Source organism: Pseudomonas sp. S3(2024) (genome assembly GCF_036861315.1).
GTDB lineage: Bacteria > Pseudomonadota > Gammaproteobacteria > Pseudomonadales > Pseudomonadaceae > Aquipseudomonas > Aquipseudomonas putida_A.
In genome coordinates this window covers 56,146-113,816 of the sequence record NZ_JAZAQQ010000001.1, presented here as the reverse complement: position 1 = coordinate 113,816, position 57,671 = coordinate 56,146, and the positions used below count along the sequence as shown (strand labels likewise).

Annotated in this window: 53 protein-coding genes and 1 pseudogene (2 of these 54 only partly in view); 47 read left to right on the top strand and 7 right to left on the bottom strand. The window is 60.7% G+C overall.

What is annotated here, in order from left to right; all coding sequences use genetic code 11:
- Window positions 1-521, top strand: the 3' end of a protein-coding gene (locus VLA07_RS00550; RefSeq protein WP_247267728.1) for a hypothetical protein. It extends 778 nt beyond the left edge of the window; only the last 521 of its 1,299 coding nucleotides appear in the window; its start codon lies off the left edge, out of view; the stop codon is at window positions 519-521.
- Between the two features lie 62 nt (window positions 522-583).
- On the opposite strand, the gene VLA07_RS00545 is transcribed toward VLA07_RS00550, so the two are convergent.
- The 6 genes from VLA07_RS00545 to phhA all read right to left on the bottom strand — a co-directional run bounded on the left by VLA07_RS00545 (window position 584) and on the right by phhA (window position 5,000).
- The gene (locus tag VLA07_RS00545) at window positions 584-1,783 is read right to left on the bottom strand and encodes an MFS transporter (RefSeq protein WP_333988233.1); all 1,200 of its coding nucleotides are present in this window, start codon (window positions 1,781-1,783) and stop codon (window positions 584-586) included.
- Window positions 1,784-1,887: 104 nt separating this feature from the next.
- Window positions 1,888-2,070 carry a hypothetical protein gene (locus tag VLA07_RS00540; protein ID WP_003222790.1) on the bottom strand — a complete coding sequence of 61 codons (183 nt, stop codon included), beginning with the start codon at window positions 2,068-2,070 and terminating at the stop codon, window positions 1,888-1,890.
- A 70-nt stretch (window positions 2,071-2,140) separates the two neighbouring features.
- Window positions 2,141-2,272 (bottom strand): hypothetical protein, encoded by a 132-nt coding sequence (locus VLA07_RS00535; RefSeq protein WP_256214475.1) that lies wholly within the window; start codon window positions 2,270-2,272, stop codon window positions 2,141-2,143.
- A 268-nt stretch (window positions 2,273-2,540) separates the two neighbouring features.
- On the bottom strand, window positions 2,541-3,734 hold the full coding sequence (locus VLA07_RS00530; protein ID WP_333988232.1) for an amino acid aminotransferase: 1,194 nt from the start codon (window positions 3,732-3,734) through the stop codon (window positions 2,541-2,543).
- Window positions 3,734-4,090, bottom strand: a complete 357-nt coding sequence (locus VLA07_RS00525) for a 4a-hydroxytetrahydrobiopterin dehydratase (protein ID WP_003222798.1) — start codon at window positions 4,088-4,090, stop codon at window positions 3,734-3,736. The genes VLA07_RS00530 and VLA07_RS00525 overlap by 1 nt, the downstream gene beginning before the upstream one ends.
- 118 nt (window positions 4,091-4,208) lie before the next feature.
- Window positions 4,209-5,000: a phenylalanine 4-monooxygenase gene (gene phhA / locus VLA07_RS00520; protein ID WP_007965510.1), complete on the bottom strand. Its 792-nt coding sequence runs from the start codon at window positions 4,998-5,000 to the stop codon at window positions 4,209-4,211.
- A gap of 383 nt (window positions 5,001-5,383) precedes the next feature.
- On the opposite strand from phhA, the gene VLA07_RS00515 reads away from it, so the two are divergent.
- The 41 genes from VLA07_RS00515 (at window position 5,384) to fliJ (ending at window position 54,210) form a co-directional block, all read left to right on the top strand.
- Window positions 5,384-6,946: a sigma-54-dependent phenylalanine hydroxylase transcriptional regulator PhhR gene (locus VLA07_RS00515; protein ID WP_047600009.1), complete on the top strand. Its 1,563-nt coding sequence runs from the start codon at window positions 5,384-5,386 to the stop codon at window positions 6,944-6,946.
- 271 nt (window positions 6,947-7,217) lie between these two features.
- Window positions 7,218-7,958 (top strand): flagellar basal body rod protein FlgF, encoded by a 741-nt coding sequence (locus VLA07_RS00510; RefSeq protein ID WP_007965507.1) that lies wholly within the window; start codon window positions 7,218-7,220, stop codon window positions 7,956-7,958.
- A gap of 45 nt (window positions 7,959-8,003) precedes the next feature.
- Window positions 8,004-8,789, top strand: a complete 786-nt coding sequence (gene flgG, locus VLA07_RS00505; protein WP_003222804.1) for a flagellar basal-body rod protein FlgG — start codon at window positions 8,004-8,006, stop codon at window positions 8,787-8,789.
- Between the two features lie 52 nt (window positions 8,790-8,841).
- The gene (gene flgH / locus VLA07_RS00500) at window positions 8,842-9,537 is read left to right on the top strand and encodes a flagellar basal body L-ring protein FlgH (protein WP_027613958.1); all 696 of its coding nucleotides are present in this window, start codon (window positions 8,842-8,844) and stop codon (window positions 9,535-9,537) included.
- 27 nt (window positions 9,538-9,564) lie between these two features.
- Entirely contained in the window at window positions 9,565-10,653 is a 1,089-nt protein-coding gene (locus VLA07_RS00495; RefSeq protein WP_177325661.1) for a flagellar basal body P-ring protein FlgI, read from the top strand.
- 11 nt (window positions 10,654-10,664) lie between these two features.
- A complete protein-coding gene (flgJ, locus tag VLA07_RS00490) occupies window positions 10,665-11,951 on the top strand; it encodes a flagellar assembly peptidoglycan hydrolase FlgJ (protein WP_098967804.1) in 1,287 nt (428 codons plus the stop codon).
- A 21-nt stretch (window positions 11,952-11,972) separates the two neighbouring features.
- On the top strand, window positions 11,973-14,018 hold the full coding sequence (flgK, locus tag VLA07_RS00485; RefSeq protein WP_115987967.1) for a flagellar hook-associated protein FlgK: 2,046 nt from the start codon (window positions 11,973-11,975) through the stop codon (window positions 14,016-14,018).
- Window positions 14,019-14,031: 13 nt separating this feature from the next.
- Window positions 14,032-15,603 carry a flagellar hook-associated protein 3 gene (locus VLA07_RS00480; protein WP_103368129.1) on the top strand — a complete coding sequence of 524 codons (1,572 nt, stop codon included), beginning with the start codon at window positions 14,032-14,034 and terminating at the stop codon, window positions 15,601-15,603.
- A gap of 109 nt (window positions 15,604-15,712) precedes the next feature.
- Window positions 15,713-19,306 carry a glycosyltransferase gene (locus VLA07_RS00475; protein WP_333988231.1) on the top strand — a complete coding sequence of 1,198 codons (3,594 nt, stop codon included), beginning with the start codon at window positions 15,713-15,715 and terminating at the stop codon, window positions 19,304-19,306.
- A 220-nt stretch (window positions 19,307-19,526) separates the two neighbouring features.
- A complete protein-coding gene (locus VLA07_RS00470; protein WP_333988230.1) occupies window positions 19,527-21,533 on the top strand; it encodes a calcium-binding protein in 2,007 nt (668 codons plus the stop codon).
- Between the two features lie 255 nt (window positions 21,534-21,788).
- Window positions 21,789-22,562 carry a glucose-1-phosphate cytidylyltransferase gene (gene rfbF, locus VLA07_RS00465; RefSeq protein WP_095139348.1) on the top strand — a complete coding sequence of 258 codons (774 nt, stop codon included), beginning with the start codon at window positions 21,789-21,791 and terminating at the stop codon, window positions 22,560-22,562.
- Window positions 22,544-23,626, top strand: coding sequence for a CDP-glucose 4,6-dehydratase (rfbG, locus tag VLA07_RS00460; protein WP_225137957.1), 1,083 nt, complete (start codon window positions 22,544-22,546; stop codon window positions 23,624-23,626). Before rfbF ends, rfbG begins: the two co-directional genes overlap by 19 nt.
- A complete protein-coding gene (locus tag VLA07_RS00455) occupies window positions 23,623-24,183 on the top strand; it encodes a dTDP-4-dehydrorhamnose 3,5-epimerase family protein (RefSeq protein WP_333988228.1) in 561 nt (186 codons plus the stop codon). The genes rfbG and VLA07_RS00455 overlap by 4 nt, the downstream gene beginning before the upstream one ends.
- Window positions 24,180-25,406: a class I SAM-dependent methyltransferase gene (locus tag VLA07_RS00450; protein WP_285375577.1), complete on the top strand. Its 1,227-nt coding sequence runs from the start codon at window positions 24,180-24,182 to the stop codon at window positions 25,404-25,406. Before VLA07_RS00455 ends, VLA07_RS00450 begins: the two co-directional genes overlap by 4 nt.
- Window positions 25,403-26,254: an NAD-dependent epimerase/dehydratase family protein gene (locus VLA07_RS00445; RefSeq protein ID WP_333988227.1), complete on the top strand. Its 852-nt coding sequence runs from the start codon at window positions 25,403-25,405 to the stop codon at window positions 26,252-26,254. The genes VLA07_RS00450 and VLA07_RS00445 overlap by 4 nt, the downstream gene beginning before the upstream one ends.
- Complete coding sequence (locus VLA07_RS00440; protein ID WP_134785732.1) at window positions 26,251-27,321, top strand: class I SAM-dependent methyltransferase; 1,071 nt, start codon at window positions 26,251-26,253, stop codon at window positions 27,319-27,321. Before VLA07_RS00445 ends, VLA07_RS00440 begins: the two co-directional genes overlap by 4 nt.
- Before the next feature lie 17 nt (window positions 27,322-27,338).
- A complete protein-coding gene (locus VLA07_RS00435; RefSeq protein WP_027614220.1) occupies window positions 27,339-28,076 on the top strand; it encodes a cephalosporin hydroxylase family protein in 738 nt (245 codons plus the stop codon).
- A 55-nt stretch (window positions 28,077-28,131) separates the two neighbouring features.
- Complete coding sequence (locus VLA07_RS00430) at window positions 28,132-31,047, top strand: TIGR00180 family glycosyltransferase (protein WP_333988226.1); 2,916 nt, start codon at window positions 28,132-28,134, stop codon at window positions 31,045-31,047.
- Window positions 31,048-31,077: 30 nt separating this feature from the next.
- Entirely contained in the window at window positions 31,078-32,079 is a 1,002-nt protein-coding gene (pseB, locus tag VLA07_RS00425; RefSeq protein WP_047292505.1) for a UDP-N-acetylglucosamine 4,6-dehydratase (inverting), read from the top strand.
- The gene (gene pseC, locus VLA07_RS00420) at window positions 32,076-33,233 is read left to right on the top strand and encodes a UDP-4-amino-4,6-dideoxy-N-acetyl-beta-L-altrosamine transaminase (RefSeq protein ID WP_333988224.1); all 1,158 of its coding nucleotides are present in this window, start codon (window positions 32,076-32,078) and stop codon (window positions 33,231-33,233) included. Before pseB ends, pseC begins: the two co-directional genes overlap by 4 nt.
- Window positions 33,234-33,264: 31 nt before the next feature.
- Complete coding sequence (locus tag VLA07_RS00415) at window positions 33,265-33,885, top strand: pseudaminic acid biosynthesis-associated methylase (RefSeq protein ID WP_247267717.1); 621 nt, start codon at window positions 33,265-33,267, stop codon at window positions 33,883-33,885.
- Window positions 33,882-34,577 (top strand): pseudaminic acid cytidylyltransferase, encoded by a 696-nt coding sequence (gene pseF / locus VLA07_RS00410; RefSeq protein ID WP_333988222.1) that lies wholly within the window; start codon window positions 33,882-33,884, stop codon window positions 34,575-34,577. Before VLA07_RS00415 ends, pseF begins: the two co-directional genes overlap by 4 nt.
- Window positions 34,574-36,079: a UDP-2,4-diacetamido-2,4,6-trideoxy-beta-L-altropyranose hydrolase gene (gene pseG, locus VLA07_RS00405; protein ID WP_333988221.1), complete on the top strand. Its 1,506-nt coding sequence runs from the start codon at window positions 34,574-34,576 to the stop codon at window positions 36,077-36,079. The genes pseF and pseG overlap by 4 nt, the downstream gene beginning before the upstream one ends.
- The gene (gene pseI, locus VLA07_RS00400; protein ID WP_333988219.1) at window positions 36,072-37,124 is read left to right on the top strand and encodes a pseudaminic acid synthase; all 1,053 of its coding nucleotides are present in this window, start codon (window positions 36,072-36,074) and stop codon (window positions 37,122-37,124) included. Before pseG ends, pseI begins: the two co-directional genes overlap by 8 nt.
- A gap of 227 nt (window positions 37,125-37,351) precedes the next feature.
- Window positions 37,352-38,278, top strand: a complete 927-nt coding sequence (locus tag VLA07_RS00395; protein ID WP_096796272.1) for a ketoacyl-ACP synthase III — start codon at window positions 37,352-37,354, stop codon at window positions 38,276-38,278.
- An 86-nt stretch (window positions 38,279-38,364) separates the two neighbouring features.
- Window positions 38,365-39,654: a motility associated factor glycosyltransferase family protein gene (locus VLA07_RS00390; RefSeq protein ID WP_247267714.1), complete on the top strand. Its 1,290-nt coding sequence runs from the start codon at window positions 38,365-38,367 to the stop codon at window positions 39,652-39,654.
- Window positions 39,651-39,923 (top strand): hypothetical protein, encoded by a 273-nt coding sequence (locus VLA07_RS00385; RefSeq protein WP_333988218.1) that lies wholly within the window; start codon window positions 39,651-39,653, stop codon window positions 39,921-39,923. The genes VLA07_RS00390 and VLA07_RS00385 overlap by 4 nt, the downstream gene beginning before the upstream one ends.
- 237 nt (window positions 39,924-40,160) lie before the next feature.
- Window positions 40,161-41,021: a flagellin domain-containing protein gene (locus VLA07_RS00380; RefSeq protein WP_007958307.1), complete on the top strand. Its 861-nt coding sequence runs from the start codon at window positions 40,161-40,163 to the stop codon at window positions 41,019-41,021.
- Between the two features lie 73 nt (window positions 41,022-41,094).
- Window positions 41,095-41,454 (top strand): flagellar protein FlaG, encoded by a 360-nt coding sequence (locus VLA07_RS00375; protein WP_097090143.1) that lies wholly within the window; start codon window positions 41,095-41,097, stop codon window positions 41,452-41,454.
- Between the two features lie 83 nt (window positions 41,455-41,537).
- Window positions 41,538-43,010, top strand: coding sequence for a flagellar filament capping protein FliD (gene fliD, locus VLA07_RS00370; protein WP_333988217.1), 1,473 nt, complete (start codon window positions 41,538-41,540; stop codon window positions 43,008-43,010).
- A gap of 129 nt (window positions 43,011-43,139) precedes the next feature.
- Entirely contained in the window at window positions 43,140-43,538 is a 399-nt protein-coding gene (gene fliS / locus VLA07_RS00365) for a flagellar export chaperone FliS (RefSeq protein ID WP_027614233.1), read from the top strand.
- Window positions 43,539-43,549: 11 nt separating this feature from the next.
- Window positions 43,550-43,846 (top strand): flagellar protein FliT, encoded by a 297-nt coding sequence (locus VLA07_RS00360; RefSeq protein WP_333988216.1) that lies wholly within the window; start codon window positions 43,550-43,552, stop codon window positions 43,844-43,846.
- Window positions 43,847-44,018: 172 nt separating this feature from the next.
- Window positions 44,019-45,494: a sigma-54 dependent transcriptional regulator gene (locus VLA07_RS00355; RefSeq protein ID WP_003222863.1), complete on the top strand. Its 1,476-nt coding sequence runs from the start codon at window positions 44,019-44,021 to the stop codon at window positions 45,492-45,494.
- Window positions 45,495-45,619: 125 nt separating this feature from the next.
- Window positions 45,620-46,813 (top strand): sensor histidine kinase, encoded by a 1,194-nt coding sequence (locus VLA07_RS00350; RefSeq protein ID WP_183782145.1) that lies wholly within the window; start codon window positions 45,620-45,622, stop codon window positions 46,811-46,813.
- Window positions 46,814-46,818: 5 nt separating this feature from the next.
- A complete protein-coding gene (locus tag VLA07_RS00345; RefSeq protein ID WP_333988215.1) occupies window positions 46,819-48,198 on the top strand; it encodes a sigma-54-dependent transcriptional regulator in 1,380 nt (459 codons plus the stop codon).
- A gap of 252 nt (window positions 48,199-48,450) precedes the next feature.
- Complete coding sequence (fliE, locus tag VLA07_RS00340; protein WP_003222869.1) at window positions 48,451-48,780, top strand: flagellar hook-basal body complex protein FliE; 330 nt, start codon at window positions 48,451-48,453, stop codon at window positions 48,778-48,780.
- 15 nt (window positions 48,781-48,795) lie between these two features.
- Window positions 48,796-50,583, top strand: coding sequence for a flagellar basal-body MS-ring/collar protein FliF (fliF, locus tag VLA07_RS00335; protein ID WP_027614236.1), 1,788 nt, complete (start codon window positions 48,796-48,798; stop codon window positions 50,581-50,583).
- Window positions 50,576-51,595, top strand: coding sequence for a flagellar motor switch protein FliG (gene fliG / locus VLA07_RS00330; protein ID WP_007920042.1), 1,020 nt, complete (start codon window positions 50,576-50,578; stop codon window positions 51,593-51,595). Before fliF ends, fliG begins: the two co-directional genes overlap by 8 nt.
- A 4-nt stretch (window positions 51,596-51,599) precedes the next feature.
- Window positions 51,600-52,406 carry a flagellar assembly protein FliH gene (fliH, locus tag VLA07_RS00325; protein ID WP_333988214.1) on the top strand — a complete coding sequence of 269 codons (807 nt, stop codon included), beginning with the start codon at window positions 51,600-51,602 and terminating at the stop codon, window positions 52,404-52,406.
- Entirely contained in the window at window positions 52,396-53,754 is a 1,359-nt protein-coding gene (fliI, locus tag VLA07_RS00320) for a flagellar protein export ATPase FliI (RefSeq protein WP_007966241.1), read from the top strand. Before fliH ends, fliI begins: the two co-directional genes overlap by 11 nt.
- A gap of 6 nt (window positions 53,755-53,760) precedes the next feature.
- Entirely contained in the window at window positions 53,761-54,210 is a 450-nt protein-coding gene (gene fliJ, locus VLA07_RS00315) for a flagellar export protein FliJ (protein WP_095139370.1), read from the top strand.
- Between the two features lie 35 nt (window positions 54,211-54,245).
- On the opposite strand, the gene VLA07_RS00310 is transcribed toward fliJ, so the two are convergent.
- Window positions 54,246-54,590, bottom strand: coding sequence for a hypothetical protein (locus VLA07_RS00310; RefSeq protein ID WP_247267710.1), 345 nt, complete (start codon window positions 54,588-54,590; stop codon window positions 54,246-54,248).
- A 136-nt stretch (window positions 54,591-54,726) separates the two neighbouring features.
- Here VLA07_RS00310 and VLA07_RS00305 point away from each other — a divergent pair.
- The 5 genes and pseudogenes from VLA07_RS00305 to VLA07_RS00285 all read left to right on the top strand — a co-directional run.
- A pseudogene (locus VLA07_RS00305) lies at window positions 54,727-54,837 on the top strand (flagellar export protein FliJ); the annotation flags it as partial.
- A gap of 192 nt (window positions 54,838-55,029) precedes the next feature.
- Entirely contained in the window at window positions 55,030-55,335 is a 306-nt protein-coding gene (locus VLA07_RS00300; protein WP_166495475.1) for an STAS domain-containing protein, read from the top strand.
- Window positions 55,336-55,340: 5 nt separating this feature from the next.
- A complete protein-coding gene (locus tag VLA07_RS00295; RefSeq protein WP_333988212.1) occupies window positions 55,341-57,038 on the top strand; it encodes an ATP-binding SpoIIE family protein phosphatase in 1,698 nt (565 codons plus the stop codon).
- 37 nt (window positions 57,039-57,075) lie between these two features.
- Window positions 57,076-57,423, top strand: a complete 348-nt coding sequence (locus VLA07_RS00290; RefSeq protein WP_027613911.1) for an Hpt domain-containing protein — start codon at window positions 57,076-57,078, stop codon at window positions 57,421-57,423.
- Between the two features lie 106 nt (window positions 57,424-57,529).
- Window positions 57,530-57,671: the start of a flagellar hook-length control protein FliK gene (locus tag VLA07_RS00285; protein WP_333988211.1), read on the top strand. 1,250 nt of this gene lie beyond the right edge of the window; the window shows 142 of its 1,392 coding nt (coding positions 1-142); the start codon lies at window positions 57,530-57,532; the stop codon falls past the right edge of the window.

The window sequence follows — 57,671 nt, the reverse complement described above, 5'->3', positions numbered from 1 at the left end:
ATGATGCTCGTGGTGATCTTGACGCCAGTTTTGGGGTCGGAGGATATTATGATGGAGTACCTTCGGTTAAAAGCGTCATTCTGAAACGCGATGATCGTTCTCAGTTTTATATTATAGGTACTTCGGATAATGGAGTTCCGCAGTATCTGTTTCTCCAGCTTCAACGTCGCGGGCTCAAAGGCGAGGAAGATCCACTTTTTGGCAAACAAGGGTGGGGAGGATTTATCACTGATGATTTCAGCGATATCTATATGACGAAAGCAGCACTCTATAATTTGAAATCAACCGTTGTGGTAGCAGGTTATGCTTATTTGCGTGGCGGGTCGGATAGCCAGGCATTTATTGCCAGTCTTGAACAAGACATGGGTTGGGACGAGGGGTTTGGTGTTGCTGGAAAGGTTGTATTTCCTAAAGACCAGATTATTCACGATCTCGCTGTTCAGGAAGATCGAAAAATTGTGTTTGTATCCAGTAAAAATAGAGAAAACGGTAGCTTCGCCATTTTCCGTTTGCATGGATAGCTTATAAAAGCCGCGGTTGTGCATTGGCCATTCGGAACCAATGAATGGCCAATATTGGGCGATCAATGAAAGTGGTGTTTTGGTTTAATGCGGTACAAATACACACTCAGCATCAGGCCGCTCAGTGAGGCAATGGCGGCAAACAGAAAGATCGAAGCAAAACCGAAGCCCGCCGCAATCGCCCCCGCCAATGGTCCGGTGATCCCCAGCGACAAGTCGATGAACAGCGAGTACGCGCCGACCGCCGCGCCACGGCTGGAGGCCGGCACCAGATTCACCGCCTCCACGCCCAGCGCCGGGAACACCAGCGAGAAACCGAAGCCGCTCAACGCCGCCCCGGCCAGCGCCCAATGTGCATCCGGTGCCAGCCACAGCAGCAACAGGCCGAGGGTTTCCACCGAGAGGCAGGCGATCGCTACGCGGAAGCCGCCGAGGCGGTTGATCAGGTTGCCGAACAGCAGTCGCGCGCCGATGAAGCTGGCGCCGAACAGGCTCAGGCACAGCACTGCGTTGTCCCAGTGCCGGGTGGCGTAATACAGGGTGATGAAGGTGGCGATGGTGCCGAAACCAATCGAGCCTAGCGCCAGGCCGCAGCCGTGGGGGAACACGCGACCGAGCACATGCATGAACGGCAAGCGCTCGCCGGCGACAATCGGCGCCGCGGTTTTCGGCCACGCCAGCAGCAGGCCCAGCGCTGCCAGCAGAATGATGCTGACGCCCATGCTCCACAATCCCAGCTGGCCGACCAGCCAGACCCCGAACGGCGCGCCGACCGCGAGCGCGCCGTAACTGGCGATGCCGTTCCACGAGATCACTTTGGCGGTGTTCGCTGCGCCAACCCGGCCGATGCCCCAGCCGATAGAGCCGGAGCCCACCAGACTTTCCGCGCTGCCCAGCACCAGACGACCGATCAACAGGCTGATCAGGCTGAGCATCGGCAAGTTCGGTGTCCACGCCGAAATCAGCATGAACACGCCACTCAAGCCACAACCGGCCAACCCAATCATCACCGCGCGCTTGCTGCCCTGGTTGTCGATGATCTTGCCGGCGTACGGACGGCTGAGCAGGGTGGCGAGGTATTGCACGCTGATCACCAGCCCCGCGATCACCGCGCCAAAGCCAAGATCGCTGTGGACGTAACCCGGCAGCACAGCGAGCGGAATGCCGATGTTCAGGTAGCCGATGAAGGTGAAGAGGACGATGGACACGACTTGCAGCGTGACCGCCAGGGGGCGCTGGGGTTGTGGCATAGAGGACGACATGAGAAACGATCCACGGCAAAGCAGGATTAGATAGGCTGCTTATGATACCGGCGCGGACGAGTCAGGGGCGGGGAAAAGTAAAACTATTTGCCGGGAGGGTGGCTTCAGGGTTTGGCCGGGGCGACCAGTTGTGTAGTGACCAGTGCAGCGAGGGCATTTTCTTCGCTGCCGAAACGGGCGAGCAGGGCGGCCTGCTTTTCCGGGGAGAGGCGGTTCCAGATCTCGATCATTTTCTCAGTGGCGCCGATCAGGACGGCGGCTTGGCTTTCAGAGAATTCGTCGGTCATGGCGGGCTCGGTTTCAGGCAGTGTGGAAAGCGCATCTTAGCGCTTTCCACACGGTCTGTACGGCGGGGTTTTACTCTTCGCTGTCGGCCTGGCGGCTCTCAACGGCTTCTTTCGGCTCGGGCTGTTGGGCACCGGCTTGTTGCGTGGTCGTCTGCTCAGGTACGTGCAGGCTTGGGAAGGGGAGATTAGGAATCTCGTGCATGGTTGCGCTCCTCGCTAAGTCTGTTGATAGATCTGGTAGATCCGCGCTTCTTGAAAGCCTGCGCAGGATACAGCAGGAAAAATGACAATCAGACTTTTAATTGAAAATAATGCGACAGATGGCCGCAGGGGGGGCGCGATAACAAAGGTCGCCGCAAAAACAACTGTAGGAGTGAGCCTGCTCGCGATGGCGGTGTGTCAGTCAACTCATATGCTGGCTGATACGCCGCTATCGCGAGCAGGCTCACTCCTACAGGGGGATTGCGGGGTTATTTGCAGGCGTTGGCGATGGCCTCGGCCAGCAGCGCCAGACGCGTGGCATCGATCCCGGCGACGTTGGCCCGACCCGAGCTGACCATGTACACGCTGTGCTGCTCACGCAGTTGTTTGACCTGCTCCGGCGACAGCCCGGTGTAGGAGAACATTCCGCGTTGCACGCCAATGTGCGCAAAGCGCTCGCGCAGACCGTGCGGTTCCAGTGCTTCGACCAGACCGCTGCGCAATTGGGCGATGCGCAAGCGCATGGCTTCCACTTCATCGGCCCAGCGCGCTTTCAGCTCCGGGTCGGCGAGGATGGTCGCCACCACGGCCGCGCCGTGATCCGGTGGCGTCGACCACAGGTTGCGGGCGATGTTGGCCAGTTGGCTGCGGATGTCGATCAGCTTGTCGGCGGTTTTCGCGCAGACAATCAGCGCGCCGGTACGGTCGCGGTACAGGCCGAAGTTCTTCGAGCAGGAGCTGGTGATCAGCAGCTCAGGCACCTCGGCGGCGAACAGTCGGGTCGACCACGCGTCCTGTTCCAGTCCGTCGCCAAAGCCCTGGTAGGCAAAGTCGATCAGCGGCAGCAGGTCACGGCGGCGCACCACGTCGAGCACACGCTGCCAGTCGTCATGGTTCAGGTCGAAACCGGTCGGGTTGTGGCAGCAGGCATGCAGCAGCACCACGTCGCCTTGCGGCACTTCGTTGAGTGCGGCGAGCATCGCATCGACGTCGAGGCGGTTGTCGCTGCCCACGTACGGGTAGTGACTGACCTTGACCCCGGCCGCGGCGAAAATCGTTTCGTGGATCGGCCAGGTCGGGTTGCTCAGCCACACGCCTTTGCCCGGCAGGCACTGGGCGATGAAGTCGGCCGCCAGACGCAGGGCACCGGTGCCGCCAGGAGTCTGGGTGGCGCCGGCGCGCTGTTCGGCGATCAGCTTCGAGTCGGCGCCAAGCACCAGTTCATTGATGACTTTGCCGAACAGCGGATTGCCGTGCCCGCCGATGTAGGTCTTGGTGTCCTGGCTTTCGACCAGTTGCGCCTCGGCGATTTTCACCGCTTCGGGGATCGGCGTCAGGCCCTGGGCATCCTTGTAGACGCCAACGCCGAGGTCGAATTTGCGCGGGTTAGTGTCCTGCGCATAGGCCTCCATCAAACCGAGGATCGGGTCGCCGGGTACCCGGCCGATGGCGTCAAAGTGCATTACTTGCGTCCTTCTGCGGTCTTGGCTACTTCGTCAGTGCGCGCGGCCATGATGAAGTCGTTGCGGTGCAGGCCTTTGATCGAGTGGCTCCACCAGGTCACGGTGACTTTGCCCCACTCGGTCAGCAGACCCGGGTGGTGACCTTCGGCCTCGGAGATCTCGCCGACGGCGTTGGTGAACGCCAGCGCATGCTTGAAGTTCTTGAACAGGAAAACTTTCTCCAACTGCATGATGCTGTCGCGTACTTCGATGTTCCAGTCCGGGATCTGCTTGATCAGGATCGGCAGTTCTTCGTCGCTGACTTGTGGCGCATCGGCACGGCAGGCTTCGCAGTGGGCTTGGTTCAAAGTGGACATGGTGTGATTCCTGAAATCGAGTGTGTTTTTTTTATAGAAACTATCGGCCCGTCAATGCCGTCACGCTAAACCAAAGTGACGGCGACTGACAGACTCAATTCTCAGCAAAAGTCGCGGATCACGCGGCTTTCGGTTTTGGCGGAAACTTCGGAGCGTGCAAACCCAGCTGCATGCCTTGGCGAACCATGGCCATGATGTCTTCATGGGCGACGTCGAACAGGCGCTTGAGGTTCGGCAGGACAAAGTACAGCGGCTGCAGGATGTCGATGCGATACGGTGTGCGCATGGCTTCCAGCGGATCGAAGGCCTGATGCTCGGGTTCGTCCGACAGCGAGTAAACGGTTTCCTTCGGCGAGGACAGGATGCCGCCGCCGTAGATGCGTTTGCCTTGCGGGGTGTCGACCAGGCCGAACTCGATGGTCATCCAGTACAGGCGCGCCAGATACACGCGCTCTTCCTTCGTGGCCTGCAGGCCGAGTTTGCCGTAGGTGTGGGTGAATTCGGCGAACCATGGGTTGGTCAGCAGCGGGCAGTGGCCGAAGATCTCGTGAAAAATGTCCGGCTCTTGCAGGTAGTCCAGTTCTTCGCGGGTACGAATGAACGTGGCCACCGGAAACTGTTTGCTGGCGAGCAATTCGAAGAAGGTCTGGAAGGGGATCAGTGCCGGGACGCGGGCAACCTGCCAACCGGTGGTCTCACCGAGCACCTTGTTGATCTCGCCCAGCTGCGGAATGCGGTCGTGGGGCAGACCGAGTTTTTCGATACCGTCCAGGTATTCCTGGCACGCCCGACCCTCGATCACTTTCAACTGGCGGGTGATCAGCGTGTTCCACACCGCATGTTCTTCGGCGGGGTAGTCGATAAAACCTTGCGCATCGGGCTCGCGGGCCACGTATTGCGTCTGCTTCATACTGCTCTCCTGCTAGGGGAATTCGTTCTTGTTATGTCCAGCGATGGACTGAGAATTACCCGAGAGTGCGGCGTGATGCAGCAGGTTGAGTGCGTTCCTGGTAGGAACAACCACCGCATTTCGTAAAAAAATCGTTACGCTTTGGCTGATATCACGCATTTGCGGTGATTTGCAGGTTTGAAAAGGGCTGTGGCTGTCACATAATCTTGACAACTATCTGCTCGCCTCGACAGAAAAGTCGGGGCGCTATCCCTGTGGGAGCGGGCTTGCTCGCGAAAGCGGTGTGTCAGTCACCATTCATTCAGCTGACACACCGCCTTCGCGAGCAAGCCCGCTCCCACAGGGATTGTGTTTAACCCCTCATCCTCGTCGGGCCTCTTTATATGCGTATCAAAGTCCACTGCCAAAACCGCATCGGCATCCTGCGCGACATCCTCAACCTGCTGGTGGAGTACGGGATCAACGTTGCACGCGGCGAGGTCGGCGGCGAGCACGGCAATGCGATCTATCTGCACTGCCCGAACCTGATCAACATCCAGTTCCAGGCGCTGCGGCCGAAGTTCGAGGCGATTGCTGGAGTGTTTGGGGTCAAACGCGTCGGGCTGATGCCCAGCGAGCGTCGGCACATGGAGTTGAACGCGTTGCTCGGCGCGCTGGAATTCCCGGTGCTGTCGATCGACATGGGCGGCTCGATCGTTGCGGCCAACCGCGCGGCGGCGCAGTTGCTCGGAGTGCGCGTGGATGAAGTGCCGGGGATTCCGCTGTCGCGCTATGCCGAGGATTTCGATTTGCCGGAACTGGTGCGCGCCAACAAGTCGCGAATCAACGGCATGCGCGTCAAGGTCAAGGGCGACATCTTTCTCGCCGACATCGCGCCGCTGCAATCGGAGCACGACGACAGCGAAGCCATGGCCGGTGCGGTACTGACCTTGCACCGCGCCGACCGCGTCGGTGAGCGCATCTATAACGTGCGCAAACAGGAATTGCGTGGCTTCGACAGTATCTTCCAGAGCTCGAAAGTGATGGCCGCTGTCGTGCGTGAAGCGCGGCGCATGGCGCCGCTGGATGCGCCGCTATTGATCGAAGGCGAAACCGGCACCGGCAAAGAATTGCTCGCCCGCGCCTGTCACCTCGCCAGTCCGCGCGGGCAGTCGCCGCTGATGGCGCTCAACTGTGCGGGGCTGCCGGAGTCGATGGCCGAGACCGAACTGTTCGGCTACGGCCCCGGCGCCTTTGAGGGCGCGCGCGCCGAAGGCAAGCTCGGCCTGCTGGAACTGACGGCGGGCGGTACGCTGTTCCTCGATGGCGTCGGTGAAATGAGCCCGCGCTTGCAAGTGAAGTTGCTGCGCTTTCTGCAGGACGGCTGCTTCCGCCGGGTCGGCAGCGACGAAGAGGTGTATCTGGACGTGCGAGTGATCTGCGCCACTCAGGTCGACTTGTCCGAACTGTGCGCGCGCGGCGAGTTTCGTCAGGATCTGTATCACCGCTTGAACGTGCTGTCGCTGCACATCCCGCCGTTGCGCGAATGCCTCGACGGTTTGACCCCGCTGGTCGAGCACTTCCTCGATCAGGCCAGCCGCCAGATCGGTTGCTCGCTGCCGAAACTGGCGCCGGCAGCAATGGATCGCCTCAGTCATTATCACTGGCCGGGCAACGTGCGGCAGCTGGAGAACGTGCTGTTCCAGGCGGTTTCACTGTGCGAGGGCGGCACGGTCAAGGTCGAACACATCCGCCTGCCGGATTACGGCGTGCGTCAGCCGCTTGGCGATTTCTCGCTGGAGGGCGGGCTGGACGAGATCGTCGGACGCTTCGAGAAAGCGGTGCTGGAGCGCTTGTATTCCGAACACCCGAGCAGTCGGCAACTCGGTAAGCGGTTGGGGGTTTCGCACACCACCATTGCCAACAAGCTCCGTGAGTATGAGGTCGGTAAAGATCCTGAAGCTTGAGATCAAAAGATCGCAGCGTGCCGCAGCTCCTACAGGGGGAAGCATTTCAATGTAGGAGCTGCCGAAGGCTGCGATCTTTTGATCCTTTGCCGCCAAGCGGCATAACACCGCCGGTTTTTCGACTTCGATACATTTCCAATTTCCCCGCAAAACCCCGCAAGTCCTTTGTTTACCGGGCCGCAAGCCGCCAGAAAAAAGTTGGTCTGCAAATTGCTTATGGCTCAGCAGTACAGCGGTGGGCGGCAAACGTCCGGCATGCAGAGGAAAGAGTGTGGACAAGTACCTTTATGTGGCAATGACCGGCGCCAGTCAGAACGCACTGGCGCAAAAGGCCCATGCCAACAACCTGGCGAACATCTCCACCAATGGTTTTCAGCGCGACCTGGAGCAGGCGCGTTCGATGCCGGTGTTCGGTGACAGCTTTCCGGCGCGTGCGTTTGCCATGAGCGAACGGCCCGCCACCGACTTCACCGCCGGTTCGCTGGTGCAGACCGGGCGTGACCTCGACGTCGCCGTGACCGGCAACGGTTTTATTGCCGTGCAGAACCCTAACGGTGGAGAAAGCTACGTGCGCACCGGCAGCCTGAACATCGACGCCCTCGGCGTATTGCGCGCCGGCAACGGCATGCCGGTACTCGGCAACGGCGGTCCGATCGCCGTGCCGCCGGAGCAGCAGGTCGAAGTCGGGGAAGACGGCACCATCAGTATTCGTGCGATGGGCGAAGGCCCGCGCGTCATGGCGGAAGTCGACCGGATCAAACTGGTCAACCCGGACATCAAGAACCTCAACAAAGGCCTCGACGGCTCGATCTACACCAAGGACGGCCAGCCGGCGCCGGCCGATGCCAACGTCAAACTGGTGTCGGGTTTCCTTGAGTCGAGCAACGTCAACGCCGTGGAAGAAATGACCTCGGTGCTGGCCCTGGCCAAGCAGTTCGAGTTGCACGTCAAGATGATGAACACCGCCAAAGACGACGACCAGGCCATGGCTCGGGTCTTGCAGATCAGCTAATTATCAGAACGTCGCGCCGTAAAACAGGCGCACGAGGAGAATCGAATGCTTCCGGCTCTATGGGTTGCCAAAACCGGTCTGTCCGCCCAGGACACCAACCTGACCACCATTTCCAACAACCTGGCGAACGTGTCGACCACGGGTTTCAAACGTGACCGTGCCGAGTTCCAGGACCTGCTGTATCAGATCAAGCGTCAGCCAGGCGCCCAGTCGACCCAGGACAGTGAATTGCCGTCGGGTCTGCAACTGGGTACCGGTGTGCGCATCGTCGGCACCCAGAAAAACTTCACCGCCGGCAGCCTGCAAACCACCGAGCAGCCGCTGGACATGGCCATCGACGGTCGCGGTTTCTTCCAGATCCTGCAGCCGGACGGCACCACGTCCTACACCCGTGACGGTACTTTCCACCTCGACTCCAACGGTCAGATCGTCAACGCCAGCGGTTTCGCCCTGGAACCGGCCATCGTTATCCCGAACAACGCGCAGAGCTTCACCGTCGGCACCGACGGCACCGTGTCGATCACGGTGCCAGGCAACCCGGCCGCTCAGGTGATCGGCAACCTGCAAACCGCCGACTTCATCAACCCGGCCGGTCTGCAGGCAGTGGGCAACAACCTGTTCCTGGAAACCGCTGCTTCCGGCGCGCCGCAAATCGGCACCCCGGGCCTGAACGGTTTCGGTACCACGCTGCAGAACACCCTGGAAGGTTCCAACGTCAGCACCGTTGAAGAGATGGTCAACATGATCACCACTCAGCGCGCCTACGAGATGAACTCCAAGGTGATCTCCACCGCCGACCAGATGCTCTCGTTCGTAACGCAGAATCTGTAATCAAGTCTATGGGGCGGCCATGAGGTCGCCAGCAACACCGTGAGGTAGGGTCATGAAACGCTTCGTATCTGTTCTGGCATTGGGTGGGGTCGTCTCGCTCGCGGGCTGCGTCGCACCGACGCCCAAGCCCAATGACCCTTATTACGCTCCGGTGTTGCCACGCACGCCATTGCCGTCTGCGGCCAACAACGGCTCGATCTATCAGGCCGGCTTCGAGCAGAACCTGTACAGCGACCGCAAGGCATTCCGGGTCGGTGACATCATCACCATCACCCTGAACGAGAAGACTCAGGCCAGCAAAAACGCCAACTCGCAAGTGGCCAAGAACAGCAAGACCGGCATCGGCCTGACTTCGCTGTTCGGCGGCAGTGGCACCACCAACAACCCGTTGGGTGGCAATGACCTGAGCCTCGACGTCGGCTACAGCGGCGACCGTGCGACCAAGGGCGACAGCAAGGCGGCGCAGGGCAACACCCTGACCGGCTCGATCACCGTGACCGTGGCCGATGTGCTTCCCAATGGCATCATCGCCGTGCGCGGCGAGAAGTGGATGACCCTCAACACCGGCGACGAGCTGGTGCGCATCGCCGGTCTCGTGCGTGCCGATGACATCGCCACCGACAACACCGTGTCGTCGACCCGTGTCGCCGATGCGCGCATCACCTACTCGGGCACCGGTTCGTTTGCCGATGCGAGTCAGCCAGGCTGGTTCGACCGTTTCTTCCTCAGCCCGCTGTTCCCTTTCTAGGTGGCGACTTTGAATTTCAAGAGCCTCATGCTGGCTGCGGCCCTGTTGTCCGCAGCCTTTGGTGCCCACGCCGAGCGGCTGAAAGATATCGCCAGCATTTCCGGCGTGCGTTCCAACCAGTTGATCGGTTACGGCCTGGTGGTCGGGCTTAACGGCACCGGCGACCAGACGACGCAGACCCCGTTCACCCTGCAGACCTTCAACAACATGCTCTCGCAGTTCGGCATCAAGGTGCCGCCGGGATCGGGCAACGTGCAGTTGAAAAACGTCGCAGCGGTGTCGGTCAGTGCCGATCTGCCGGCGTTCGCCAAACCGGGGCAGCAGGTCGACATCACCGTGTCTTCGATCGGTAACTCCAAGAGCCTGCGCGGCGGCACCCTGTTGCTGACCCCGCTCAAGGGTATCGACGGCAACGTCTACGCCATCGCTCAGGGCAACCTGGTGGTCGGTGGTTTCGATGCCGAAGGGCGTGACGGTTCGAAGATCACCGTCAACGTTCCGTCGGCCGGTCGTATCCCCGGTGGTGCTTCGGTGGAGCGTTCGGTACCGAGCGGTTTCAACCAGGGCAACAGCCTGACGCTGAACCTCAACCGCTCCGACTTCACCACGGCCAAGCGCATCGTCGACAAGATCAACGACATGCTCGGCCCTGGCGTGGCGCAAGCCATCGACGGCGGCTCGATCCGTGTGACGGCACCGCTCGATCCGAGCCAGCGCGTCGACTACCTGTCGATCCTCGAAAACCTCGAAGTCGACCCGGGTCAGGCGGTGGCGAAAGTCATCATCAACTCGCGCACCGGCACCATCGTCATCGGCCAGAACGTGAAAGTTTCGCCGGCCGCCGTGACTCACGGCAGCCTGACCGTGACCATCACCGAAGACCCGATCGTCAGTCAGCCGGGCCCATTGTCCAACGGCCAGACCGCGGTGGTTCCACGTTCGCGGGTCAACGCCGAACAGGAAGCCAAGCCGATGTTCAAGTTCGGCCCGGGCACCACCCTCGACGAGATCGTGCGGGCGGTGAACCAGGTTGGCGCGGCACCGGGTGACCTGATGGCCATTCTCGAAGCACTGAAGCAGGCCGGCGCGTTGCAAGCCGACCTGATCGTGATCTGAGGACGCCGACCATGGATATGCGCAAAGGCAGTCTGGTGGGCACTGGCGATTCGGGTTCGTACTCCGACCTCAATCGTCTGAACCAGCTCAAGGTCGGCGACAAGAACAGTGATGCGAACATGCGCAAAGTGGCGCAGGAATTCGAATCGCTGTTCCTTGGCGAAATGCTCAAGTCGATGCGTTCGGCCACTGAGGCGTTGGGTAAAGACAACCCGATGAACACGCCGGCGGCCAAGCAATATCAGGAAATGTACGACCAGCAACTGGCGGTGTCGCTGTCCCGCGAGGGCGGTGGTATCGGTCTGGCCGACGTGCTGATGAAGCAGATGTCGAGGAATAAACCGCTGGCACCGGGTGAGGCTGCAGCCGCGTCCGCCGCCAAGCAGGAAGCGGCGAAAGCCGCTGCGGTGCAGACCCCGATTGCCGCCGGCACCACCGCCACCAATGGGCCGTTATCGCGGCTCAATGGCGAGCGTCCGTTGTGGGCCTCGCGTTCCGGGCGTGTGGCTACTACCGAAGCCTCGCACAGCAATGACATGGCAATGATCAACAAGCGTCGTCTGGCATTGCCGCCGAAACTGGCCGATCGTTTGCTCGCCGGTCTGGTGCCGTCCGCCACGCCGACCGCCACCAATGCCTTGCCACAACGTGCCGTGACCACGGCCGCCACCGGCGCCGGCCCGCTGTACAACGGCGACTGGCTGAGCCGTGCCGAAGACGCCAAGGCGTCCGGCGGGCAGATGCAGATTTACGGTCGGGCGATGGCGCAGATTCCGCTGGCGCCGGCCAAGCGCGCTTTCAGCTCCGCCGACGAATTCGTCAACACCATGTTGCCAATGGCCAAAGAAGCCGCCGCGCGTATTGGCGTCGATCCGCGTTATCTGGTGGCGCAAGCCGCACTGGAAACCGGCTGGGGCAAATCGGTCATGCGTGCCCAGGATGGCAGCAGCAGTCACAACCTGTTCGGCATCAAGGCCAGCAGCAACTGGACCGGCGATTCGGCCCGGGCAATCACCAGCGAGTTCCGCAACGGGCAGATGGTCAAGGAGACGGCGCAGTTCCGTTCCTATGCCTCGTACAAGGACAGTTTCCACGATCTGGTGACTTTGCTGCAGACCAACAATCGCTATCAAGATGTGGTGAAGTCGGCCGATAACCCAGAACAGTTTGTACGCGAGTTGCAAAAGGCCGGTTACGCGACCGACCCGAACTACGCGACGAAGATTTCGCAGATAGCCAAGCAGATGAACAGTTTCGAAAACTACGCTGCGGCCGGCGTTTCAACAACGCCTCTATAAACACACGGTAAGGTTTGAATCATGAGTTTGCTCAATATCGGGATGTCGGGGTTGTCCGCGAGTTCTTCCTCTCTCGCGACCACAGGTAACAACATTGCCAACGTCGACACCGCCGGGTATTCACGCCAGCAAACCGTGCAGAGCACCAAGTCATCGCAGCAGTTCGGCAACGTCTTCATCGGTACGGGGACGACCCTGGCCGATGTGCGCCGGGTCTACAACTCTTACCTCGAAAACCAGCTGCATACCGCCACCTCGCTCAATAGCGAAGCGGCTGCGTACGGTGCCCAGGCCACTGCGCTGGATGCCTCGATGTCCGATACCAACACCGGCCTGACCGGTGTGCTGCAAAAGTTCTTTACCTCGATGCAGGGCGTGGCGACCTCGGCCACTGATGACACCTCCCGTCAGTCGGTGCTGACCGGTGCGCAGGCCCTGACCAGCCGTTTCAATGCGCTGGCCAAACAGCTGAACGATCAGAACACCACGATCAATGGCAACCTGGGCGACATGACGTCCCAGGTCAACAAGCTGGCGACTTCGATTGCCAACCTGAACCAGAAGATCGGCGAGATTTCCACCAGCGGCGGCCAGCCGAACGATTTGCTCGACAGTCGTAACGAAGCGGTGCGCCAGCTCTCCGAGCTGACCGGGGCGCAGGTTGTCGAACGTGGCACCAGTTTTGACGTGTACATCGGCACCGGCCAGCCGCTGGTGATCGGCAACACCACCAACACCCTGAGCACCGTGCCGAGCAAGGACGATCCGACGCGCATGGCCATTCAGCTGGACCGCGGCTCAAGCGTGATCGACATCACGTCGGCCATGAGCGGTGGCGAAATCGGTGGCCTGCTGACCTATCGCAAAGAAGTGCTCGACCCTTCGCTCAATGAGTTGGGGCGTGTCGCGCTGGTAGTGGCCGATCAGGTCAACAGCCAACAAGCCCAGGGTATCGACAAGAACGGTGACTTCGGCGCCGCGATCTTCAACAACATCAACAGTGCCGCACTGGTCAGTCAGCGCAGCATTGCGCAGTCGACCAATAGCGCCGGCTCGGGCAACCTCGATGTCACCATCAAGGACACCGGCAAGCTGACCACCAGCGATTATCAGGTGACCTTCACCAGCGCCACCAACTATTCGGTCAAGCGCTCCGATGGCACCGACATGGGCTCGTTCAGCACCACGACCACGCCACCGCCAGTGATCGATGGCTTCACCCTGGCGCTCAACGGCGGCGCCCTGAGCGCTGGCGACACCTTCAAGGTGACCCCGACCCGTAACGCGGCAAGCACTATTCAGACCGTGCTGACCGATCCGAAGAAAATCGCTGCGGCAGCACCGCTGACCGGCGTGGCCAGTGCGAACAATTCCGGTACCTACACCCAGCCGACGCTGACTGATTCGTTCGACATCTACAACCCGGCGTCGCAGACCGAGTTGCAGAATGCGCTCAAATATTCGACGCCGGTCAAACTGGTGTTCGGTGCGGTCGCCAGCGGCAGCCAGTCGTACAACATGGTCGACGCCAAGGGCAACACCATCGGTTCGGGCACCATCGTGCCGGGGCAGGCCAACACCTTGAACCTCAAGGTCGGCATGGTCGACTCCACCGGTGCTCCGGTGATGGACACCACGGTCACGCCGAACGTGCAGAAGACCTTCACCGTACAGACCACCGTGGGCGCGACGCCGAAGTCCGGCGAAACCTTCACCATCAACCTGACCGGCGCGGCGTCTTCGGACAACCGCAACGCACAGACACTGGTTGGCCTGCAGACCAAGCAGACCGTGGACACCGGCAGCGGCAGCAAGGGCATCAGCCTGACCGACGCCTATAACAAACTGGTGACCAACGTTGGTACCAAGGCTGCGCAGAGCAAGTCCGACAATGAAGCCACCTCGGTGATCCTCGATCAGGCCAAGGGCGCGCGTGATTCGCTGTCCCAGGTCAACCTCGATGAAGAGACCGGCAACCTGGTCAAGTATCAGCAGTACTACACAGCGTCTTCGCAGATCATCAAAGCTGCGCAGGAAACCTTCGCCACGCTGATCAACAGTCTTTAAGGAGTCGTAATTCATGCGCATTTCCACCGCCCAGTATTACGCGACGCAAGCTGCTCAATATCAGCGCAACTACAGCAAGACGGTCGCGACCGCCAACGAAGCGAGCAGCCTGCAGCGCATCAACACCGCTGCCGACGATCCGATCGGCGCCGGTCGCCTGCTCAAGCTGGGTCAGCAAAGTGCGATGCTCGACCAGTATCAGGGCAACATCGACACCACCAAGAGTTCGCTGACCGTGCAGGAGTCGACGTTGAACTCCATCACCACGGCTCTGCAGCGCGCCAAGGAAATCGGCCTGGCCGCCAACAACGGTATCGCCACCGACGACAACCGCAAGGCGTACGCGGCGGAACTGAGCCAGATCCAGCAACAAGTGCTGGGCCTGATGAACTCCAAGGATGCCAACGGCAACTACCTGTTCTCCGGTTCCAAGACCGATACCGCGCCGTACTCGCAAAACGTCGACGGCACCTACACCTATAACGGTGACCAGACCCAGATCAACCTGGGCATTGGCGACGGTATGTCGGTCGCGACCAATACCACCGGTTGGGACGCCTTCCAGCAGACCATCAACACCAGCCGCACCCAGACCACCATGACCGCTCCGGCGGTGGATGACGGTCGTGTGGTGCTGTCCAACGGTACGGTCGGCACCGCAGCGACCTACAACGCCAAGTTCACGGCGGGCCAGCCATACACCGTGGATTTCATCAGCAGCACGCAGTTGAAAATCACCGATGCCCTGGGCAACGACGTGACGTCCGAGGCCAGCCAGAACGGCCTGATCAGCAACAGCAATGGTGCCAACCAGACCGTCAGCTTCCGTGGCGTCGACATGAAGTTGAACATCAACCTCAAGGCCGGCGACACCAACCCGGACGCGGTCATCGCCGGTCACAGCTTCCAGCTGTCGGCCACGCCTGATTCGTTCACCACTGCGCGCAGCCCGGGCAACCCGTCGACTGCGGTCATCACCGGCTCCAGCGTGACCAACCAGGCGGCGTACAGCGCGGCCTTCCCGTCGGGCGGCGGCGCGGTGCTGAAGTTCACCAGCGCCACCGATTTCGACCTGTACGCGGCGCCTGTGACCGCTGACAGCAAACCGGTGTCGTCGGGCACCATGGTCGGCAGCAACGCCACGGCCGCCGGTGTGACCTTCGCCATTGGCGGTACGCCGGGCGCGGGCGATCAATTCTCGATCCAGTCCAACAACCACCAGACCCAGAACGTGCTCGACACCCTGGGCCAGATGGTCACGGCGCTGAACATGCCGGTCGATGGTGATCCGGTAGCCAAGCAGAAATTCCAGGGGGCCATGGAGTCGGCGCTGGGCAACATCGACAGCGCCTCCAACCAGATTGGCGCTGCGGTGACCTCGATCGGTGCGCGCGGTCAGTCGCTGGATGACCAGGACACCACCAACCAGAGCCTGATCCAGGCCAACACCACGACCCAGGGTTCGATCCGTGATTCGGATCCGGCCGAGGTGATGACCCGCCTGACGTTGCAGCAGACCATGCTGCAAGCCTCGCAACTGGCGTTCAGCAAGATCAGTCAGTTGGGTCTGTTCAACAAGATCTGACATTGGACGGGCGCGCAGGCGCCCGTTTGTCTCGTCCTTCAGTTAATGTTTTTTTGCGGTTTCATGGGCTCGCTTTACCGAGCGGGCTCGTACCGCCTGTGAGCCCGCCGTGAATCCACTTCCTCTCGTCAGTCTGGTCATTCCCGCCTTCAATCCGCGCTTCTTCGAGCGGACCTTGAACAGTGCGGTGAGCCAGACTTATGGCCAACTCGAAATCATCGTTTGCGACGACAGCCGCGGCAGCGAGATTGAAGCCATCGTTGCGGCGGTAGTCGAGCAGTCCGGCGTCGCCGTGCGTTACGTGCGCAATCCGCGCACCCTGGGCATGGTCGGCAATCTCAAGGCCTGCCTGGAACAGGCGCAGGGCCAATTGGTCAAATTTCTGTGCGACGACGACCATCTATACGCCGCCTGTGTTGAACAGCAAGCGCAGGAAATGGTGCGTGAGGAAGTCCGGCTGGTGCTGGCTCAGCGTCTGTTCTGGGACGCTGACGACATCATTCTTCCAGCGCGTCTGGAAAACACTTCGCTGTCTCCGCTCAGTGGCTTGTTCAAGGGCGACGACCTGCTGGGCATCTTTGAAAAGTTTCCGGTCAATGTGCTGGGTGGGTTCACCAATGCGCTGTTTCGCCGGGAAGATCTTGTCGAGTTGCTGCCGGCGTTGACCCAGGAAGGCCACTGCTTTGTGGCAACCCTGGATTTCGCGCTGTTCGTCTGTCTGATGCGGCGCGGCAACGTGGCGGTGTCCAACAATGTACTCAGTGCCGAGCGACTGTACCCGGAGCGCCTGAGCGCCCAGCAGTCGATGAAAGATGCGGTTGAAGTCGAGCGCGAGTGGATTCTGCAAATGCTCAAGGCGCGCAGCGGCGAATCTGCGCCTGCGCCGGGTTGGGTTCGTTACATTCCGCTGACCAAGGCTGATGAGACACCCCGGGTCTGGGAAGAGCTGCCTCTGAGCCGCACCCTGGGTACCAAACAAAGTCGCCAGGAGTGGTGTGTCGGCATCGACAGCTGGAGTTTTGCCGAGCTTTATGCGCAATGGCTGGAGTGCCGGGTGCTCACCGAGGGGCAGCGCAAGTTGCTGCCGGAGACCCTGGCTGGCTGGTCGCATCAGCCGCGCATCGTCCCGATCGTCATCGATCGCGACGGCAGTCGCGACGGTGTCGAGCGCACGCTGGAGGCGCTTGCCGCACAGGATTATCTGCCGGAGTTGATTCTGGTGCTGTCCGCTGCCTGTTCCGAGGCCGAGCTCGATGGTCGGGTGTTCCGCATGCCGTTGCAGGACGACGGACTGGAGCAGATCAATGCATTGTTACCGCAACTGGAAGGGGCCGACTGGTTCTACCTGTTGCAGGCCGGCGATCGTCCGGTGGTGCCGGCGTTGTTGATCATGGCCGAGCGCATCGCCCATTCTCCGGCGCTGACGTGTCTGTACAGCGATGAAGGCAGCCTGCGCAACGGCGAATCGGCGGAGCCTGCGTTCAAACCGGATTTCAACCTCGACCTGCTGCGCAGTTACCCGTACGTCGGGCGCGCGCTGGCGTTCAAGCGCGAACGCTTTCTGGCGCTGGGCGGATTCGCGGCGACGTTCGCCGAACTGGCCCCCCACGACGTGCTGTGGCGCATGGTCGAGAGTGACGGTACGCAGGTGGTCGGGCATGTCGCCGAAGTTCTGGTGCAATCGCCCTTCGATCTGTCCGCCTGGCTCGCCGCTCCGGCGGTCATCGAGCAGAATCCGCGTGTACTCGAGGCCCATCTGCAGCGCCTGGGGATTGCCCACGAAATCCGCCGTGGCAGTTCCGGGTTGCTCAATCGTGTCGACTATCGCCATGCCCGGCGTCCGCTGGTGTCGATCATTATTGCGACCAAGGACCAGACGGCTGCCTTGCAGCGCTGCGTCGAGACGCTGTTGGAGAAGACCGCTTACTCCGAGTACGAGTTGTTGCTGGTCGACAACGGCAGCGAAAGCACCGAAGCGCGGGCCTGGCTGGACGGTATGGCAGAGCTGGGCGGCGAGCGGATTCGTGTCCTGAACTACCCGCAGCAGGGCAACGCGGCGGCGCTGCATAATTTTGCGGTAGGGCAGGCGCGTGGTGAATACGTGCTGCTGCTCAATTCGTTTGCGGTAATCACCCAGGCCGACTGGCTCGACGAACTGCTCAATCATGCGCAGCGTCCGGAAGTCGGCGTGGTCGGCGCCAAGCTGTTCAATCCTGATGGGTGCGTGCTGCACGCGGGTCTGATTCTTGGTCTGCAAGGTGCAGTGGGTTTGCCGTTCTATGGTCAGTCGTTGCAGTCGGATGGTTACATGTTCCGGCTGCAAGCGGTCCATGACCTGAGTGCCGTCGGTGGCGATTGCCTGATGGTGCGCAAGGCGGTTTACGAGTCTGTCGCCGGTCTCGATGAGCAAGCGCTGAAACAGGCGCTGAATGTCGTGGATCTGTGCCTGCGGATCGGTCAGGAAGGATACCTGGTGGTGTGGACCCCTTATGCCTTGCTGGCGCTGGGCGCACGCCCCAGTGTCCAGGCGACGGCAGAAGAGGAGCAATTGCAGCTTCAGGAGCAGGAAACCTTCTACCAGCGCTGGTTGCCGCGCATTGCCCGTGATCCGGCCTTCAACATCAATTTGTCTTTGCAGGGTGTCGGTGCGACGAGCTTCAGCCTGGAACCGGGCCTGCGCACCGGCTGGAGTGCATTTTCCCGGGCGCAGTTGCCGAACGTGCTTGCCGTGCCGATCAACGCCTCGGCCATCGGTCACTACCGCATGAGCCAGCCGCTGATCGAACTGGAAGCGGCCAACCGCGCTGAAGGGCGGATTTGCTATGGACTGCCGTCGATCATTGATATCGAGCGTCAGTCCCCGGACGTGATTGTGCTGCAGGGGCGTTATTCGCAGGGTGCCATTGATGAGATTCCGCCACTGAAGAAATTCAGTCATGCCCGGCGCATCTTTGAGCTTGATGACTATGTGATCGACGTTCCTCATCGCAATGCGCATATTCGCAACATGCCCAATAAACAGGAAATGGAGCGGATGGTGCGCAGTGCGATCAGCCTGTGTGATCGGGTGGTGGTATCGACCCAGCCACTGGCCAATGCGTTGTCGGACATGCACCACGACATTCGCGTCGTCCCCAACATGCTCGCACGCAACTTGTGGACTGACTTGCGCAGCCAGCGCCGCACTTCGAAAAAACCACGAGTCGGCTGGGGCGGTGGGACCAGTCACCACGGCGACCTGGCGGTGATCGCCGATGTTGTGCGTGAGCTGGCCAATGAAGTCGACTGGGTGTTCTTCGGCATGTGCCCGGATGATCTGCGTCCGTACATGCATGAATTCCACGGGGTAATCCCGTTGGAAGTGTACCCGGCCAAACTGGCAAGCCTGAATCTCGATCTGGCGCTGGCGCCACTGGAATTCCACATCTTCAACGACTGCAAGAGCAACCTGCGTCTGCTGGAGTACGGCGCCTGCGGTTACCCGGTGATCTGCACCGATACCGAGGCCTATCGCGGCTACCTGCCGTGCACCCGGGTCAAGACCAACAGCACCGATGAATGGCTGCAGGCGATCCGCATGCACCTGGCCGATCCCGATGCGAGCTATCGCATGGGCGATGAACTGCGAGAAATCGTATTGCGCGACTACGTACTGCGGGGCGACAACCTGCGCTATTGGGAAAACGGCTGGCTGGCGGATTGACCGGCACTGCTGAAAAAGGCGACTTTCGAGTCGCCTTTTTTGCGTCTTCAATATCCTGTTTGTATCAGTATCGACACTTTTTTACCGCAGAGCCTCAAGCATAGCGCTTTTCCTGTCGATACTTCTCTATTCGCTGACCTCGGACGGTTGCTGCTGGCGTGATCGGCTTGTTACCGGGAGGCAGGTTTCCGGATTCAACAACAATGCAAGGAAGAAGCAAATGGCAGTGATTTATGGGACGAGTGAAGCCGATGTCATGAGCGGCAGTGAAGGCAATGACGAGCTCTTCGGGCTGGAATCGGATGATCAGATCTGGGGGACTGCCGGAGCCGATCTGCTGGATGGTGGCGAGGGTTTTGATTCCGTGGATTATCGAATCATGTCTTCGGGCGTCAGCGTCGATATCCGCCAAGGGCTTGCCAGCGTCACGAAGGCAGATGGTTCCATTGACACGCTGGTTGCCATCGAAAAAGTGGTCGGCAGCTTCCTTGATGACACCCTTGCCAGTTCGGTTTCCGGCGTCACGCTGGAAGGCAGCGGCGGGGATGACGTTTACATCATCGGCAGTGAGGGCGTGACGATCATCGAAGACGAGCGCGGCGGCTACGACGAGTTGCGCACCAGCGTTAACATCCAGAAGATGGACCCGTTCCTCGACAAAATGACCTTCACCGGAACCGGCGACTTCAAGGGCTACGGCAATGCCGAGCACAACGTGATCATTGCCGGCGCCGGTAATGACTGGCTGTGGGGTGGTGACGGTGGCGACCGGTTTGTTGGCGGTGAAGGATTCGATACCGTCAGCTACACCGACAGCCTTGAAGGCGTCAGTATCGAGCTCTCGAGCATGTGGGGCGCCACTGGTATTGCATTCGGCGATACCTACTCGAGCATCGAGGCCGTGCAGGGTTCGAATTTCAACGATGTGATCTTCGCCGACGCAAGCGCAATGGTCATGGACGGTGCCGATGGCTTTGACGCCGTCGATTACAGCCGTTCCAACGACGCGGTCAGCATCGAGTTTCGTGATGGCAAGGGCTTCGGTTCCGGCGACTACGCCGAGGGCGACACCTTGATCAATGTGGAAAAGGTTGTCGGGACTAACCTGGACGATCACTTCACTGCCAACTCGGGCGGCGTGACCTTCGAAGGTGGCTGGGGCAGCGACGTCTACACGATCAACAGCGAGGGTGTGACCATCGTCGAGACAGACTCAGGCATGGGGTTTGACGAGCTGTACACCAGCCTGTCGGTCATGAAGATGGACCCGTTCATCGAGAAAATGACCTACACCGGTACAGCCGATTTCACCGGTTATGGCAATGATTCCGACAACTACATCTTCGGCGGCAGCGGCGATGACCTGTTCTACGGTGGCGCCGGACGGGATGTCTTCGTGGGCGGCGCGGGAACGGACATCGTCAGCTATGAGGACAGCGACACGGGTGTGGTGGCCACGCTGTGGAGAATCGGCCAGAACGGCACGGCTGACGGTGACACGCATTACGATGTCGAAGGCTTGCGTGGCAGCCATTTTAACGATGAGCTGGGTGCCAACAGGGAAGATACGATTCTGGAAGGCAGCAGTGGTGACGATACCCTGAACGGCAACGATGGCAACGATCATCTCTATGGCGGGCTGAAGTCCGGTCTCGACGGCGACGCGGCGCAGGCTGACAAATTATTCGGCGGCAACGGCGATGACGTCATCGTTAGTGCTGCGAATGACCTGGGCACTGTGGCGGACGGTGGACAAGGCAGTGACACCATCACGGTCCACAACGGCAGTGCCTTTGGTAATGACGGTTTTGACGTGCTCACCGGCACCGGCAACAGTTATCTGTTGTCAGGTGGCAGTGGCAACGACGTGCTGAACCTCAATCTCACGGGGCAGTCGGGCACTGGCGGCATCGCATTGGGCGGTATGGGTGACGATACCTATATCGTGAACACCACTGGGTTGGTATCGATTCAGGACGAGGGCTGGGATATCAATGACACCCTGATCCTGAACACCATCGCCAATATCAGCCAGTTGAACGTCACCCGCATCGGTGACGACGCCTATCTGCATGGTGCCAACGACGGCAGCGCCGGCGTTCCCGACAACGGCGTGAAGCTGCAGGGCTGGTACGCCGGGTACAACAACATCGAACATCTGCAGACCGCTGACGGCCAGTCCTACGACCTGCCGGCCACGATCGATGGATTCGCGATGTTTGGCTGATCCGTCCGATTCATTGAAGTCGCTTGATGAAGGGGATGATTCCGGCAACGGACTCATCCCTTTTTCATGCCTTGAATTCCCGCCGACGCAGCGCTCGCGGAGCTGGCGCGTTTCCTGCAAGTCCCCCTCAAATCGCCATAAAACGAGCGCTCGCGGTCATCGCAGCGGCGCCGCAGGCGGCAAAAGGGTTAGCCAGACGGCCCGCATCGCTCAACAAAGCCATGCGCAGCCCGGTGACGAACGAGAGGGGAGACGATGAAGGCAGTTATTTTGGCGGGTGGCCTCGGCACGCGCATCAGTGAAGAGTCGCACCTCAAGCCCAAACCCATGATCGAGATCGGCGGCAAGCCAATTCTCTGGCACATCATGAAGCAGTATTCCGCTCACGGAATCCACGACTTCGTGATTTGCCTGGGCTACAAGGGCTATGCGATCAAAGACTTCTTCGCCAACTACTTCCTGCACACCTCCGACGTCACGTTCGACATGCGCAACAACCGCATGGACGTGCACCAGAACTACAGCGAGCCGTGGAGCGTCACCCTGATCGACACCGGCGAGGAAACCATGACCGGTGGCCGTCTGCTGCGTGCCGGCCGTTACCTCAAAGATGAAGAGGCGTTCTGCTTCACCTACGGCGACGGCGTTTCCGACATCAACATTGCTCAACTCGTCGATTACCACAAAGCCCACGGTCGCCTGGCCACCGTCACCGCGGTGCAGCCGCCGGGACGTTACGGTGCCCTTGAGCGCCAGGGCGATCAGGTGCTGGGTTTCACCGAAAAACCGCGTGGCGACGGTGGCTGGATCAACGGCGGCTTTTTCGTGCTGTCGCCCAAAGTCCTGTCCTACATCGCTGGCGATGAAACCACCTGGGAGGCCGAGCCGCTGGCGCGTCTGGCAGAGGATGAACAGCTGAACGCCTTCGAGCACGAAGGCTTCTGGCATCCGATGGACACCCTGCGCGACAAGAACCACCTCGAAGCGCTGTGGCAGAGCGGGGAGGCCCCATGGAAGCAATGGGCCTGAGTGCGGATTTCTGGCGCGGCAAGCGCGTACTGGTCACCGGTCACACCGGTTTCAAAGGCAGCTGGCTGAGCCTGTGGCTGCAAAGCCTCGGCGCGCAAGTCAGCGGTTTTTCGCTGGATCCGTCGACCGAACCGAGCCTGTATGAACTGGCGCGGGTTCACGAAGGGATCAACGATCAACGTGGCGATCTGCGTGATCTCGGCGCGTTGCTGGAGATCATCGCCGACACCGAGCCGGAGATCGTCCTGCACCTGGCCGCGCAACCGCTTGTGCGTGAAGGCTATCGCGATCCGCTGGGCACTTACTCCAGCAACGTCATGGGCACGCTGAACCTGCTCGAAGCGATCCGTCAGGTCGGTTGCGTGCGCGCCTGCGTGCTGGTGACCACCGACAAGGTCTACGCCAACAAGGAATGGCTGTGGCCGTACCGCGAGGACGAAGCCCTCGGCGGCCACGATCCCTACAGCAGCAGCAAGGCTTGCTGCGAACTGTTGGCGCAGTCTTATGCGGCGTCGTTTTTCCCGGCCGACAAGTACGCTGAACACGGTCTGGCCTTGGCCACCGCGCGCGCCGGCAACGTCCTGGGTGGCGGTGACTTCGCCCCGGAGCGACTGATTCCCGACGTGCTCAAAGCCTGGACTGCCGACGAGCCGGTGACCCTGCGTTACCCGCAAGCCGTGCGCCCGTGGCAACACGCGCTGGAGCCGCTGGCCGGTTACCTGCAACTGGCTGCCGGCCTCTACGAACAAGGCCCGGAATACGCCGGGGCGTGGAACTTCGGTCCGGGCGAGGCGGACATGTGCAGCGTCGGCGAAGTGGTCGAACTGCTCGCCAGTCGCTGGCCACAGGCACGTGGTCTGCGCATCGAAAAAAGCGAACTGCACGAGGCTGGCCTGTTGCGCCTCGACAGTAGCCGCGCCCGTCAGGTACTCGGCTGGCAGCCACGCTGGACCTTGCAGCAATGCCTGACCCAGACCCTCGATTGGCATCTGGCGTGGCAGAACGGCGATGACATGCGCAACGTCACTCTCGGCCAGTTGAACCTGTACCGAGGCGCGCTGTGAGCGAATTCTCCTTGAAGGCGTTGCCGCTGGCCGGGCTGTTCAGCGTCCAGCACAGACGCTTCGAAGATCAGCGCGGGCATTTCGCCCGGCTGTTCTGCGAAGGCAGCCTGAGTGCGTTCGGCAGCGAATTTCACATCCGCCAGATCAACCATTCCTGCACCCGTGAAAAGGGCAGCGTGCGCGGTCTGCATTACCAGAATGCCAATGCGCCGGAAGCCAAGCTGATCACTTGCCTGCGCGGTGAAGTGTGGGACGTGGCGGTGGATCTGCGTCCGGATTCCGAGACCTTTCTGCACTGGCACGCCGAGCACCTCAAGGCTGGCGATGGTCGCAGCCTGTTGATTCCGGCCGGGTTCGCCCACGGTTTCCAGACCCTGACCGATGACGCCGAACTGCTGTACCTGCACAGCGCCGATTACGCGCCGGAGCACGAAGGCGGCTTGTCGGTGAACGATCCACGGCTGGCGATTGCCTGGCCGTTGCCTGTCAATAATTTGTCAGCGCGTGATGCCAGCCATCCTGCGCTCGATCAACACTTTGCCGGAGTGCGTCTATGAACTGCCGTGGGTGCGCCGCACCGCTGAGCCTGCCGCTGATTGACCTCGGCACCTCGCCACCGTCCAACGCCTACGTGCATGCCGAGCGCCTGGAGCAGGCCGAACAGTGGGTGCCGCTCAAGGTCGCCGTGTGCCAGCAGTGCTGGCTGGTGCAGACCGAGGATTACACCCGCGCCGACAGCCTGTTCGATGCCGAGTACGCCTATTTCAGTTCGTTCTCCAGCACCTGGCTGGCCCACGCCGAGCGCTATGTCGCCGAGATGGTCGAGCGCTTTGACCTGAGCGCCGACAGCCGTGTGGTCGAAGTCGCCGCCAACGACGGTTACCTGCTGCAGTACGTCGCTGCTCGCGGTATTCCGTGTCTGGGTGTCGAGCCGACCCGCAGCACCGCGCAAGCGGCGCGGGAAAAGGGTCTGCAGATTCGTGAAGTGTTCTTCGGTCGCGACAGTGCAGCACAGTTGAAAGGCGAAGGCTGGGGCGCCGACCTGATGGCCGCCAACAACGTGCTCGCGCATGTGCCGGACATCAATGATTTCCTCGGTGGTTTCGCCACGCTGCTCAAGCCGACCGGCGTCGCCACTTTTGAGTTTCCGCAACTGCTGACGCTGATGGCTGGCGCACAGTTCGACACCCTGTACCACGAGCACTATTCCTACCTGTCGCTGACCGCGGTGCAGACTCTGTGCGAGCGCAATGGTCTGGAAGTGTTCGACGTCAGTCAGTTGAGCACCCACGGCGGTTCGCTGCGGGTGTTCGTGCAGCGCCAGGACGGAGAGCGTCGTGCTGTGCAGCCGGCGGTGCAGCAACAGTTGCAGGCCGAGCTGGATGCCGGGGTGAAAACCCCTGAGTACTACGCGACCCTCGCGCCGGCTGCCGAACGCATCAAGCATGAACTGCTGCGCTTTCTGTTGCAGGCCAAGGCCGACGGCAAGCGGGTGGTCGGTTACGGCGCGGCGGCCAAGGGCAACACCTTGCTCAACTACGCCGGGGTCAAACCGGATCTGCTGGCGTGGGTGGCCGATGCCAACCCGCACAAGCAGGGCAAGTTTTTGCCGGGCAGTCGTATTCCGATTGTTGCGCCGGCGCAGATCGACATCGAAAAACCGGACTACGTGCTGGTACTGCCGTGGAACCTGCTGCACGAAGTCAGTCAGCAACTGGCGCAGGTGCGTCAGTGGGACGGGCGCTTCGTGATCGCCGTGCCTGAGATGAAAGTCCTGTGAACGTCCTGGTCACCGGGGCCACGGGCTTCGTCGGCCGGCATCTGGTCGCGGCGTTGCTCGCCCGTGGCTGCGCGGTACGTGCGGTGGCGCGTAATGTCGAGACTGCGGCGAGCATGCCGTGGATCAACCACGTCGAATTCGTCGCGGCGGATATTCACGCGGCGGATCTGGACATTGCGGCGCTCACCGACGGTATTGACGTCCTCGCGCACCTGGCCTGGCCGGGGTTGCCGAACTATCGGGCGCTGTTTCATTTCGAGCACAACCTGATGGCCGATTACCGCTTTATCAAAGGCGCGGTCGAGGCGGGTGTGGCGCAAGTGCTGGTGACTGGCACCTGCTTCGAGTACGGCATGCAAAGCGGCCCGCTCAGCGAAAGCGTCGAGCCGCAGCCGAGCAATCCTTACGGTCTGGCCAAACACACGCTGAATCTGTTTTTGCAAAATCTGCAGCAGGAAAAACCGTTCACCTTGCAGTGGGCGCGTCTGTTCTACCTGCATGGCGAAGGGCAGAACCCCAACAGTCTGCTGGCGGCGCTGGACCGGGCGATCGATGCCAGCGAGGCGTCGTTCAACATGTCTGGCGGCGAGCAGCTGCGCGACTTTTTGCCGATCGCCAGCGCCGCCGATTACCTCGCCACGATCGTCCATCAGCGCGATTTCAACGGCGTGATCAATTGCGCCAGCGGCCAGCCGGTATCGGTGCGCGCACTGGTTGAACAACGGCTGCGCGAGCGCGGTGCGGCACTGAATCTGAACCTCGGCCATTACCCTTATCCGACCCACGAACCGATGGCGTTCTGGGCCGTGACCGAGCGTTTGCAACAGCTACTGGGAGAGCCGCAATGAGGCACGAGTTGTATCGGGTCACCGACCTGCCGGTATTGCAGAACCGCACCTTTGCCGACCCGGAGTCGGCAAAGGCGTCGGCCAGCGCCGACATGCTGCTGGTGCAGGATGAGCGCAGTGGCCTGATCTTCAACGCCGCGTTCGATGCCGACAAGCTCAGCTATGACGCCGACTATCAGAACGAACAGGCCCATTCGGGCCAGTTCCAGAAGCACCTGAGCGACGTCGAAGGCATCATCGCCAAACACTTCAAGGGCCAGGAGCTGATCGAAGTCGGCTGCGGCAAGGGTTACTTCCTTGAGTTGCTCAAGGGCCTCGGTTATTCGATCACCGGGATCGATCCGGCCTACGAAGGCGAGAACGCCGACGTGATCAAGGCGCCGTTCACCCGTGGTCTTGGCCTGGCAGCTGACGCCATTGTCCTGCGCCATGTGCTGGAACACATCGAAGACCCGGTGAGCTTTCTGGCGGTGATCGCCGAAGCCAATCAGGGCGGGCAGATCTACATCGAGGTGCCTTGCTTCGACTGGATCCTCGAGCACAAGGCCTGGTTCGATCTGTTCTACGAGCACGTCAATTATTTCCGCCTCGATGACCTGCGCCGGATGTTCGGCACCGTGCACGAGGCCGGCCACCTGTTTGGCGGCCAGTACCTGTACATCGTCGCCGACCTTTCGACGTTGCGCCTGACCCCGCAGCAACCGGTGCCACGCCTGACGCTGCCGGACGGTTTCACCGCCAGCCTTGAGCGCGCAGTGCAGATCATTCAGTCCGCACCCGAGCAGGGTTCGGCGATCTGGGGCGCATCGTCCAAAGGCGTGATCTATTCGCTGTTCCTGCAGCGCGCCGGTGTCGCGGTGGATCGCGTGGTGGATATCAACCCCGCCAAACAGGGGCGTTATCTGCCGCTGAGCGGCGCGCGGGTGTCCTCGCCGCAAGAGGCGATGGATGCGCTGCCCGAAGGCGCCCACCTGTTTGTGATGAATTCCAATTACCTCGAAGAAATCAAGCGGATGACCGGTGGACGCTACGTCTATCACGCCGTCGACAGCGCTTCGTTCCAGTGACCATTGAGACTTTGAACATGACCGACAACAGCATCAACCAAGCCTTCGAAGCCGAATGCCGCGAGCAGATCGCCCAGCAGGGTGACGACCAGAAACTCACTGGCCTGGCCCGTGATTTCTTCAACGAATCGGCCAAACACAAGTACAGCTACCACTTCTCGTGGATGGGCCGCCCGATCATCCAGCTGCCGCAGGACATGATGGCAATGCAGGAGATCATCTGGCAGGTCAAGCCGGATCTGGTCATCGAGTGCGGCATCGCCCACGGCGGTTCGATCATCTACTACGCCTCCCTGCTGGAACTGCAAGGTCACGGCGAAGTGCTGGGCATCGACCTCGACATCCGCCCGCACAACCGTGAAGCGATCGAAAGCCACCCGATGGCCAAGCGCATCAAGATGATCGAAGGTTCGAGCATCGACCCGGCCATCGCTGCTCAGGTGCAGGCGGCGGCCAAAGGCAAGAAGGTCATTCTGGTCCTCGACTCCAACCACACCCACGACCACGTGCTCGAAGAGCTGCGCCTGTATGCGCCGCTGGTCTCGGTCGACAGCTACTGCGTGGTGATGGACACCGTGGTCGAAGACATGCCGGCCGATTTCTTCCCGGATCGTCCATGGGGCCCGGGCGACAATCCGAAAACCGCGGTGTGGAAGTACCTGGAAGAGAACCAGGACTTCGAGATCGACCAGCAGTTGCAGAACAAGCTGCTGATCACCGTGGCGCCGGACGGCTATCTGCGTCGCGTTCGTTAATTCGCACCATCACCAAAGCGTTATCTCGGCGAGTCGCCGGTTGTGGAGAGAAGTTATGCAAGGCAAGTACAGTTCTGAACTGGCGCTACCGCTCAACGAGCTGTTGACCGTGGTGCTGATTACTCACAATCGGCCGGCGTTCCTGCGTCGGGCGGTGAAGTATTACAGCAGCTTGCCCTGCCGGATCATGGTGCTGGACTCCACACCCGAGCGGCCGGAGGGGGATTTTTCCGCCGTCGATTATCATCACGTGCCGCAATTCGCCTACTGGGGCATGCAGGCCAAACTGGCGTACGGTGTAGAGCGACTGACCACGCGGTACATGGTGCTGGCGGCTGACGACGATTTCATCCTGCACGATTCGCTGGCCGAGTCCGTCGGTTTCCTGCAGGCGAATCAGGACTACGGCATGTGCCACGGTTATTGCCTGATGTACCTTACGCTGTCCGGTGGTGTGAGCTATTACCGTCGCGACAAGAAAGTCCAGGAAGATTATGCGTCCGAGCGGGCTCAGGATCGGGTTATCGACTACATGAGTCAGTACATCCCGCCGTTTTATGCGGTGACCCGTACTGACCTGATGAAAACCTGGCACTCGGCATTGCCGCCGGGGACCAATTTCCAGTGGCAGGAAATCGGCCACGTGTACTTCCTGCTGGCGAGTGCCAAGGCGCGGATTCTGCCGATGCCCTATGTGGTGCGCGAGATCAACTACGGCAATTCCGAGCACAGCACCGAGGTGTATCACTCGTTGACTTACGTCGACGCCAAATCGGTCGCCGAGCGAGAAGCGTTCGCTGAATTCCTCGCGTCGCTGCCGACCGGCATCAAGGATCTCGACGCGCAACAGGGTAAGGCCTTTGCCCTGCAAAGCTTCGAGGCGATGGTCGACAGCCTGCAAAGCGGCCGGGCACTGACGGCGGAGCTGATTATTCAGTCCACCTGGAATCAGTCGCTCAAGAGGCCTGATCGGCGGTTCGGGCCTTTGCAATACGTCGAGATGCCGTTTTACAACCAGCCATTTTTCGATCGTCTGGAACAGTTCGAATTCATGCTGCACGCCATGCCCGCCGGGCGCATTCAACTGCGCGACCTGGAGGGTGTGTGGACTCGTCAGGCGCACTTGCTGCAGGCGCGCAACAACGATACCCCGGAAAGTGTTCTGGATCGCTTGTGGCAGGCGCACGACCTCAATGCGTTCAACCGCACCGTGGTCAAGCGTCTGGCACAACAGCTGGAACTGGCCGGCGAGGACGAAGAAGCGCAGAACATGCGCGACTGGAATGCTCGTCTCGAAGCGTTGACGCTGGAAGACCATCATCAGGTGTTCGACCAGACGCAGTCCGGCCGACTGCTCAAGTGGCTGGATTCGCGTCAGGCCGATGGTGCTCAGTTGGCATCGATTGCCGAGCACCTGTCGGTCAACGGCGGTGGCCCGCAGTTCGGCATCTTCCTGCTGGATCTGGACGATGACATCGACAAGTTGCAGGTCAGCCTCGACAGCCTGCTCGAAGGCCAATGCAAGGCGTTCAGAATTGTCGTGTTCACCACCGGCGAAGCGCCGGCGGCCACCACGGCGCAGAACACTTTGCACTTTGTCCGGGTTACGCCGGCCAACCTGGTCGATAAACTCAATCAGAGTGCCCGTCAGTCGCCGTGCGACTGGGTGCTGCTGGCCGAGGCGGGCGACGAGTTCACCGCCAGTGGTTTGTTGCGCGCCAGCCTGGAGTTGATGTCCGCAGGCGATTGCCGTGCTGTTTCCACCGACGAGATTCAGCGCGGGGAGAAGGGCGCGCTGATGGATGTGTTCCGTCCCGGCTTCAACCTTGACCTGCTCTTGAGCCTGCCGGGCCTGATGGCGCGACACTGGCTGGTGCGGCGTGACGCTTTGATCGAGATAGGCGGCTACCGCGTCGATTTCAACAAGGCGCTGGAATTTGACGTGCTGCTGCGCATCATCGAAGAGCACGGTTTGAACAGCCTGGCCCATCTCGACGAGCCGCTGCTGATCACCGAAGCCGCGTCGCTGGAAGAAAACGCGCATGAGCGTCTGGCGCTGTTGCGCCACCTGGGCAATCGCGGCTACAAGGCCAAGGTCACCTCGGCGGTGCCGGGCATTTATCAGATCGATTACCACCACAGTGATCGTCCTCTGGTATCGATCGTGATTCCGGCCGGCGATGACCTGCCCGCCCTGCAACGCTGTCTCGAAGGGGTGCAACTGCGCACCCGTTATCACCATTACGAGATCCTGATCGCCACCACGGCCACGCAATCGGCCCAGGTCAATGACTGGCTGGGTACGTACCAGCATCCGAAAGTCCAGGTGCTGCGTGCCGATCAATCGCTGAGCGTACCGGCATTGCTCAACGCCGCCAGCCGCCAGGCGCAGGGCGAATACCTGGTATTGCTTGCGGCCGACGCGGAAGTGGTCAACCCGAACTGGCTGGACTCGCTGCTCAACCATGCCCTGCGTCCGGAAATCGGCGTGGTTGGGCCGAAGCTGGTCGATCGCGACGGCAAAGTCAGCCAGGCCGGGCTGATCCTTGGTATGCATGGCGGGGTGGGTTCGGCGTTCGTCGGTGAGAAACATGATGCCGACGGCTATCTGTACCGGTTGTCGGTGGAGCAGAACTGCTCGGCGGTATCGAGCGTGTGCCTGATGGTGCGCAAAGAACTGTTTGAAGCATTGGGTGGTCTGGACGACAGCACATTCGGCGACGCTTTCAACGATGTCGATCTGTGTCTGAAAGCCGCTCAGGCCGGTTACCTCACGGTATGGACGCCGTCGGTGCAGGTCCTGCATCAGGGCGCGATTGCCCAGGCACCCCAGGCACTGGCAGCGCTACAGGAAAAATGGGCCGCCGCGTTCGCTCAGGATCAGGCGTACAACGCCAACCTGAGCCTGAGCGGCAAAGGGTATGGTCTGAACGACAGTGCGTCGCTGGACTGGTCGCAGTTACTCGCTTGAGTCCGTCGGACAAGGAACAGGAATCAGCACATGTTCAACGGTAAATCGATCTTCATCTCCGGCGGCACCGGCTCGTTCGGGCGCAAATTCATTGCCCGTCTGCTTGAGCAATACCAGCCCAAGCGCGTGGTGGTGTTCTCCCGCGATGAGCTCAAGCAGTACGAAATGCAGCAGACGTTCAACGCGCCGTGCATGCGCTACTTTCTCGGTGACGTACGCGACGCCGATCGTCTGCGGCAGGCCATGCGCGGCATCGACTACGTGGTGCACGCGGCGGCGCTCAAGCAGGTGCCGGCAGCGGAGTACAACCCGACCGAGTGCATCCGCACCAACGTCAATGGCGCGGAGAACATCATCGCCGCCGCCATCGACAATGGCGTGAAGAAAGTCGTCGCGCTGTCCACCGACAAGGCCGCCAGCCCGATCAACCTGTACGGCGCGACCAAGCTGCTCTCGGACAAGTTGTTCGTCGCCGCCAACAACATTGCCGGCGAGCAGCAGACCCGTTTTGCCGTGGTGCGCTACGGCAACGTGGCGGGCTCGCGGGGTTCGGTCGTACCGTTTTTCAGCAAGCTGATTGCCGACGGTGCGCAGGAGTTGCCGATCACCGACGAGCGCATGACCCGCTTCTGGATCACTCTGGATCATGGCGTGCAGTTTGTTCTCGACAGCTTTGCGCGGATGCACGGCGGCGAAGTGTTCGTGCCGAAGATCCCGTCGATTCGCATCGTCGATCTGGCGCGGGGCATGGCCGAGCATCTGCCGCACAAGAACGTCGGTATTCGTCCCGGGGAAAAACTACATGAACTGATGGTGCCGCTGGACGATGCGCGGATGACCCTGGAGTTCGCAGACCACTACACCATTCAGCCGTCGATCCGCTTCACCAGCGTCGATGTCGATTTCTCCATCGACAAGCTCGGCGAACATGGCCGGCCGGTGAGTGAAGATTTCGAATACCGCTCCGATACCAACCCGCACTACCTCTCGGTCGGGCAGATCGCCGAGCTGCACGCGAAGTTGTCGGCATGATTCCCTACGGTCGGCAGAGCGTTGATCAGGCGGACATCGATGCAGTGGTCGAGGTTTTGCAATCGGACTGGCTGACTCAAGGCCCGACTATCGAGCGTTTCGAGCAGGCAATGGCCGAACGTTGCCAGGCCGACTTCGCCGTGGCGGTGTGCAACGCCACGGCGGCGCTGCACATCGCTTGCCTCGCTGCCGGCCTTGGCCCGGGTGATCGCTTGTGGACCACGCCGAACACTTTTCTGGCTTCAGCCAACTGCGGGCGCTATTGCGGCGCCGACGTGGATTTCGTCGACATCGATCCGCTGACCTGGAACCTCGATGCCTTCCCCCTCGCCGCGAAACTCGATCAGGCCGAGCAGGACGGCACGCTGCCGAAAGTGTTGGTGGCGGTGGCGTTCTCCGGGCAGAGCTGTGACCTGCGCAAGATTGCTGAACTGGCCGAGCGCTACAACTTCACGGTGATCGAAGACGCCTCGCACGCGGTGGGCGCCAGCTACGCCGGGCGTCCGGTGGGTTGCGGGGACTTTGCGGCGATGACCGTGTTCAGTTTCCACCCGGTGAAGATCATCACCAGTGCTGAAGGCGGCATGGTCCTGACCAATCGCCCGCAACTGGCCGAGCGCCTGCAACGCTTGCGCAGCCACGGCATGACCCGCGATCCGCAGCAGATGAGCGAACCCAGCCACGGCCCGTGGTATTACCAGCAGATCGAGCTGGGCTTCAATTACCGGATCACCGATTTGCAAGCGGCGCTGGGTCTGTCGCAACTGGGCAAACTGGACAGCTTCATCGCCCGTCGCCGCGAACTGGCGGCGCGCTACGACCGTTTGTTGGCCTACCTGCCACTGAGCTTGCCCAGCGCGCAGCCGGAGGCGGAATCGGCGTGGCACCTGTACGTGGTGCGCCTGCAGACCGAGCGCATCGGCCTGACCCACCGTCAGGTGTTCGAAGGCTTGCGTGCCGCCGGCATCGGCGTGAACCTGCACTATATTCCGGTGCATTTGCAGCCGTACTATCGCGAACTGGGTTTCGCCGAGGGCGACTTCCCAGAAGCCGAGCGTTATTACGCCGAGGCGATCAGCCTGCCGCTGTATCCGTTGCTCAGTGATGAGCAGCAGGATCATGTGGTTGAGCAATTGCGCCGGCTGACCGAATAAACCCCGCTGCGGCGGCGAATGAGACTGTGCAATGCGTGATCTGAGTGAGCAGGAAAAATTCTGGCAGGGCGATTTCGGCAACCAGTATGTCGATCGCAACGTCGGACAACCGCTGGTGGCGGCCAACCTGGCGTTGTTCGCCAAGGCCCTGAGCCGCGCCGGGCGCATCGACAGTGTGGTTGAGCTGGGCACCAATGCCGGCAACAACCTGCAGGCGTTGCATCAACTGCTGCCGCAAAGTGAGTTGTTCGGCGTCGAGATCAATGAAAACGCCTGTGCTCAGGCGCGGGCACTGGGCATCGCGCAGATCTGGCACGGCTCGCTGTTCGACTTTCCGCGCGAGCGCAGTTACGACCTGACCCTGAGCAAAGGCGTGCTGATCCATCTGGCGCCGGAGCTGCTGCCGACCGCCTATGCGCAGTTGTATGCGTTGAGCCAGCGCTACATCCTGATCGCCGAGTACTACAATCCGGCACCGGTGGAAGTGTCCTATCGTGGCAACAGCGGCAAGCTGTTCAAGCGCGATTTCGCCGGGGAAATGCTCGATCGTTATGCCGATCTGCACTTGCTCGATTACGGCTTTGGTTATCACCGTGACCCACAATTCCCGGTGGATGACATCACCTGGTTTCTGCTGGAAAAACGTCCTTGAACAGCGTCGCAATCATCCCGGCCCGTGGCGGCAGCAAGCGCATCCCGCGCAAGAATCTGTTGCCGTTCGATGGCGTGCCGATGATTGTCCGCTCGATCCATACGGCGCTCGACAGTGGCCTGTTCGAACAGGTCGTGGTCAGTACCGATGACGCCGACATTGCCGAGCTGGCGCTGGCCCATGGCGCGCAAGTGCCGTTCCTGCGCCCGGCTGAACTGGCGGATGATTTCACCGGCACCGCTGCGGTGATCGTGCATGCATTGCAGCAACTGCCAGCCTTCGATTACGCCTGCTGCGTGTACGCCACGGCGCCGTTGTTGCAGGCGCGTTTTTTGCGCGAGGGATTCGAGTTGCTGCAGCAGCACCCGGACAAAGCCTTTGCGTTCTCCGTGTGCAGCTTTGGTTTCCCCGTGCAGCGGGCGCTGACGCTGGACGGGCAGGGCGCATTGACCGCGTTGTACCCGGAATTTCGCCAAACCCGCTCGCAGGATCTGCCCGACGCTTTTCAGGACGCCGGCCAGTTTTACTGGGGTCGCAGCGAGGCGTGGTTGCGCGGTGAAGTGTTGTATTCGTCCGCGAGTCTGCCGGTCATTCTGCCGCGACATCTGGTACAGGACATCGACACACTGCAAGACTGGAAACGCGCCGAATACCTATACGCCGCGCTCAAGGCCGGCGGAGAACTGCAATGAGAGTGTTGATCCGCGCTGACGCTTCGCCGACCATCGGCAGTGGCCACATTGCCCGTTGTCTGACGCTGGCGCGAGTGCTGCGCAAGCAAGGCAGTCATGTTGCCTTTGCCTGCCGGCGGTTACCGGGGCATCGGCTCGATGCCTTGGCTGCCGAAGGTTTCGAGACCTTCGCCTTGCCGGACTTCTACCCTGACGAAGACCCGCAGCAAGCCATCGAATCGATGCTGCCGTGGCAGGCAGACATCGAGGCGCTGGACGCCTTGCTGGCAGGTCACGCCGCATTCGACTGGATCATCGCCGACCACTACGGCCTCGATCATCACTGGCAAACCGCGGCCCGTCGCTGGGCGCCACGGATTGCGGCGGTGGACGATCTCGCCACTCGCCGTTACAGCGTCGATCTGCTGCTTAATCAGAACCTGTCCGGTCTCAGCGCAAACTACGCGCCGCTGCTGCCCGAAGGCTGCCGCACCTTACTCGGCCCGCGCTACGCCATGCTGCGCGACGAGTTCGTCTGTCCGGCCATTGCGATCAAGCCCAAGGCGCGCCGGGTGCTGGTGAATTTCGGTGGTTTCGATGCGGCGATGCAGACCCACCACGCGATGTTGGCGCTGCAGGATTTCGCAGAGCTGGAAGTGGATTTCGTCGCCGGTGCAGACAATCCTGCGTGGGCGCAAATGCAGGCACTGGCCGCAACACGGCCGCATTGGCGCCTGCACAGTTTCGTCAGCGATTTCCAGCAACGCATGACCGCGGCCGATCTGTTTATCGGCGCGGGTGGCGGCACCAGTTGGGAGCGTGCAGCCCTCGGCCTGCCGACCCTCTGCATCGCGGTATCGAACAATCAGCAGGCCAACGGCGAAGTCATGGCAGCGGCGGGGGCGCATGTGTTCATGGGCGCCCGCGAGCAGGTCAGCGTCGAACAACTGCGCGACGCCATCGGTTTTGTCGTCGACAATGTCTATCTGCGCCAGAGTCTGGCCGAGCGTTCACGGCAACTGGTCGATGGGCGTGGTGCGTTGCGCGTGGCGGCGGCGCTGGCCGGTGAGGTGCTCAAGCTGCGCCCGGCGACCCTCGATGATTCGCAATTGCTGTTCGACGGGCGCAATGCCGAGGCTGTACGCCGTTGGTCACTGGACACGGCTGCAATCGAATGGCCGCAGCACCTGAACTGGCTCAATGCGAGCCTGCGCAACCCGCAGCGTCTGCTGTTGATTGCCGAGGCCGATGACGGCGCGGTCGGCGTCTTGCGTTATGACTTGCGCGGCTTTGAAGCCGAAGTGTCGCTGTATCTGCTGGAAGGACGGCTCGGTCTCGGCTGGGGCAGGGCGCTGCTGGCGCGAGGCGAGGCGTTCGTCCGCGAGCACTGGCCGCAGATGACCGTTATCACCGCTCAGGTGCTGCCGGGCAATCGCCCCTCTTTGAATGTGTTTCGTGACGCCGGATTCACCCAGAGTGCCTGCGCGTTCACCAAGGTTTTGAAGGATCACCGCGATGAGTAGTTTCAAGATTGGCGAGCGTCTGATCGGTGCCGATGCGCCGCCGTTCATCATTGCCGAGATGAGCGGCAACCATAACCAGTCGCTGGAGGTGGCCCTGCAGATTGTCGAAGCCGCCGCCAAGGCTGGCGCGCACGCCTTGAAGTTGCAAACGTACACCGCGCAGACCATGACCCTGGATCTGGCCGAGGGCGAGTTTTTCATCAAAGACCCGAATAGCCTGTGGGCGGGTACTTCGCTGTACGACCTGTATGAGAAGGCCCACACCCCGTGGGAGTGGCACGCGCCGATTTTCGCCCGGGCCAAAGCGTTGGGCATGCTCGCGTTCTCGACGCCGTTCGATGACACGGCGGTGGACTTTCTCGAAAGCCTCAATGTGCCGGCGTACAAGATCGCCAGTTTCGAAAACACCGATCTGCCGTTGATTCGTCGCGTGGCGGCGACCGGCAAACCGCTGATCATCTCCACCGGCATGGCCAGCATCGCCGAGCTCGACGAAACCGTGCGCGCCGCCCGCGAGGCAGGGTGCAAGGATCTGGTGCTGCTCAAATGCACCAGCACTTACCCGGCAACCCCGCTCAACAGCAATGTGCGCACGATCCCGCATCTGCGTGAACTGTTCGGTTGCGAGGTAGGTCTTTCCGATCATTCCATGGGCGTTGGCGTGTCCGTGGCCGCTGTGGCGCTCGGGGCGACGGTGGTGGAGAAACACTTCACCCTCGACCGTTCGGCGGGCGGGGTCGACGCCAGTTTCTCGCTGGAACCGGCGGAACTGGCCAGTCTGGTGGTGGAAACCGAACGCGCCTGGCAGGCCATGGGCCAAGTGCATTACGGCGTCACTGAGGCCGAGCGCAAGTCGCTGGTCTATCGCCGTTCGCTGTACGTCACTGCCGACATGGCGGCCGGTGAAGCCTTTTCCGGGGACAATCTGCGCGCCATTCGCCCAGGTCTCGGTCTGCCGCCCAAGCACACCGATGCCGTCCTCGGTCGCCGCGCTCGTCAGGCGATCAAACGTGGCACGCCGCTGGACTGGTCGTTGGTCGAATAACCCGATCTGCCACCGATTCGGCAAAATAGCGTGACCTGCGAGTCATAACGCGCATCTTCACTGTATTGTATTGACCGGGGAGATGGCGCCTGGCCGTGTAATCGGTTCCAGTGATAGCCCTTTGCGCTCCCCGTGGCTGCCCTTTGTGGCGGCCGTTTTCTGTTTGTCGGCGCCCCTCGAATCCTTGCGAGCGGTGGTTTTGGGCTGTTTTTTATTGGGAAGCCGTAATGATTGGCATAAAAAGCATTGCGAGCTACGTTCCTGTAGCCGGCGTGGACAATTACGCACAAGGTGCAAAATTCGAGAAGGATGAAGAATTCATCCTCGGCAAAATCGGTTCGGCCTTCCTGCCGCGCAAAGACGCTGAACAGGAAACCTCCGATCTGTGCGTGGAAGCGGCCAATGCGCTGTTTGCCAGCAACCCTGAACTGAAGCGTGAATCGATCGACGCGCTGATCGTCGTCACCCAGAACGGTGACGAAGAAGGTCTGCCGCACACCGCTGCCATCGTCCAGGACAAACTCGGTCTGCCGACTAATGTCGCGGCGTTCGATATTTCCCTGGGCTGCTCCGGTTACGTCTACGGCATCTACGCGATCAAGGGCTTCATGGAAGCCGCCGGCCTGAAGAACGGCCTGCTGATCACCGCTGACCCGTATTCGAAAATCGTCGACCCGGAAGACCGTAACACCACCATGCTCTTCGGCGATGCCGCCACCGCGACCTGGATGGGCGAAGATCCTTCATGGGCGCTGGGCAAGGCCAAGTTCGGCACCGACGGTTCGGGCGCACCGCACCTGAAAGTCACCGATGGCGTGTTCTTCATGAACGGCCGTCAGGTGTTCAACTTCGCGCTGCTCAAAGTCCCGGCGCACTTGCACGAATTGCTCGACGACTCCGGCCTCAAGGCTGACGACATCGACGCCTTCTGCATTCACCAGGGCAGTGCGGCGATTGTCGATGCGGTGGCGCGGCGTTTCGAAGGCGAGCCGGAGAAGTTCATCAAGGACATGGTCGAGACCGGTAACACCGTGTCGTCGAGCATCCCGCTGCTGCTGGAAAAACACGTACTCGATTCCGACTGGCAGCGCATTGCCCTGAGCGGTTTCGGTGTCGGTCTGTCGTGGGGCTCGGCGATCATCTATCGTCCTTGAGTCGGTCAAAAACGGCGGATACAAAAATAGCGTTCAAGGTTACCCTTGAGCGCTATTTTTTTTGCCTGAATGGAGCGCTAGGCGGCATGAGCGAGTTTTTCCAACCCAACGCCCAGGTCATCCAGCAACGCTGGCCGGCGTTGTTCGAGCGGCTGATGGCGGAAGACACCTCAGTCGTTCAAGCCGAACTGGTGCAGGGCTTGGGCTCGACGCTCAGTGTCAATGGCATTCAACTGACCAGCCGCCACGACCGGGTCCACGAAGCCCGAATCCAGGCGGCCAGCCTGGCGGAACAACCGCAGTTGCATGTCTACGGCACCGGCCTCGGCGATTTGCCAACGGTGCTGCTGGAGCGCGCCGGCCTTGAGCGGTTGTACGTGCACATCCTCAATGGCGCGTTGTTCGCGCTGGTGCTGCAACTGCTCGATCAGCGCCAATGGCTGGAAGATCCGCGCGTGCAGCTGTTCTATGCCGGTGATCTGTCAGACATCTGCACACCGTTTTTCGCCCTGCCGGCGGAGATGCTGCTGGCTGATGACTTCAATGCGAAGATCCGCGATCGGCTGGTCAGTGAAGTGCACCTGAGCTTCAACAATCGCGAGTTCGATCCAAACTTGCCGTTCATTCAACAGCGTTTGCAGGACTGCCTGCCGGTGTTGCTGGGTGATGACGATGTGGCGCAGTTGTTCGGCAGCGCCAATGGCCGGGAAATCTATGTGATCGGCACCGGGCCGACGCTGGAAGGGCATTTCCAGCGTCTGGCGGCGGTGCATGCGCAGGCTGAACGTCCGTTGTTGATGTGCGTCGATACCGCTTACCGGCCACTGCGCGAACACGGCATCGTCCCGGATCTGGTGGTCACCATCGATCAGCGCATCAGCTTCCGGCATTTGCCGTTCGAGGACTCCGCTGGCATCCCGCTGGTGTATCTGCCCATGAGCGATCCTGCAGTGCTGACCGCCTGGAAAGGCAAGCGCTATGGCGGTTACTCGGCCAGCCCGGTGTACGCCGCGTTGCGTGAGCAATATCCGCGCGGACAACTGCATGTCGGTGGCAGCGTGATTCATCCGGCGGTGGATCTGGCGGTGAAGATGGGCGCGTCGCGCATTACCCTGTTTGGCGCTGACTTCGCGTTCCCGATGAACAAGACCCATGCTGGCTGGAATGACGGTGATCTGGGCCCCGGTGTTGATCAGGCGCGGCACTGGGTACAGGACGGCCATGGCCAGCGGGTCAGCACCCAGCTGAACTTTCGCGGTTATCTGTGCGTACTGGAGCGTTATATCGCCGCGCATCCGCAGGTACAGTTTTTCAACAGCAGTCGAGCGGGCGCACTGATCGCCGGGACGCAGTTCAATCAGGAGTTTGTGCAATGAAGACGATTGAGCGCTGCGTCGACGAGTGTCGCCACTGCGCCGGGCTGTTTCGTCTAGGGCGTGATGTCGAGGCGGCGCTGGATATGGTCGATGTGTTCGAGGGCGCGCAGCAGTTGTTGATAGCTGCGTCTGCGCCGATTCAGCAGGACTGGTCCTTTGTACTCACGCACATGCTCGATTGTCAGGAGCGTCAGGACTGGTTGGGGCTGGCTGACTGGATGGAGTACGAGCTGATCGAAGTGTTGCAAAAAGCACGATCGGCAAAATGAGCGACCGCACTGGCCCGCGGCTTTGCGCGCGGGTCGGTTTTATGGCGTCATTTTTTCGCAGGTGGGAGGGCGCTAAGCCCTTGTTTTCTCGGGGGTGGCAGGGTGATGGCAAATTTTTTTCAAAAAGCCCTCAAGCAACTTGCCAACCCGACGATAACTATTACGAAGGTTCTCTAGGCCATTCCAGGCGGTTGCCAGGGCCGGAAGCCGCAGTACCCAACCAACGAGGAATTCGTCATGGCTTTAACAGTAAACACCAACACCACGTCGCTGAACGTTCAAAAGAACCTGAACCGCGCTTCCGACGCTCTGTCGACTTCGATGCAGCGCCTGTCTTCCGGCCTGAAAATCAACAGCGCAAAAGACGACGCTGCTGGCCTGCAGATCTCGAACCGTATGTCTTCGCAGATCCGTGGTAACACCCAAGCCATCCAGAACGCCAACGACGGTATCTCCGTTGCTCAGACCGCTGAAGGCGCTCTGCAAGCTTCGACCGACATCCTGCAGCGTATGCGTGAACTGGCTGTTAAAGCACGTAACGGCACCAACGGCACTGCTGACCAGACCGCAACCAACGCTGAATTCGCTCAGATGTCTGACGAAATCACCCGTATCTCGGCTGCTACCAACCTGAACGGCAAAAACCTGCTGGACGGTTCGGCTGGTACTGTAACCCTGCAAGTTGGCGCAAACACCGGTTCGGCTAACCACATCGACCTGGTACTGAGCTCCAAGTTCGACGCCGTCAGCCTGTCCGTAGGTAGCGGTACTGTAGTTCTGACTGGTACCACCGGTACTGGCGCTGGTTCTGCTTCGCAGAACATCGACAACGCGATCACTGCAATCGACGCCGCTATCGCTGCAATCGGTGCAACTCGTGCCAGCCTGGGTGCTTCGCAAAACCGTCTGACCAGCACCATCCAGAACTTGCAGAACATCACCGAGAACACCACTGCTGCACAAGGTCGCGTACAAGATACCGACTTCGCCGCAGAGACTGCTAACCTGACCAAGCAGCAAACCCTGCAACAGGCTTCGACCTCTGTTCTGGCTCAAGCCAACCAACTGCCTTCCGCTGTACTGAAGCTGCTTCAGTAATTTCGGAATGAGTTTGGGCGGGAGGGTGCGCTGGTCGCGCTCTCTCGCTTTTTTACGTTAGGAGGTGATGAGCATGGACATGAGCGTAAAGCTTAACGTGTCTTATCCGGCTCCCAAGCCAGCGACGCCTGTTGCTGATAAGCCGTCGGAGACGCCAAAAGTTGCACCGGTCGACGCTCCGGTCGCTGACAGGAAAAGTCAGCAAACGGATGACGCCAAGTTGAAACTGGCCGTGCAAGAGATCGAGAAGTTCGTTCAATCGATCAAGCGTAACCTGGAGTTCTCGATCGACGAGCACTCTGGCAAGGTCATCGTCAAGGTGATCGCAAGCGAGACGGGTGAGGTCGTACGCCAGATCCCCTCCGCAGAAGCACTCAAGCTCGCAGACAGCCTCGCCAACGCAAGCCATGTGTTGTTCGACGCCAAAGTCTGATAGCTGGCATGAATAGTGTTTGTCTTTCTTGAATGACGCCTGGATGGGTCAAAAGTCTGGCAACAATCTGAAGGGAGATGCACATGGCAAGTCCAATTCTACCGGGTTCCGGACTGGGTTCCGGCCTGGACATCGGCGCGATCGTGACCGCGCTGGTCAACGCCGACAAGTCGCCGAAGCAGACGCAGATCGATTCCGCGACCAAAACCAATACCCTGAAGATTTCCGGTGTCGGCACGTTGAAGAGTGCGCTAACCGCGTACCAGACGGCGATGACCAACCTGGGCAGCAAGACCAACCCGGCATTTGCCGGCTTCACGGCGACCTCGAGCAACACAGCGATTCTCGGCGCCACCTCCGATAACACCGCGGTGTCGGGGACTTACAACGTTGTTGTCAATCAATTGGCCACTGGCTCGAAAGTTGCCAGCGCTTCTTTCGCCGGCGGTGCTGCCAGTGCCATTCCGAGTGGTACCCTGAAAATCAGTCAGAATGGCACTGATTACAATGTCACGATCCCGGCCAATGCGACCTTGCAGAGCACCCGTGACGCAATCAACACGGCTCAGGGCTCAAATGGTATTTCTGCCAACATCGTGACCGACAGCAGTGGTGCTTCGCGCCTGGTGATCAGCTCGAACAAGACGGGCGCCGGTACCGACCTCTCTGTCAGCGGGATTGCCGGTCTGGAGATCGACGGTACTCAGTCGATGGGTACCAATCCGGCGGCAGGCGCCTCTGGCAACGTCAATGGCCCTGCACAAGATGCCAAGGTGACCATCGACGGCCTGCAGGTTTCCAGCAAGAGCAATACGGTCAGTGGTGCAATCAGCGGACTGACCCTGAATCTGACCACTGTCAGTCCTCTCGTTGGTGGCGTTGCCACGCCGACCGTTGTCAGCGTCGATACCAACACCAAGGGGCTGCAGGCGTCGGTTCAGGCGTTTGTTGACGCCTACAACACCCTGAAGACCACCATCGACACGCTTTCCAAGGCTACGCCTGATGAAGACGGCAAACTGACAGTGCAGGCGGCGTTTACCGGTGACTCGTTGCCGCGTTCGCTGATCGCCGACATCCGTGGCCAGTTGACTGCTCCTGGTGCTGGTGCAAAGGGTTCTTTGTCCTATCTGTCGGAGATCGGTGTGATGACCGACCGCAACACCGGCAACCTGACATTTGATACTGCTGCGTTCACCAAAACCATGGCTCAGCCCGGCAAGGCTGGCCAGGTGCAGCAGATGTTCACCGGGACCGACGACACCAACGGTCTGCTGGCGCGCATGAACAAGGCAGTGGATCCGTATCTGAAGGCGCCTGCCGGTAGCGCCCCTACTGCCGTAGGCCTGCTTGATCAGCGCATGTCCATTCTGAACAACAACACCAAGAGCCTGACCAGCCAGCAATTGGCGCTGGATCTGCGTGTTGCCAACCTGACCAAGACGTTGACTGCCAAGTACAACGCCATGGACTTGCTGGTAGGGCAGATGAAGGCGACGGCGAGCAATATCACGTCGTTCTTCAGCTCGCTGAACGCTCAGCAATCCGCGAAGTAACAGGCAATAACGACAAAAACCCGGCTACGCTTTATCGGCGTGCGCCGGGTTTTTGTCTTTTGATCTAAAGTTCTGTGATTCGTTGGCGATACACTGGTTATACGAGTCATTGTGGCAATGAGGTAGAACATGAACCCAATGTTAGCCCTTCGGCAATATCAGAAAGTCGGCGCGCACGCCCAGACCTCCGAGGCGAGTCCGCACCGTCTGGTGCAAATGCTGATGGAAGGCGGGCTGGCCCGCATCGCTCAGGCCAAGGGTGCCATCGAGCGCAAGGACATTCCTGGCAAATGCACCTCGATCAGCAAGGCCATTGGCATTGTCAGCGGGCTGCGCGAAGGTCTGGATCTGGAAAAGTGTGCCGATGAACTGGCCGATCTGGACGGGCTATACATCTACATGATGAAGCGCCTCGCCGAGGCCAACATCAACAGCGATCCGCGCATTCTCGATGAGGTCGCCGGCTTGCTGAGCACGGTCAAAGAAGGCTGGGATGCCATCGCCCCCGAGCCTGCTCCGCAGTTTTAAAGGAGAGCACCATGAGTCTTGTATTGCAGCGAATCGCCGACACCCGTGAAGCGCTGGTCAGTGCGCTGGCCGAACGCAACTGGGAAGCCATTGGCGCGCTGGATCTGGCTTGCCGTTCCTGCATGGAAGACGTCATGGCCGAGGCCTCGCTGGATGAGGAGGCCTTGCGCAGTAACCTTGAGGAATTGCTCCATGTCTACAAGGAGCTTCTGGAGGCGGCGATGGGTGAGCGCCAGGCGATAGCCAATGAGATGTCGCAGATCACCCAAGCGCAAAAGGCGGCAAAGGTTTACCATCTGTTTGGTTAATTAACCCCCAGTTAATCCAGACATGTGCGCCATAAATTTGACTGTGCACGGTTTTTTGACTTAACTAGTGGCTGTTTTCAGATTTCAGGCGTCTACAGGCACAAGGTGTCCTGCAAGCGTCTCGCTTGCCCCATTTCTCGGGCATTGAGTTGACTAGGGAAGTTGCTATTGCATGTGGCGTGAAACCAAAATTCTGCTGATCGATGACGATAGCGTCCGCCGCCGCGACCTGGCGGTGATTTTAAATTTTCTCGGCGAAGAAAATTTACCCTGCGGCAGCCATGACTGGCAGCAGGCTGTCGGCTCTTTGTCATCGAGTCGTGAAGTCATCTGTGTACTGATCGGGACGGTAAATGCTCCGGGTGCACTTTTGGGCTTGTTAAAGACACTCTCGACGTGGGATGAGTTCCTTCCGGTTTTGCTGATGGGCGATAATTCTTCCGTCGACCTGCCGGAAGACCAGCGCCGCCGGGTGCTTTCGACCCTGGAAATGCCGCCCAGCTACAGCAAACTGCTCGACTCCCTGCACCGTGCCCAGGTCTATCGCGAGATGTACGACCAGGCCCGCGAGCGCGGTCGTCATCGCGAGCCCAACCTGTTCCGCAGCCTTGTCGGCACCAGCCGGGCGATTCAGCACGTCCGGCAGATGATGCAGCAAGTGGCTGATACCGACGCCAGCGTGCTGATCCTCGGCGAGTCCGGCACCGGCAAGGAAGTGGTTGCGCGCAACCTGCATTACCACTCCAAGCGTCGCGACGCGCCTTTCGTGCCGGTCAACTGCGGGGCGATCCCGGCAGAGCTGCTGGAAAGCGAACTGTTTGGCCACGAGAAGGGCGCCTTCACCGGTGCGATCACCAGCCGTGCCGGGCGTTTCGAACTGGCCAACGGCGGTACGCTGTTCCTCGACGAAATCGGCGATATGCCGCTGCCGATGCAGGTCAAGCTGCTGCGCGTGCTGCAGGAACGCACTTTCGAACGCGTGGGCAGCAACAAGACCCAGAGCGTCGACGTGCGCATCATTGCCGCGACCCACAAGAATCTCGAAAGCATGATCGAGATCGGCACCTTCCGCGAAGACCTCTACTATCGCCTGAATGTGTTCCCGATCGAGATGGCGCCGCTGCGTGAGCGCGTCGAAGACATCCCGCTGTTGATGAACGAACTGATCTCGCGCATGGAACACGAAAAGCGCGGTTCGATCCGTTTCAACTCGGCCGCGATCATGTCGCTGTGCCGTCACGGCTGGCCGGGCAACGTCCGTGAGCTGGCCAATCTGGTGGAACGCATGGCGATCATGCATCCGTACGGGGTGATCGGCGTGGTCGAATTGCCGAAGAAATTCCGCTACGTCGACGACGAAGACGAGCAGATGGTCGACAGCCTGCGCAGCGATCTCGAAGAGCGCGTGGCGATCAACGGTCATACGCCGGACTTTACCGCCAACGCGATGCTGCCGCCGGAAGGCCTGGACCTCAAGGACTACCTCGGTGGTCTGGAACAGGGCCTGATCCAGCAGGCGCTGGACGACGCCAATGGCATCGTGGCGCGTGCCGCCGAACGCCTGCGTATTCGTCGCACCACGTTGGTGGAGAAGATGCGCAAGTACGGCATGAGCCGGCGCGAAGGAGACGAACAGGCGGATGATTGACGCCTGTTTTTCAACGCCTTCATTTATAAGCAGTTTTTTTTAGGCACGGGTATTGCTACATCCCTCGCAACGTTCCGTTTAACTGACGGTCAGCCAAGCGAGAGAACACAATGCCCCACGCCCAGATGTCATCTGCCTCCCATGCCGAGGGGCAACCGTCGTCCGTAGAGCAGGCGAGCCGTCAGGGTCTTGAGCACGCGTTCGCGCTGTTCAATCAGATGTCCAGTCAACTGACCGATTCCTACAGCATGCTTGAAGCCCGGGTTACCGAGCTCAAGGGCGAGCTGGCGGTGGTCAGTGCCCAGCGCATGCAGGAGCTGGCCGAAAAAGAACGTTTGGCCAACCGTCTGCAAAACCTCCTTGATCTGTTGCCCGGTGGCGTCATCGTGATCGACGGCCACGGTATGGTGCGCGAAGCCAACCCGGCGGCGATCGATTTGTTGGGGCTGCCGCTGGAGGGCGAGTTGTGGCGCCACGTCATTGCCCGTTGCTTCGCCCCGCGTGAAGACGACGGTCATGAAATCTCTCTGAAAAACGGTCGACGCCTGTCGATTGCCACCCGCTCGCTGGATGCCGAGCCGGGGCAGTTGGTGCTGCTCAACGACCTGACAGAAACCCGCCACCTTCAAGATCAACTGGCGCGCCACGAGCGCCTGTCGTCGCTCGGACGGATGGTCGCCTCGCTGGCCCATCAGATCCGCACGCCGTTGTCCGCTGCGTTGCTCTACGCCAGTCATTTGACTGAGCAGGAATTGCCCGTCGCCACCCAGCAGCGCTTCGCCGGCCGCCTCAAGGAGCGCCTGCATGAGCTGGAGCATCAGGTGCGCGACATGTTGGTGTTCGCCCGTGGCGAGCTGCCGCTGACCGACCGCATCACCCCGAATACTCTGATGCAGGCGCTGCAAGCGGCGGCGCTGACCCATGTACAGGATCTGCCAATCCGCTGGCAGTGCGACAGCCATGCCGGCGAGCTGCTGTGCAACCGCGACACCCTGGTCGGGGCGATTCTCAATCTGATCGAAAACGCGATTCAGGCCAGCGATGGCAACGTGCGCCTGAAGGTGCACTGCTACACCCGCGACAACAGCCTGCGCCTGTGCGTCAGCGACAGTGGCAGCGGCATCGAGCCGCTGGTGCTCGAGCGTCTCGGCGAACCGTTTTTCACCACCAAAGTCACCGGCACTGGGCTGGGCCTGACCGTGGTCAAGGCTGTAGCGCGAGCGCATCAGGGAGAATTGCAGCTGCGCTCGCGGGTCGGGCGCGGCACGTGCGCGCAGGTGATCCTGCCGCTGTTTTCCGCTGTACAGGGAGCTGAGTAAACGTCATGGGCATCAAGGTTTTGCTGGTCGAGGATGACCGCTCGTTGCGCGAAGCGCTGGCCGATACGCTGTTGCTGGCGGGCCACGACTACCATGCAGTCGGCAGCGCCGAAGAGGCGTTGCAGGCGGTCGAGCGCGAAGCGTTCAGTCTGGTGGTCAGCGACGTCAACATGCCCGGTATGGATGGCCATCAACTGCTCGGTTTGCTGCGTGCCCGGCAGCCGCAATTGCCGGTGTTGCTGATGACTGCGCACGGAGCGGTCGAGCGTGCGGTCGATGCGATGCGTCAGGGCGCGGCGGATTATCTGGTCAAGCCATTTGAACCCAAGGCGTTGCTGGATCTGGTGTCGCGGCATGCTCTGGGCTGCATCAGTGTGACGGAGGGTGAAGGTCCGGTGGCAGTCGAGCCGGCCAGTGCGCAGTTGCTCGAACTGGCGGCGCGGGTGGCACGCAGTGATTCCACGGTGCTGATCTCCGGCGAGTCCGGCACCGGCAAGGAAGTGCTGGCGCGTTACATCCACCAGCAATCCCACCGTGCGAGCCAGCCGTTCATCGCGATCAACTGCGCGGCGATTCCTGACAACATGCTTGAAGCCACGCTGTTCGGTCACGAGAAAGGCTCGTTCACCGGCGCCATTGCGGCTCAGGCCGGCAAATTCGAGCAGGCCGATGGCGGCACCATTCTGCTCGACGAGATTTCCGAGATGCCCCTGGGCCTGCAAGCCAAGTTGCTGCGGGTGTTGCAGGAGCGCGAGGTCGAGCGCGTCGGCGCGCGCAAGCCGATCACCCTGGATATTCGCGTGGTGGCGACCACCAACCGTGATCTGGCTGGCGAAGTGGCGGCGGGGCGTTTTCGTGAAGACTTGTTCTACCGCTTGTCGGTTTTTCCCCTGGCGTGGCGTCCACTTCGCGAGCGCACTGCCGATATCCTGCCGCTGGCCGAGCGGTTGCTGAACAAACACGTCAATAAAATGAAGCATGCGGCGGCGAAACTTTCGCCAGAAGCCCAGGCTTGCCTGACCCACTACCCGTGGCCGGGCAACGTGCGTGAGCTGGATAACGCGATTCAACGGGCGCTGATTCTGCAGCAGGGCGGTTTGATCCAGCCACAGGATTTCTGTCTGACCGGCGCAGTGACCTATACCGCGGCGCCGGTGCAACCGCTGGTGCGCGAAATCGAAGTCGAGGCTGAATCCGCCGGGGCGCTGGGCGACGACCTGCGTCGCCGGGAGTTCCAGATGATCATCGATACCCTGCGCACCGAGCGTGGCCGGCGCAAGGAGGCTGCGGAGAAGCTCGGTATCAGCCCGCGTACCCTGCGTTACAAACTGGCGCAGATGCGTGATGCCGGGATGGACGTCGAAGGTTATCTGTTCGCCACCTGAAAGTTGACGCGAATAACGGTGGGAGGGGGCTTGCTCCCGAAGAGGTCAGGTCTGTCACATCATTGTTGAATGACACGCCGCCTTCGGGAGCAAGCCCCCTCCCACAGTTGTTTTGCGGTGATCCCGACATAGCGCACAGACCACAGCGGCATTTATGAAACAAGACCAGCCGAGCTGGCACCCTTGTTGCTAACACCTGTGTACCCGCCGAGTGAGTGTCAAAAAATTGCGGGCCGCCCAAGAGAGTAGACCATGAGCCAAGGTATTGAATTCAATCGGTTGATGATGGACATGAAGGCCATGAAAATGGACGCCATGGCCACGCCGAAATCGACTGCCGCCGTCCCTGAACTGGCAGGCAGCAGCTTTTCCGACATGCTCGGTCAGGCCATCAACAAAGTCAGCGATACCCAGCAGGCGTCGACTCAGTTGGCCAACGCATTTGAAATCGGCAAGAGCGGCGTCGATCTGACGGACGTGATGATCGCCTCGCAGAAAGCCAGCGTGTCGTTCCAGGCTCTGACCCAGGTGCGCAACAAACTGGTTCAGGCTTATCAAGACATCATGCAGATGCCGGTTTAAGGACGAGATTGAGTCATGGCAGAAGCAGTCGCCGATAACGTTCCGGCCAAGGCCACCCCGATAGACGGCAAACCGCCGCTGTTCGGCCTGTCCTTCCTGGAAAACCTCTCCGAGATGACCATGCTGCGTCAGGTGGGCCTGTTGGTCGGCCTGGCTGCGAGCGTGGCGATTGGCTTTGCCGTGGTGCTGTGGTCGCAGCAGCCGGATTACCGTCCGTTGTACGGCAGCCTTGCCGGCATGGACGCCAAGCAGGTCATGGACACCCTGGCCTCCGCCGACATCCCTTACACCGTCGAGCCGAACTCCGGCGCCTTGCTGGTCAAGGCTGACGATCTGTCCCGTGCGCGGATGAAACTCGCGGCCGCTGGTGTCACTCCCAGCGACGGCAACATCGGTTTCGAAATCCTCGACAAGGAACAGGGTCTGGGCACCAGTCAGTTCATGGAAGCGACTCGCTACCGTCGTGGTCTGGAAGGCGAACTGGCGCGCACCATCTCCAGCCTGAACAACGTCAAGGGCGCTCGCGTGCACCTGGCGATTCCGAAGAGTTCTGTGTTCGTGCGTGATGAGCGCAAGCCAAGCGCTTCGGTACTGGTCGAGCTGTATTCCGGGCGTTCGCTGGAGCCGGGTCAGGTGGTCGCGATCATCAACCTGGTGGCGACCTCCGTGCCTGAACTGAGCAAATCGCAGATCACCGTCGTCGATCAGAAGGGCAACCTGCTCTCCGATCAGGCGGAAAACTCCGAAATGACCATGGCCGGCAAGCAGTTCGATTACAGCCGCCGCATGGAAAGCATGCTTACCCAGCGCGTGCACAACATTCTGCAGCCGGTACTGGGCAACGATCGCTACAAGGCTGAAGTGTCGGCTGACATCGATTTCAGTGCCGTCGAATCGACTGCCGAGCAGTTCAACCCGGACCAGCCGGCGTTGCGCAGCGAGCAGTCGGTCAACGAACAACGCACCGCCAGCAATGGCCCGCAAGGTGTGCCGGGTGCCCTGAGCAACCAGCCGCCGGCGCCGGCTTCGGCCCCGCAAACCACCGGTGGCGCGCAAGGCTCTACCGGGATGATTCAGCCAGGTCAGCCACTGGTCGATGCCAACGGTCAGCAGATCATGGACCCGGCCACTGGCCAGCCGATGCTCGCGCCGTACCCGGCGGACAAGCGTCAACAATCCACCAAGAACTTCGAGCTCGATCGTTCCATCAGCCACACCAAACAGCAGCAGGGTCGCCTGAATCGTCTGTCGGTGTCGGTGGTGGTCGACGATCAGGTCAAGGTCAATGCGGCCAACGGTGAAACCACCCGCGCGCCGTGGAGCGCCGATGAATTGGCGCGCTTCACCCGTCTGGTGCAGGACGCGGTCGGCTTCGATGCCAGCCGTGGCGACAGCGTCAGCGTGATCAACATGCCGTTCTCCGCCGAACGCGGTGAAGTGGTTGCCGATATTCCGTTCTACTCCCAGCCATGGTTCTGGGACATCGTCAAACAAGTGCTGGGTGTGTTGTTCATTCTGGTGCTGGTGTTTGGTGTGCTGCGTCCGGTGTTGAACAACATCACCGGCGGCGGCAAAGGCAAGGAGCTGGCCGGTCTGGGCAGCGACGTGGAACTCGGTGGCATGGGCGGCCTGGACGGCGACCTGGCCAACGACCGCGTGAGCCTCGGTGGTCCGCAGAGCATTCTGTTGCCGAGCCCGAGTGAGGGTTACGACGCACAACTGAATGCAATCAAGAGCTTGGTGGCCGAGGATCCGGGTCGCGTGGCTCAGGTCGTGAAAGAGTGGATTAACGCAGATGAGTGATAACCGAGCCGCAACCGTCAAACTGAACAAGGTCGACAAAGCCGCGATTCTGCTGCTGTCCCTGGGTTCGACCGATGCAGCCCAAGTGCTGCGCCACATGGGCCCGAAAGAGGTTCAGCGTGTGGGTGTGGCCATGGCCCAGATGGGCAACGTCCATCGCGAGCAGGTCGAGCAGGTCATGAGCGAGTTCGTCGACATCGTCGGCGACCAGACCAGCCTCGGCGTCGGCTCCGACGACTACGTGCGCAAAATGCTTACCCAGGCGCTGGGTGAGGACAAGGCCAACGGCCTGATCGACCGCATCCTGCTCGGGGGCAACACCAGCGGCCTCGACAGCCTGAAATGGATGGAGCCGCGCGCGGTTGCCGACGTGATCCGTTACGAACACCCGCAGATCCAGGCGATCGTGGTGGCATACCTCGACCCGGATCAGGCCGGTGAAGTACTGGGCAACTTCGACCACAAGGTGCGTCTGGACATCATCCTGCGCGTCTCGTCGTTGAACACCGTGCAACCGGCCGCCCTGAAAGAGCTGAACCAGATTCTCGAGAAGCAGTTCTCCGGCAACTCGAACGCCTCGCGCACCACCCTGGGTGGCATCAAGCGTGCGGCGGACATCATGAACTTCCTCGACAGCTCGATCGAAGGTCAGCTCATGGACTCGATCCGCGAAGTCGACGAAGACCTGTCCGGTCAGATCGAAGACCTCATGTTCGTGTTCAACAACCTCGCCGATGTCGACGACCGTGGCATTCAGGCGCTGTTGCGCGAAGTGTCCTCCGACGTGCTGGTGCTGGCCCTCAAGGGTTCGGACGAAGGCGTCAAAGAGAAGATCTTCAAGAACATGTCCAAGCGTGCCGCCGAACTGTTGCGCGACGACCTCGAGGCCAAAGGCCCGGTGCGCGTCAGCGACGTGGAAACCGCGCAGAAAGAAATCCTCACCATTGCCCGTCGCATGGCCGAAGCCGGCGAAATCGTGCTCGGTGGCAAGGGCGGCGAGGAAATGATCTAAGCCCATGGACAAGCATGACGAGTCAGTGACGGATCTGATCCGCGCCCGCGATGTCCGTGGTTTCGAATCCTGGGCACTGCCCAGCTTCGATCCGCCGAAACCGGAACCCGAGCCGGAACCGGAGCCCGAACCGCCGGAAATGGAAGAAGTGCCGCTGGAAGAAGTCCAGCCACTGACCCTGGAAGAACTCGAAAGCATCCGTCAGGAGGCTTACAACGAGGGCTTTGGCATCGGCGAGAAGGAAGGTTTTCACAGCGCCACGCTCAAGGTGCGTCAGGAAGCCGAAGTGGCGCTGGCGGCGAAACTGGCCAGCCTTGAGCAACTGATGACCCATCTGTTCGAGCCGATTGCCGAGCAAGACACCCAGATCGAAAAGTCGCTGGTCGACCTCGTACAACACATCACCAGACAGGTGATCAAGCGCGAGCTGGCCATCGATTCCAGCCAGATCGAACACGTCATGCGCGACGCGCTCAAGCTGCTACCGTTGGGCGTGGACAACGTGCGTCTGTACGTCAATCCGCAGGACTTCGAGCAGGCCAAGGCCTTGCGCGAGCGTCACGAGGAATCCTGGCGCATCGTCGAAGACGACTCGCTGTTGCCGGGCGGTTGCCGGGTTGAAACCGAACACAGCCGCATCGACGCCAGCATCGAGACCCGCGTGACCCAGGTCATGGCCAAGCTGTTCGACCAGTTGCACGAACAGGCTCTGCACCCGGCCGCGCCGGATCTGAGTCTGGACATTCCTGAAGAAAGCCAACTGGCGGCTGCGCCTGAAGAGCCGCTCGCGGACACCCCCGATGCGCCTTGAACGCACCAGTTTCGCCAAGCGCCTCAGCACCTATGCCGACGCCACTGAAATCGCCGGCGCGCCGATTCTCGAAGGCCGCCTGCTGCGCATGGTCGGCCTCACCCTCGAAGCCGAAGGCCTGCGCGCCGCCATGGGCACGCGCTGCCTGGTCATCAATGACGACAGCTATCACCCATCCCAGGTGGAAGCGGAAGTCATGGGCTTCTCTGGCAGCAAAGTCTTTCTGATGCCGGTCGGCAGCGTCGCCGGTATCGCCCCGGGCGCCCGCGTGGTGCCGCTGGCAGAAACCGGTCGCTTGCCGATGGGCATGAGCATGCTCGGTCGCGTCCTCGATGGGGCCGGACGCGCGCTGGACGGCAAGGGCGGGATGAAGGCTGAAGACTGGGTGCCGATGGACGGCCCGACGATCAACCCGCTCAACCGCGACCCGATTCACGAACCGCTGGATGTCGGCATTCGTTGCATCAACGGTTTGCTGACGGTCGGGCGTGGTCAGCGTCTGGGCCTGTTCGCCGGTACCGGTGTCGGTAAATCGGTGCTGCTGGGCATGATGACCCGCTTCACCGAGGCCGACATTATCGTCGTCGGTCTGATCGGTGAGCGGGGTCGAGAAGTTAAGGAGTTCATCGAGCACATCCTCGGTGAAGAAGGCCTCAAGCGTTCGGTGGTCGTCGCCTCGCCGGCGGACGATGCGCCGCTGATGCGTCTGCGCGCGGCGATGTACTGCACGCGCATCGCCGAGTATTTCCGCGACAAGGGCAAGAACGTCCTGCTGCTGATGGATTCGCTGACTCGTTTCGCTCAGGCCCAGCGGGAAATCGCTCTGGCCATCGGTGAGCCGCCAGCGACCAAGGGTTATCCGCCCTCGGTGTTCGCCAAACTGCCGAAACTGGTGGAGCGTGCCGGTAATGCGGAGAAGGGCGGCGGTTCGATCACTGCGTTCTACACCGTATTGTCCGAAGGCGATGACCAGCAGGATCCGATTGCCGACTCGGCGCGGGGCGTGCTCGACGGCCACATCGTGTTGTCCCGGCGTCTGGCCGAGGAAGGGCACTACCCGGCCATCGACATCGAAGCCTCGATCAGCCGGGTGATGCCGGCCGTGGTCTCGGCGGAACACATGCAGCGCGCGCAGTACTTCAAGCAGCTGTGGTCGCGCTATCAGCAGAGCCGCGATCTGATCAGCGTCGGCGCTTACGTCGCCGGTGGCGACCGCGAGACCGATCTGGCGATCTCGCTGCAACCGCAACTGACCCGCTACCAGCGGCAGGGGCTGAACGACAAGATCAACATGGGCGAGAGCCAGGCTTACCTCGAAACCCTGTTCGCGCCTGCGGCGGGTGGGTAACCGGCCATGGCCGTGAGTCGCGCAGCACGTCTGGCACCGGTGGTGGAAATGGCCGAACAGGCCGAGAAAACCGCCGTGCAACGCCTGGGTTACTTTCAGGGTCAGGTCAAAGTCGCTGAAAGCAAACTCGCCGACCTCGACGCCTTTCGTCTGGATTATCAGGAACAGTGGATCGTGCGCGGCAGCGACGGGGTTTCCGGGCAATGGCTGCTGGGGTATCACGGCTTTCTGGCGCAACTGGACACCGCGATCGACCAGCAGCGCCAGAGCCTGGTCTGGCACCAGAACAACCTGATCAAGGCGCGCGACGCCTGGCAGCAGGCGTTCGCCAAGGTCGAAGGCTTGCGCAAACTGGTGCAGCGCTACCGCGAAGAGGCGCAACGCCTCGAAGACAAGCGCGAGCAGAAGCTGCTGGACGAGTTGTCGCAGCGCTTGCCGCGGCACGATCCGTATTAACGTGCCGCAGCAGTGGTGCTAGAGGATGGACGGAGTCATTTGTCCAATATTGTGAAGCTGAAGCCTTTGGAACGACCCAGGAGTTTGGAGTCTCGGATCACATCGAAGAACATATATATTTGTTTGCCCACTAACTCCCATTCCCAGTAGTCAGTGATGGGTAGAGCGTAATCCGGCCGATCACTAAGGTTTATTTGCCACTTTCTATGGGTATCAACGTCTTCGGCCACAAGGTAAAACGCAAGTTCGTCGCCTGCTTTACCTGGGTAGGTCGCCTTCACGCGGGAATCACCCTTAAGGTATTCATCATGAGTGATGATGGTTGGTGACGCGGTGTTAGTCAGTGACGGTTTTTCAAAGCGTTCAAAAAGCGGGTCCATGATGCAGTCCTTTGACCTGAGCGCAGCGAAATTGCTGCCGCTTGATTAAGGGCTATGCCTCTTTCCTCGATCTACTGTCAGATCTGACAGTGGCGACAAGCGGCAGTCGCGAAGTGGCTGCAGGGCCTCGGTTCTCCTGCGCAAACGGGTGCAGCGCTACGGCGAAGAGGCGCAACGCCTCGAAGACAAGCGCGAGCAGAAGCTGCTGGACCAGTTGTCGCAGCGCCTGCAGCGGCACAACCCTTTTCAAATTGCCCAAAAATTCCCTGTGGGAGCGGGCTTGCTCGCGAAGGCGGTGTGTCAGAGACAGCAATGTTGACTGACACACCGCTTTCGCGAGCAAGCCCGCTCCCACATTTGCTTCTGCGCTGAGCCTTGCCCCAACCCTGTCCAGGTGCTAAACCTTGTACACGTTCGTCAATGACAAGGAAGCCAGTCAATGTCAGTCGTTACAGAAGTCTCTCCGGATGGTCAAAAACTGACGATTTCGGTCAAGGGGCGGTTCGATTTTGGGCGCCATCAGGAGTTTCGCGAGTCCTATGAGCGACTTGACCAGAAACCCGACTCCATCGTGGTTGATCTGAAAGATGCCACCTACCTCGACAGCTCCGCGCTGGGCATGCTGCTCCTGCTGCGCGATCACGCTGGCGGCGACGACTCGGATGTACGCGTGATCAACAGCAACTCCGACGTGCGCAAGATTCTCGCCATCTCCAACTTCGACAAACTGTTCGACATCAGTTGACGGCCATGCAGGCGCAAGAGCCGCTGACGATCCTGATCGCCGAAGACAGCGCCGCCGACCGTCTGCTGTTGTCGACCATCGTCCGCCGTCAGGGCCATGAAGTGCTGACCGCCGCCAATGGCGCCGAAGCGCTGGAGGTGTTTCGGCGTCAGCCACCGCATCTGGTACTGATGGACGCGATGATGCCGGTGATGGACGGCTTCGAAGCGGCGCGGCAGATCAAGGCGCTGGCGGGGGAAACCCTGGTGCCGATCATCTTTCTGACTTCGCTGACCGAAAGTGAAGCGCTGGCCCGTTGTCTGGAGGCGGGTGGCGACGACTTTCTGGCGAAGCCTTACAACCAGGTGATCCTCGCCGCCAAAATCAAGGCGATGGATCGCTTGCGCCGCTTGCAGGCCACGGTGCTGCAGCAGCGCGATCTGATCGCCAGACATCACGATTACCTGCTCAACGAACAGCGCGTGGCCAAAGCCGTTTTCGACAAGGTCGCGCATTCCGGTTGCCTGAGTGCACCGAATATTCGTTATCTGCAATCGCCCTATGCGTTGTTCAACGGCGACCTGCTGCTGGCGGCCTACACCCCGGCCGGCGACATGCATGTGCTGCTCGGTGATTTCACCGGTCACGGATTGCCGGCGGCGGTGGGGGCGATGCCGCTGGCCGAAGTGTTCTACGGCATGACTGCCAAGGGCTACGGCCTGGCCGAAACCCTGCGCGAGATGAACGCCAAGCTCAAGCGCATCCTGCCGGTGGACATGTTCTGCTGCGCGACCATGCTTTGTCTGAGTTTTCAGCGGCGTTCGGTAGAGGTGTGGAACGGCGGCATGCCTGACGGTTATCTGCACCGGATCGCCACCGGCGAACGGGTGCCGCTGGCGGCGCGCCATTTGCCGCTGGGGGTGCTCAGTCCGCAAGCGTTTGATGATCGTACCGAAGTACAGACCATGGCCGTGGGCGACCGGGTGTTCCTGCTGTCAGACGGGGTGATCGATACCACTGACGCCGACGACCGGTTGTTTGGTGTCGAGCGTTTGCAGCAGCTGTTCGCCGCCAATCGTGAGCCGGACAACCTGTTCGCCGAGATCGAGCAGGCCTTGCACGCCTTTCGCGGTGAGCCCCGCGACGATGTGAGCATGGTCGAGATCAGCTTGCTGGAGGCGGCGCAGGTGATGCCGTCGGCACCGGTGTATTCCGACAGTGGTCAATCCTGTCCGCTGGACTGGTCGGTAGGTTTCGAGTTTCGCGGGGCGACGCTCAGGCGCTTCAATCCTTTGCCGTATCTGCTGCAGTTGTTGCAGGAAGTGCACGGTTTGCGCACCCAGGGCGGGGCGATCTACAGCGTGCTCGCCGAGCTGTACTCCAACGCGCTGGAGCACGGTGTTCTTGGTCTGGATTCCAGCCTGAAGCGTGATGCCAGTGGCTTCGCTCGTTACTATGAACAGCGCAACGAGCGGCTCGAAGCCCTGCAGGACGGTTACGTGCGCGTGCATCTACAGGTCAAGCCGCAAGGTGCCGGTGGTTGTCTGGTGATCCGCGTCGAGGACAGCGGCAAGGGTTTTGACGTGGCGCGGGTGATGGAGCGGCCGCTGGATGGTGTCCGTCTGTCGGGGCGCGGGGTCAGCCTGATCCGCCAGTTAGGGCATAACGCCAGTTGGTCGGACGAAGGTCGCAGTGCTTGCGTGGAGTTTTTCTGGGAGGGTTGAGGCATAATTCGCCGATTCTTGATCAAGGAGTGAACAAGTGACTGACACACATATTGATCGCGAGGCGCTGAGCGTACTGCGCGAAGTCATGGAGGAGGGTTATCCGGAGCTTCTGGATACCTTTCTGGCCGATTCCGAAAGTCGCTTGGCTGAGCTGCAGAACACGGCGGATGCCAAGGCTTTGTCTGAAGTTGCCCACAGCTTCAAGGGCAGCGCCAGCAACATGGGGGCTGTCCGGTTGGCGGCGCTCTGCCAGGAGCTGGAATCGGAAGCCAAAAATAAAAGCCCCTCGGATATTGCCAGGCTGGTGGCTGACATCAGTGGCGAGTTCGCCGATGTCCGCCCGATCTACGAAGACGAACGCCAGCACGCCCTGACCCATTGAATCCTGCCGTCCGGCGCTTTTCGCAAGCGCCGGACAAAACTGGCCCGACACTTGCAATAATCCCCGTCAACTGTACCTACGATCCCAGTGCAGCGGAGACCGTGTCATGCCTGCGACCCCCAATGTTCTTCTTCAATCTGCCGCCCAGGCCAAGGCGCAAGCCGCCGCCGCGAAAACGCCGGTCATGGCCGCAGACACCGGGGACAAGGCCTCAAGCTTCGCTCAGGTGTTCGCCGATCAAGGTCCGA

Coding starts and splice junctions, on each gene's coding strand:
- phhA (WP_007965510.1), bottom strand. CDS start 5,000: ATGAAGCAGACGCAATACGTGGCCCGCGAGCCCGATGCGCAAGGTTTT.
- VLA07_RS00310 (WP_247267710.1), bottom strand. CDS start 54,590: ATGGACCCGCTTTTTGAACGCTTTGAAAAACCGTCACTGACTAACACC.
- pseG (WP_333988221.1), top strand. CDS start 34,574: ATGAGAGTGTTGATCCGCGCTGACGCTTCGCCGACCATCGGCAGTGGC.
- flgJ (WP_098967804.1), top strand. CDS start 10,665: ATGGATATGCGCAAAGGCAGTCTGGTGGGCACTGGCGATTCGGGTTCG.
- VLA07_RS00375 (WP_097090143.1), top strand. CDS start 41,095: ATGGACATGAGCGTAAAGCTTAACGTGTCTTATCCGGCTCCCAAGCCA.
- fliH (WP_333988214.1), top strand. CDS start 51,600: ATGGACAAGCATGACGAGTCAGTGACGGATCTGATCCGCGCCCGCGAT.
- fliE (WP_003222869.1), top strand. CDS start 48,451: ATGAGCCAAGGTATTGAATTCAATCGGTTGATGATGGACATGAAGGCC.
- VLA07_RS00470 (WP_333988230.1), top strand. CDS start 19,527: ATGGCAGTGATTTATGGGACGAGTGAAGCCGATGTCATGAGCGGCAGT.
- VLA07_RS00360 (WP_333988216.1), top strand. CDS start 43,550: ATGAGTCTTGTATTGCAGCGAATCGCCGACACCCGTGAAGCGCTGGTC.
- fliF (WP_027614236.1), top strand. CDS start 48,796: ATGGCAGAAGCAGTCGCCGATAACGTTCCGGCCAAGGCCACCCCGATA.
- fliJ (WP_095139370.1), top strand. CDS start 53,761: ATGGCCGTGAGTCGCGCAGCACGTCTGGCACCGGTGGTGGAAATGGCC.
- VLA07_RS00355 (WP_003222863.1), top strand. CDS start 44,019: ATGTGGCGTGAAACCAAAATTCTGCTGATCGATGACGATAGCGTCCGC.
- VLA07_RS00395 (WP_096796272.1), top strand. CDS start 37,352: ATGATTGGCATAAAAAGCATTGCGAGCTACGTTCCTGTAGCCGGCGTG.
- fliI (WP_007966241.1), top strand. CDS start 52,396: ATGCGCCTTGAACGCACCAGTTTCGCCAAGCGCCTCAGCACCTATGCC.
- VLA07_RS00515 (WP_047600009.1), top strand. CDS start 5,384: ATGCGTATCAAAGTCCACTGCCAAAACCGCATCGGCATCCTGCGCGAC.
- VLA07_RS00525 (WP_003222798.1), bottom strand. CDS start 4,090: ATGTCCACTTTGAACCAAGCCCACTGCGAAGCCTGCCGTGCCGATGCG.
- VLA07_RS00535 (WP_256214475.1), bottom strand. CDS start 2,272: ATGCACGAGATTCCTAATCTCCCCTTCCCAAGCCTGCACGTACCTGAG.
- fliS (WP_027614233.1), top strand. CDS start 43,140: ATGAACCCAATGTTAGCCCTTCGGCAATATCAGAAAGTCGGCGCGCAC.
- flgK (WP_115987967.1), top strand. CDS start 11,973: ATGAGTTTGCTCAATATCGGGATGTCGGGGTTGTCCGCGAGTTCTTCC.
- VLA07_RS00390 (WP_247267714.1), top strand. CDS start 38,365: ATGAGCGAGTTTTTCCAACCCAACGCCCAGGTCATCCAGCAACGCTGG.
- rfbG (WP_225137957.1), top strand. CDS start 22,544: ATGGAAGCAATGGGCCTGAGTGCGGATTTCTGGCGCGGCAAGCGCGTA.
- VLA07_RS00540 (WP_003222790.1), bottom strand. CDS start 2,070: ATGACCGACGAATTCTCTGAAAGCCAAGCCGCCGTCCTGATCGGCGCC.
- VLA07_RS00545 (WP_333988233.1), bottom strand. CDS start 1,783: ATGTCGTCCTCTATGCCACAACCCCAGCGCCCCCTGGCGGTCACGCTG.
- flgH (WP_027613958.1), top strand. CDS start 8,842: ATGAAACGCTTCGTATCTGTTCTGGCATTGGGTGGGGTCGTCTCGCTC.
- VLA07_RS00530 (WP_333988232.1), bottom strand. CDS start 3,734: ATGCACTTTGACGCCATCGGCCGGGTACCCGGCGACCCGATCCTCGGT.
- VLA07_RS00450 (WP_285375577.1), top strand. CDS start 24,180: ATGAACTGCCGTGGGTGCGCCGCACCGCTGAGCCTGCCGCTGATTGAC.
- VLA07_RS00350 (WP_183782145.1), top strand. CDS start 45,620: ATGTCATCTGCCTCCCATGCCGAGGGGCAACCGTCGTCCGTAGAGCAG.
- VLA07_RS00440 (WP_134785732.1), top strand. CDS start 26,251: ATGAGGCACGAGTTGTATCGGGTCACCGACCTGCCGGTATTGCAGAAC.
- pseI (WP_333988219.1), top strand. CDS start 36,072: ATGAGTAGTTTCAAGATTGGCGAGCGTCTGATCGGTGCCGATGCGCCG.
- fliG (WP_007920042.1), top strand. CDS start 50,576: ATGAGTGATAACCGAGCCGCAACCGTCAAACTGAACAAGGTCGACAAA.
- fliD (WP_333988217.1), top strand. CDS start 41,538: ATGGCAAGTCCAATTCTACCGGGTTCCGGACTGGGTTCCGGCCTGGAC.
- pseC (WP_333988224.1), top strand. CDS start 32,076: ATGATTCCCTACGGTCGGCAGAGCGTTGATCAGGCGGACATCGATGCA.
- VLA07_RS00415 (WP_247267717.1), top strand. CDS start 33,265: ATGCGTGATCTGAGTGAGCAGGAAAAATTCTGGCAGGGCGATTTCGGC.
- VLA07_RS00345 (WP_333988215.1), top strand. CDS start 46,819: ATGGGCATCAAGGTTTTGCTGGTCGAGGATGACCGCTCGTTGCGCGAA.
- VLA07_RS00300 (WP_166495475.1), top strand. CDS start 55,030: ATGTCAGTCGTTACAGAAGTCTCTCCGGATGGTCAAAAACTGACGATT.
- VLA07_RS00380 (WP_007958307.1), top strand. CDS start 40,161: ATGGCTTTAACAGTAAACACCAACACCACGTCGCTGAACGTTCAAAAG.
- VLA07_RS00385 (WP_333988218.1), top strand. CDS start 39,651: ATGAAGACGATTGAGCGCTGCGTCGACGAGTGTCGCCACTGCGCCGGG.
- VLA07_RS00430 (WP_333988226.1), top strand. CDS start 28,132: ATGCAAGGCAAGTACAGTTCTGAACTGGCGCTACCGCTCAACGAGCTG.
- rfbF (WP_095139348.1), top strand. CDS start 21,789: ATGAAGGCAGTTATTTTGGCGGGTGGCCTCGGCACGCGCATCAGTGAA.
- pseB (WP_047292505.1), top strand. CDS start 31,078: ATGTTCAACGGTAAATCGATCTTCATCTCCGGCGGCACCGGCTCGTTC.
- VLA07_RS00495 (WP_177325661.1), top strand. CDS start 9,565: ATGCTGGCTGCGGCCCTGTTGTCCGCAGCCTTTGGTGCCCACGCCGAG.
- VLA07_RS00435 (WP_027614220.1), top strand. CDS start 27,339: ATGACCGACAACAGCATCAACCAAGCCTTCGAAGCCGAATGCCGCGAG.
- VLA07_RS00480 (WP_103368129.1), top strand. CDS start 14,032: ATGCGCATTTCCACCGCCCAGTATTACGCGACGCAAGCTGCTCAATAT.
- VLA07_RS00295 (WP_333988212.1), top strand. CDS start 55,341: ATGCAGGCGCAAGAGCCGCTGACGATCCTGATCGCCGAAGACAGCGCC.
- flgG (WP_003222804.1), top strand. CDS start 8,004: ATGCTTCCGGCTCTATGGGTTGCCAAAACCGGTCTGTCCGCCCAGGAC.